We start from the raw sequence: 57671 nt of genomic DNA, 5'->3' as shown, positions 1-57671 counted from the left end.
CAGGCCGGCCAGGCCGACGAGGAAGACCACCCCCAGCTGCGCCACCGCCGCCAGCGATGCCTGGTCGCCGGCGTCGCCCATGATCCACCGCCCTGCCGGCGGCCAGACGCTGCCCAGGACGGCGGGCCCCAGGACTACTCCCGCGCACAGCTCTCCTGTCACTGCCGGAGTCCCAAGCCGGGAGGCCACCCGGCCGAGACCGCGCGCGGCTGCCAGCAGCAGGGCCGCGCGGATCAGAAAGGAACTGGTGCCGGCGGCCGGTGTCATCGCACCGGCCACCGACACCAGCGGATCACGCCAGCTCACGTGTCTTCCTGTGGCTGCTCCTCAGACTCAACCGGCAGCCAGCGCCTGCCGTCCTCCGAAGCTCGCAGACCGCCTGCGAGCAGCGCGCCCTCCGTGAGCTGCCCGCGGTGCTGCTGACCTCGCGCCACGAGGGTCTGGGATTCCGCCAATGCCGTGGCTGCCAGCGGCACCTCGAAGAGTCCCTGGGCGTCACCGAGCTCATTGGTGGTCGTTGTCACTCCCACCAGGGCCTCCCGCGCCTTCTCGGTCCGCGCGGCCGCGGTCAGCGGATCTTCAGGAAGGAGTTCCCCCGACGCGACTCCGCCGACGAGGTCCACGAACGCCTCGGCCGCGCCGCCCTGTTGACCGGTGATTCTCTGCGCCTGCCAGAAGTAGGACTTCTCGTCCAGGTTCGTTCCGTAGAAGGAGACGAGGAAGTCGTGCAGGGAGGTGAACTCACGCCGGTAGCGGCGCTCGAACTCCTGAAACGCCGGCTCCTCCGCCACGAGCCCGGCCAGCACCGAGTTCACCGACCGTGCGGCCAGCATCCCCGCGTAGGTGGCCAGATGCACGCCCGTGGAGAGCACCGGGTCGACGAAGCACGCCGCATCCCCGATCAATGCCATCCCTGGCGCGTGCATGGCGGTTTGCGTGTACGAAAAGTCCTTTCGCACCCGCAGACGGTCGTACGGCGGCTCCGTAGCACGTTCCGCCCCTTCCAGGTACTCGCTGATCAGGGGAGACTCCGCGATCAGTGCTCGGTACGCCTCCTCCGGATCGCCCTGGATCCTGCCGGCCAGCTCGCTTCTCACCACAGCTCCGACGCTGGTCAGCGTCGGCGAGAGCGGGATGTACCAGAACCAGCCGCTGTCGAAGGCGACGGACAGTACGTTCCCGGAGTTGGGTTCCGGAATCCGCTTGCCGCCCTTGAAGTAGCCGAACAGGGCGACGTGCTTGAAGAACGGCGAGTACTTCCGTTCGCCTCCGACCTCGTTGTGCAGGCGTCCTGTGTGGCCGGACGCGTCCAGCACGAACTGGGCGGAGGCTTCGCCGGACTTGCCCTGCGGGTCGGTGAAACCGACCCCGGTGACCCGCGAGCCGTCCCGCAGCACCCTGACCACGGGGTGCTCCTCGCGGACCTCCACTCCCGCCCGCTCAGCATTGCGCAGCATGATGTCGTCGAACCTGGACCGCTCGACCTGGTACGAGAAACCCGTCGGCTCGCTCATGCGGTCCGAGGTGGTGAAGGCGAAGGTCCACAGGTCCGGGTTCTTGCCCCAGCGGAAGGAGCCTCCGCGCTTGACGGTGAACCCCGCTTCCCTGAGGGCCCCGTCCACACCGAGCATCGGGCATATTCCGTGCACGGTCGCAGGCAGCAGAGACTCACCGATCTGATATCGCGGGAACCTCTCCTTCTCCAGAAGCAGTACCCGGTTACCGTCCAGGGCGATGAGTGTCGCCGCAGTGGAACCCGCGGGGCCCCCGCCAATCACAATCGCATCGTAAGAATCTCCGGGCACAGGCTCTCCAGCGTTTCGCGAGATGGGAAGTGAGCCTGTTCGTGGGCGTCCGAAGCGAAAACGCCGCGCTCTATGCAGAATCAGCGGCTTAGGCCGCCTCACGCACTAGACGCACTTGAGGGTGTCATTCATATTCCCATCACCACGGCCCCCTCAAATAGGGGGCGCGCAGGGAGTGCGGGGAGCATCGAGTGTCAACGGGTGCGCCCAGGGCGGCGCTCCTGAGCACACATCAGTTTCCGTGAACAACGGATTCTTTGGTCGACCGTCAGCGCCCTGAAAGGGTCTGGAATCGCGGTGACCGAAATTCCCACGTTCATGTGCTGCCGATGGGCCGGCCCGTTTTACGCACCGCCTCCCGAACGCTGCTCTCTTCGGCGACGACCGTATCGCCGGTCACCCTCGTTCTCGGTGTCACCATCGGTCGGCGCAGGGGGGCGATGTCATGGTGACACTCGGTTCGATCCGATCCGGCTAGGGATTCCTCCGGACCACTGAGCCCTTGGCCGTTCAGAGATTCTCTCCGCCCGGGGTGACCTGTTCGATCGGGGTGCTGTGGAGACGCGACGGTTTGTTCCAGGCTTGAGGCGGCACGTACTGCCCGGCGCTGAGGTCGGGCACCACGCGGTTGGGTGATGTCACTGCTGCGTCGACCATGCGGCAGAGGGCCTCGAGGACGGCCTGCACTTCTTCGGGTGTGGCGTGCCCCCTTCGGATGCGGAGGTCTTCTTGCAGGCGGGCTCTGACGAACGCGATGTCCATGAGGTGCTTCTTTCTTGAGCTTTCCTCGTTCACAGGGGCGTGATGCTGTGTTTCCGCGCCGGGTTGGCCGTCTGCTTCTTCGCGTACAGGGTGGTGAATGCCTCGATCACGATCTGACGGGTGGAGCGTGGATCGATGACATCGTCGACGTAGCCGAGTTCGGCGGTGAGCAACGGGTGCATCAGCTGCTCGCGGTATCGGTCGGAGGCCTCGGCGCGGGCGGTTCCGGGGTCGTCGGCGGAGCGGATCTGCTCACGGAAGACGACTTCGGCCGCTCCTTCCGCGCCCATGACGGCCACTTCGTTGGTGGGCCACGCGTAGGAGAGGTCACATCCGATGGAAGGTGAGTCCATGACGATGTAGGCGCCGCCGTAGGCCTTACGGATGATGATCTGGACGCGGGGGACAGTGGCGGCACAGTAGGCGTGCAGGAGTTTTGCACCGTGTCGGATGACGCCGCCGCGTTCCTGGTCGGGACCGGGCAGGAAGCCGGGGACATCGACCAGGGTGAGCAGGGGGATGTTGAAGGCGTCGCACATCGCCACGAAGCGCGCCGCCTTCTGTGAGGCGTTGATGTCCAGGACACCGGCGAGGTGCAGAGGCTGGTTGGCGATGATGCCGACCGTGGCGCCGGCGAAACGGGCCAGTCCGCACAGGACATTGGGAGCCCAGTGTTCATGAACCTGGAGAAAGTCGGCGTCGTCGACGATTTCCTCGATCACCTTGAGCATGTCGTAGCTGCTGTTGCGGTCCGTGGGCACGAGTTGGAGGAGGGAGTCGCCGGGCCGGTCGATCGGGTCCTCGCAGCGGTACTCCGGTGGCGGAGTCTGGTTGTTGTACGGAATGAAGGAGATCAGCCGGCGTACCTCGCCCAGGCAGGCTTCCTCATCGGCGTGAACGAACTGTGCCAGCCCGGAAACGCCGGCGTGCATGTCCGCGCCGCCGAGGTCCTCGCTGCTGACGTCCTCGCCCGTGACGGTCTTGACCACACCCGGGCCGGTGAGGAACATCTGCCCCACCTTGCGGACCATGAAGACGGCGTCGGTCAGCGCGGGTGAGTAGGCGGCGCCGCCTGCGCACGGGCCGAGGATGACGCTGATCTGAGGGATGACGCCGGAGGCGCGGACGTTGCGCCGAAAGATCCCACCGTAGCCGTTCAGGGCCGCGACACCTTCCTGGATGCGTGCCCCTGCTCCATCGTTGAGGCTGATCAGTGGGGCGCCGGCGGCTTCGGCGAGGTCCATTACGCGATGGATCTTCGATGCGTGGGTCGCGCCGAGGGAGCCGCCCATGATGCGGAAATCGCTGGCGTAGGCATAGACGGTGCGTCCGTAGACGGTTCCCCAGCCGGTGATGACACCGTCGGAGGGCGGTCTGTGGTCTTCCAGTCCGAAGCCGGTGGCGGTGTGGCGTCGAAGGGCCTGGATCTCCCGGAAGGAACCTGAGTCGAAGAGCAGGTCGAGACGCTGGTGAGCCGTCAGTTTCCCGCGCTCGTGCTGGCGTCGGGTGGCATCCCTGTGCACGTGGTGGGCGGCTGCCTTGGCTTCGGCCACCGCGGTGCAGCGTTCGGCCATGTCGGGAGAGAGGATCGAGGGGACCGGTGCGGGTTCGCCCGAGTTCGCCTTCGTCATGGTGAGGGGCCCTTCCGGTAGCCGTCTCTTGGGAGCGGTTGGTCGGTGCGCACCGGAACGTGGTGCGGACCAACGGAGGTGTCCGGCCAGGGACGAGGGGTTGCCGACTGCCGCGGCCTGGGGGACTTCGGAGACGAGGCACTGTCATTTCGGGGGTGGAGGAGATGGCGGCGGCGGCACTCCTCTCGACTGTCCGGCAGAAACCCGAACACGTCCACAGTGCGTGCATGAATGTGGGAGCGCGGAGGGCGCGCGATGCTGTGGCCTTCACGCCCGCGCACGAGTGCCTGTGGTCAGGGGCAGCAGCGCGGCTGTACGCGCGCGTGTGGCGTGGGCCGTCGTGTGTTTCGACGTGTGAACCCGGGGCACTCAGGGGCGTCAGTGATCAAATGAGTGGTACTGCCGCCGCGCGTGTCGCCCCGTGCGCCGGGTCGGCCGCTTCACCGTCCGGGACGAGGCAGGTGCGGCCGAACCAGCCCAGCGTGGCGCTGATGCCCGCCGCCACCACACCCAGGACGATGTTGCGTACGTCGTCAGTCATGGGCGCGCATGCCGGCGGTCGTCCGCGTACTCGTGCTCGGCGGACCGGGAGAGGACGGGGCGCGACGGGCGTCCACCCCGCTCGCCCGCGCTTCCCGTGTGCTCCTGACGCGGCCATGACGATCAACTAAGCTGCCCGAACGGCTCTCCCTGGAGGTGCGGATGCGTCGCCCTGTCGCACGGAATCTGACGGTCCTGGCGGTCTCGGCCGCCGTGGTGGTGTCGGTGGGGGCGGCCGCGCCGCCCACGCCGAAGAGCGGGCCGGCCGACCGGAAGACCCCGGTGGCGGTCGGATACGGCGGCGCGGTCGCCAGCGTCGACCGGGACGCCTCCGCCGCCGGTATCGAGGTACTCCGCAAGGGCGGCAACGCCGTCGACGCCGCCGTGGCCACCGCGGCCGCGCTCGGCGTCTCCGAGCCCTACTCCGCCGGGATCGGAGGCGGCGGCTACTTCGTCTACTACGACGCCAGGTCCCGCACCGTGCGCACCATCGACGGCCGTGAGACCGCGCCGCTCACCGCCGACGAGAAGCTCTTCACGGAGGACGGCAAGCCGCTCGCCTTCGCCGACGCCGTCACCAGCGGCCTGGCCGTGGGTACGCCGGGAACCCCGGCCACCTGGCAGGCCGCGCTCGACCGGTGGGGCAGCCGGAAGCTCTCCACCGTGCTCGAACCCGCCGAACGGCTCGCCCGGCACGGCTTCACCGTCGACGAGACCTTCCGCTCCCAGACCGCCTCCAACGAGCAGCGGTTCCGCTCCTTCCCCGACACCGCCGAGCTGTTCCTGCCGGGCGGCGAACTCCCGGTCGTGGGCTCCACGTTCAAGAACCCCGACCTGGCGCGTACGTACCGGGAGCTGGGCCGCAAGGGCGTCGGCGCGATCTACCACGGCGAACTCGGCGAGGACATCGTCGACACCGTCAACAACCCGCCCGTGGACCCGGCCTCCGGCTGGAACGCCCGCCCCGGCGACCTGTCCGCCAGGGACCTAGCGGCCTACGAGGCCAAGTTCCAGGCGCCGACCAGGACCTCGTACCGCGGCCTCGACGTGTACTCCATCGCACCGTCCTCCTCCGGCGGCACCACCGTCGGCGAGGCCCTCAACATCCTGGAGCGCACCGACCTCTCCGCCGCGGACCGGGCCGGCTACCTGCACCGCTACATCGAGGCCAGCCGCATCGCCTTCGCCGACCGCGGCCGCTGGGTCGGGGACCCGGCCTTCGAGGACGTACCGGCGAAGGAGCTGCTGTCACAGCGGTACGCCGACTCGCGCGCGTGCCTGATCAGGGACGACGCGGTGCTCACCAGCCCGCTCGCCCCCGGCGACCCGAGGCACCCGGGCCGCTGCGGGGACGGCGGCACGGCCGCGCCCACGACGTACGAGGGCGAGAACACCACGCACCTCACCGCGGCGGACAAGTGGGGCAACGTCGTCGCCTACACGCTCACCATCGAGCAGACCGGCGGCAGCGGCATCACCGTGCCCGGGCGGGGGTTCCTGCTCAACAACGAGCTGACGGACTTCTCCTTCGCCCCGGCCGACCCGGCCGTGCACGACCCGAACCTGCCCGGTCCCGGCAAGCGCCCGCGCTCCTCCATCGCGCCGACGATCGTCCTGGACCGCCATCACAAGCCCGTCGTGGCCCTCGGCTCGCCCGGCGGTGCCACCATCATCACCACCGTGCTCCAGACCCTCACCCAGTTCCTCGACCGCGGGCTCCCGCTCGTCGACGCGATCGCCGCGCCGCGCGCCAGTCAGCGCAACGCCGCCCAGACGGAGCTGGAACCCGGTCTCTACGACAGCGCCCTGCGGACGGAGCTTGAAGCCCTCGGGCACTCCTTCAAGCCGAACCCCGAGATCGGCGCCGCGACCGCCGTGCAGCGCCTGGCCGACGGCAAGTGGCTGGCCGCCGCCGAGAAGGTACGGCGCGGCGGCGGCTCGGCCATGGTGGCCGACCCGGTGCGCCGGAGGTAGTCACAGTTCGGGGACGGGCCGCTCCGGCGTCCGGAACGCCAGCCGCCCGTCCTCGACGTCGACCGTCACCCGGCCGCCCTCGGCGACACGGCCGTCCAGCAGCAGCCGGGAGAGCTGGTTGTCGACCTCGCGCTGGATGGTGCGGCGCAGCGGGCGGGCGCCGTACTCGGGCTGGTAGCCGCGCTCGGCGAGCCAGTCCACGGCCGCGTCGGTGAAGTCCACGGTGATGCCCTGCGCGTGCACCATGCGCCGCGTCTGCTCGAGCAGCAGGTTGGTGATCTGCCGCAGCTGCTCGCCGCTGAGCTGGCGGAAGACCACGATCTCGTCGACGCGGTTGAGGAACTCGGGCCGGAAGTGCTCGCGCAGCGGGCGCAGCACCTGCTCGCGCCGGGCCTCCTCGTCCGCCTCCGCACCGCCCGAGCCGAACCCGATGCCGGCGCCGCGCCGGGTGATCACGTCGGAGCCCAGGTTGCTGGTCATCACGACGACCGCGTTGGAGAAGTCCACCGTCCGCCCCTGCGAGTCGGTCAGCCGCCCGTCGTCCAGGACCTGCAGCAGGATGTTGAAGACGTCCGGGTGCGCCTTCTCCACCTCGTCCAGGAGCAGCAGCGAGTACGGGTGGCGGCGCACCACCTCGGTCAGCTGGCCGGCCTCCTCGTGCCCGACGTAGCCGGGCGGGGCGCCGACCAGGCGGCTGACGGTGTGGCGCTCCTGGTACTCGCTCATGTCGAGGCGGACCATCCGGTCCTCGCTGCCGAACAGCGCCTCGGCCAGCGCCCGGGCCAGCTCGGTCTTGCCGACGCCGGTCGGGCCGAGGAAGAGGAAGCTGCCGATGGGCCGGTCGGGGCTGGACAGCCCGGCACGCGAGCGCAGCACCGCGTCGGAGACGACCCGCACCGCCTCGTCCTGGCCGACCACCCGCTCGTGCAGGTGGGACTCCAGACCCAGCAGGCGGTCCTTCTCCTCCTGGGTGAGGCTGCTGACCGGGATGCCGGTCTGCCGGGAGACCACCTCGGCGATGGACTCGGTGCCCACGACCAGCTTCAGCCCCTCGTCGGCCTCGCCGTCACCGGTGGCCTCGGTGATCCGCTGCTTCAGCTCCACGATCCGGTCGCGCAGCTGCGTCGCCTGCTCGTACTGCTCGTCCGCGACGGCCTGGTCCTTGTCCCGGACCAGCTGGTCGACCTCCCGCTCCAGCGCCCGTACGTCGGTGCCCTTGGTGCGCGACTGGAGCCGCACCCGGGCGCCCGCCTGGTCGATCAGGTCGATCGCCTTGTCGGGCAGCCGCCGGTCGGTGAGGTAGCGGTCGGACATCTCGACGGCCGCCACCAGCGCCTCGTCGGTGTACCGGACCTGGTGGTGGGCCTCGTACCGGTCGCGCAGGCCGCGCAGGATCTCGATCGCGTCGGCGGGACTGGGCTCGGGCACCAGGATGGGCTGGAAGCGGCGGGCGAGGGCCGCGTCCTTCTCGATCCTGCGGTACTCCTCCAGCGTGGTGGCGCCCACGATGTGCAGCTCACCGCGGGCCAGGGCCGGCTTGAGGATGTTCCCGGCGTCCATCGAACCGCCCTCGCCGCCCCCGCCGGCGCCGACGACGGTGTGCAGCTCGTCGATGAAGATGATCAGTTGGTCGGAGTGGGCGCGGATCTCGCCCACGATGTTGTTCATCCGCTCCTCGAAGTCGCCCCGGTAGCGGGTGCCCGCGACCACGCCGGTCAGGTCGAGGGCGACCACCCGCCGTCCGAGCAGGACGTCGGGCACGTCGCCGTCGGTGATGCGCTGCGCCAGCCCTTCCACCACGGCGGTCTTGCCGACGCCGGCGTCACCGATCAGGACGGGGTTGTTCTTGCCGCGCCGGGAGAGCACTTCGACGGTCTGCTCGATCTCCTCCTCACGCCCGATCACCGGGTCGATCCGGCCCTGCTGGGCCAGGTCGGTGAGGTCGCGGCCGTACTTGTCGAGGGTCGGCGTGTTCGTGGCCCTGGCGCTCTCGGTGCGGCCCTTGGCGGCCTCCGGCGACTCCGTGGGCATGGCGGAGGGCGCGAAGCGGGCGGCGTTCAGGATGTGCCCGGCGGCCGAGTCCGGGTTGGCGGCCAGGGCGCTGAGCACGTGCTCGGGGCCGATGTAACCGGTGCCGGTGGAGCGGGCCAGCTCGTGCGCGTCCAGCAGGGCGCGCTTGACGGCCGGGGTGAGCGAGAGCGAGGTGGGGGGCGGGACCTCGCCCGGCGGGTGCTGCACCGGGCCGGTCCGCTCGTCGATCTGCGACGCCAGCGAGTCGGGGTCGGCCCCGGCCCGGCTGAGCAGTCCCCGGGTCGGCTCGGTGGAGAGCGCGGCCCGCAGCAGGTGCTCGGTGTCCAGGTCGCGGCTGCCGTGCTCGGCGGCGTACTGGGCGGCGCCGCGCACGAGCTCCCGGGCGGGCTGGCTGAGCAGTCGGCCGATGTCGATCTGCCGGGGCCTGGGCCCGCCGAAGAAGCGTGCCAGGAACTCCGCGAACGGGTCGCCCTCCGGGCCCATGTAGCCGCTGCCGCTGGTCATCGTGTACGGACCTCCGCTGCATCGCTGATCGACGTGCCGGGGCCGGGTAACCCGGACGGGGCGCGGTCATGCCCAACATGACACGTTCTGTTCCGGTGGGCATGCCGGGGAGCCGGGAGCGCGGAGGCTCTGCCGGGCGGGCACCGGACGGCCGCCCGGCGAGCACCGGTGGTCGGTGAGCCGTCGCTCAGGGGCAGGGGAGGGGTACCCCGCGGCTCAGAGGCCGTCCCGCGAGGTCAGGACCCGCGGGCCGCTCTCCGTGATCGCCACGGTGTGCTCCACGTGCGCCGCCCGGGAGCCGTCGTTGGTGCGCAGGGTCCACCCGTCGGGAGCCGCGTGGTAGTCGTCCCGGCCACCGGCGATCAGCATGGGCTCGATGGCGAGGACCATGCCGTGCCGCAGCGGGAGCCCGCGCCCCGGGCGGCCCTCGTTGGGCACCCCCGGGTCCTCGTGCATGTGCCGGCCGATGCCGTGGCCGCCGAAGTCGTCCATGATCCCGTACCCGGCCGACCGGCACACCGTGCCGATGGCGTGGGCGATGTCGCCGACGCGGTTGCCGACGACGGCCGCCTCGATGCCCGCCGCCAGGGCCCGCTCCGCGGTCTCGATCAGCACCAGGTCGGCCGGGCGCGGGGTGCCCACGACGAAGCTGAGCGCCGAATCGCCCGCCCAGCCTTCCAGGAGGGCGCCGCAGTCGATGGAGACCAGGTCCCCGTCGCGCAGCCGGTAGCCGTCCGGGACGCCGTGCACGATCGCGTCGTTCACCGAGGCGCAGATGACACCCGGAAAGGGCGTCGGCGCGAAGGAGGGCCGGTACCCGAGGAACGGCGAGCCCGCGCCCGCCTCCCGCAGCACCTCGTGCGCCACCGCGTCCAGCTCCAGCAGGGACACCCCCACGTCCGCCGCCCGCCGTACCGCGGTCAGGGCCCGTGCGACGACCTGGCCGGCCGCGTGCATGGCGTCGATCGATGAGTCCGTCTTCAGTTCCACCATGCCAATTACTATACCGGTATTTGAATTGGGTCCTTCCCTCGGGTGCGGTATTAGAATGACGCCATGGTGCGCACACCCCTGACCCCCGAAGAGCGTGAGCGCGGCGAGCAGCTCGGCCGCCTGCTCCGTGCGGCCCGCGGCGGGCGGAGCATGACGGCCGTCGCCGCCGAGGCCGGCATCTCCGCCGAGACGCTGCGCAAGATCGAGACCGGCCGGGCGCCCACTCCGGCGTTCTTCACCGTGGCCGCGCTGGCCGGCGCGCTGGGCCTGTCCATGGACGAGCTGGTGGGGAGGTGTGCGCCCCTGCCGGCCTGATCCGCCCGGCGCTCACCCACAGGGGTGCGAAACGTGATCGACACCGCGCCTTGACGACGATGGTCTTGGCAAGCCCGTACGGCCAGGCTTACGTTCGTCCCTCTACGGCCTGTTCTACGGGCGTAGAGGCTCTGACGTCGTGTCGAAGGAGCAGCTCATGGCCAACGTCGTACGTGCCGCTCTCGTCCAGGCCACCTGGACCGGCGACACCGAGTCCATGGTGGCGAAACACGAGGAGCACGCCCGTGAGGCCGCCCGGCGCGGTGCCCAGGTCATCGGGTTCCAGGAGGTCTTCAACGCCCCCTACTTCTGCCAGGTCCAGGACCCCGAGCACTACCGCTGGGCCGAACCGGTGCCCGACGGCCCCACCACCCGCCGTATGCAGGCGCTGGCCCGCGAGACGGGCATGGTGATCGTCGTCCCCGTCTTCGAGGTCGAGCAGTCCGGCTTCTACTACAACACCGCGGCCGTGATCGACGCCGACGGCACGGTCCTCGGCACGTACCGCAAGCACCACATCCCCCAGGTCAAGGGCTTCTGGGAGAAGTTCTACTTCCGCCCCGGCAACCTGGGCTGGCCGGTCTTCGACACCGCCGTCGGCAAGGTCGGCGTCTACATCTGCTACGACCGCCACTTCCCCGAGGGCTGGCGCCAGCTCGGCCTCGGCGGCGCCCAGCTCGTGTACAACCCCTCGGCCACCCACCGCGGCCTCTCCGCCCACCTGTGGCAGCTCGAACAGCCCGCCGCGGCCGTCGCCAACGAGTACTTCGTCGCCGCCATCAACCGCGTCGGCGTCGAGGAGTACGGGGACAACGACTTCTACGGGACCTCGTACTTCGTGGACCCGCGCGGACAGTTCGTCGGGGAGACGGCCAGCGACACCGAGGAGGAACTCGTCGTCCGTGACCTGGACTTCGGCCTCATCGAGGAGGTCCGGCAGCAATGGGCCTTCTACCGCGACCGCCGCCCCGACGCCTACGAGGGGCTGGTGCGGCCGTGAACCGTGACCTCTTCGCCCGCCACCGCGCCGTCCTGCCCGACTGGCTCGCCCTCTACTACGAGGACCCGCTGGAGATCACCCACGGCGAGGGCCGGCACGTCTGGGACGCCGCCGGCAACAAGTACCTGGACTTCTTCGGCGGCATCCTCACCACCATGACCGCGCACGCCCTGCCCGAGGTGACCAAGGCCGTCGCCGAGCAGGCCGGGCGGATCAACCACTCCTCGACGCTCTACCTGAACCGGCCCATGGTCGAGCTCGCCGAGCGCGTCGCCCATGTCTCCGGCATCCCCGACGCCCGCGTCTTCTTCACCACCTCCGGCACCGAGGCCAACGACACCGCGCTGCTGCTCGCCACGGCGTACCGCCGCAGCAACGCGATCCTGGCGATGCGCAACAGCTACCACGGCCGCTCCTTCAGCGCCGTCGGCATCACCGGCAACCGCGGCTGGTCCCCCACCTCGCTGTCCCCGCTGCAGACCCTCTACGTCCACGGCGGCGTCCGCACCCGCGGCCCCTACGCCCACCTGGACGACCGGGACTTCGTCGACGCCTGCGTCGCCGACCTGGAGGACCTCCTCGGCCACACCCGGACCCCCGCCGCGCTGATCGCCGAACCCGTCCAGGGCGTCGGCGGGTTCACCTCCCCGCCGGACGGCCTGTACGCCGCGTTCCGCGAGGTGCTGCACGAGCGGGGCATCCTGTGGATCGCCGACGAGGTGCAGACCGGCTGGGGCCGCACCGGCGAGCACTTCTGGGGCTGGCAGGCCCACGGCAGGAACGGGCCGCCCGACATCGTGACCTTCGCCAAGGGCATCGGCAACGGCATGTCGATCGGCGGCGTCATCGCCCGCGCCGAGATCATGAACTGCCTGGACGCCAACAGCATCTCCACCTTCGGCGGCACCCAGGTCACCATGGCCGCGGGCCTCGCCAACCTCAACCACCTCCTGGAACACGACCTCCAGGGCAACGCCCGGCGCGTCGGCGGACTGCTCATCGAACGGCTGCGCGCCGTCGCCGCCCAGGTGCCGCACGTGCGCGAGGTGCGCGGACGGGGGCTGATGATCGGCGTCGAGCTGACCCTGCCCGGCACCGACGAGGCAGCCCCCGAGGCGGCGACCGCCGTCCTGGAGGAGGCACGCGCCGGCGGGCTGCTCATCGGCAAGGGCGGCGGCCACAGCACCAGCGTCCTGCGCATCGCCCCACCGATGTCCCTCACCGTCGCCGAGGCCGAGGAGGGCGCCGCGATCCTCGAACGCGCCCTGCGGAGCATCTGAGCACCGCGCACCGCGTCCCGGACCAGGAGGCGCCGCCATGACCACCACCTCGCAGACCTCGGCCGCACAGCCCCGGGAGCCCGCACTGTCGGTCCGTCAGGTCCTCGGCCCGGAGCGGGTGCGGGCCGGACAGCCCGAGGCGGTGGCCGGGGCGCACCGCCTCGACCGGCCCGTGCGCCGGGTGCACGTCGCCGAGGCCGTCGACGTCGGCGTGACGCTCAGCGGGCAAGGCGCCGAGAACGTCCTCAACCCTTCGGCCACCTCGCGCGGCCGGAGACCGAACTCGTCGTCCGGGACCTCGGCACGGGCAAGCAGCGCGAGGTCCGCGACCGCCGGCAGTTCCGCGACCGCGCTCCGGGCGCCTACACCCCGCTGACCGCGCCCTGACCCACCGGGGAACCCCGACAGGAGGGAACAGCAGCATGAGCAGCCGTACCGTCATCCGCGGCGGCCTCGTCGTCACCGCGTCCGACGAGATGCACGCCGACGTCCTGGTGGAGAACGGCCGAGTCGCCGCCCTCGCCGCCACCGGCACCCCGGCGGCCGAGGCGTTCGGCGCCGAACGGGTGGTGGACGCGCGCGGCAAGTACGTCATCCCGGGCGGCGTCGACGGGCACACCCACATGGAGATGCCCTTCGGCGGCACCTACGCCGCCGACACCTTCGAGACCGGCACCCGCGCCGCCGCCTGGGGCGGCACGACCACCATCGTCGACTTCGCCATCCAGAGCGTCGGCCACTCCCTGCGCGAGGGGCTCGACGCCTGGCACGCCAAGGCCGAGGGCAACTGCGCGATCGACTACGGGTTCCACATGATCGTCTCCGACGTGAACCAGGAGACGCTCAAGGAGATGGACCTGCTGGTGGAGGAAGGGGTGACCTCCTTCAAGCAGTTCATGGCCTACCCCGGCGTCTTCTACTCCGACGACGGCCAGATCCTGCGCGCCATGCAGCGCGCCGCCGGCAACGGCGGCCTGATCATGATGCACGCCGAGAACGGCATCGCCATCGACGTCCTCGTCGAGCAGGCCCTCGCCCGCGGCGAGACCGACCCCCGCTTCCACGGCGAGGTCCGCAAGGCCCTCCTTGAAGCCGAGGCCACCCACCGCGCCATCCGGCTCGCCCAGGTCGCCGGCGCGCCGCTGTACGTCGTGCACGTCTCCGCGACGGAGGCGGTCGCCGAACTGACCCGGGCCCGCGACGAGGGGCTGCCCGTCTTCGGCGAGACCTGCCCCCAGTACCTGTTCCTGTCCACCGACAACCTCGCCGAGCCCGGCTTCGAGGGAGCCAAGTACGTGTGCAGCACCCCGCTCAGGCCCCGGGAACACCAGGCGGCCCTGTGGCGGGGACTGCGCACCAACGACCTCCAGGTGGTCTCCACCGACCACTGCCCCTTCTGCTTCAGCGGACAGAAGGAACTGGGCCGCGGCGACTTCTCGAAGATCCCCAACGGCATGCCGGGCGTCGAGAACCGCATGGACCTGCTCCACCAGGCCGTCGTCGACGGCCGCATCAGCCGCCGCCGCTGGATCGAGATCGCCTGCGCCACCCCGGCCCGCACGTTCGGCCTCTACCCGAAGAAGGGCACCATCGCCCCCGGCGCGGACGCGGACATCGTCGTCTACGACCCGCACGCCGAGCAGGTCGTCTCCGCCGAGACCCACCACATGAACGTCGACTACTCGGCGTACGAGGGCCGGCGGATCACCGGCCGGGTGGAGACCGTGCTCTCGCGCGGTGAACCGGTCATCACCGAGCGGGAGTACACCGGACGCAAGGGCCACGGCGTCTACACCCCGCGCGCCACCTGTCAGTACCTGAACTAGGAGCGGTGCCCATGGACTTCGGACTCGTCCTGCAGACCGACCCCCCGGCCTCCCGCGTCGTGGACCTGATGAAACGGGCCGAGCGCAACGGCTTCAGCCACGGCTGGACCTTCGACTCCGCCGTGCTGTGGCAGGAACCGTTCGTCATCTACAGCCAGGTCCTGGCCCACACCAGCACCCTGAAGATCGGCCCGATGGTCACCAACCCGGGCACCCGTACCTGGGAGGTGACCGCCTCCACCTTCGCCACCCTCAACGACATGTTCGGCAACCGCACCGTCTGCGGCATCGGCCGCGGCGACTCCGCGATGCGGGTCGCGGGACGCAAGCCCAACACCCTGGCGCGGATGAGCGAAGCCATCAAGGTCATCCGGGCGCTCGGCAGGGGAGAGGAGGCCGACCTCGGCGGCGGCACCGTCGTCCGGTTCCCGTGGATCAGGCCCGGCGCCGAAGTCCCCGTGTGGATGGCCGCGTACGGTCCCAAGGCCCTCAGAATGACCGGCGAGGAGGCCGACGGCTTCATCCTCCAGCTCGCCGACCTCTACCTCACCGAGTACATGGTCAAGGCCGTCCGGGACGCCGCCCGGGCCGCCGGACGCGACCCGTCCGAGGTGACCGTCTGCGTCGCCGCCCCGGCGTACGTCACCGCCGACGACTCGCCCGAGGCCCTCGCCCACGCCCGCGAGCAGTGCCGCTGGTTCGGCGGCATGGTCGGCAACCACGTCGCCGACCTGGTCGCCAAGTACGGCGCCCACACCGGCGCCGTACCCGACGAACTCACCGACTACATCAAGGCCCGCGAGGGTTACGACTACGCCCACCACGGACGCAGCGGCAACCCCGACACCCGGTTCGTGCCGGACGAGATCGTCGACCGGTTCTGCCTGATCGGCCCGGTCGAGAAGCACATCGAGAAGCTGACCGCCCTGCGCGCCCTCGGCGTCGACCAGTTCGCGCTGTACGACATGCACGACGCGCAGGAAGCCGTGATCGACGTCTACGGCACCGAGGTCATCCCGGCCCTCGACGCCTGACTCCCTCCCAGGCCCGCCCCACGCCCGGGGCGGGCCGCAGGGCGCACCCGCGCACCCCCCATCGGCACCACCCGCACGGCCTCTCCCGTCCTCCGCATGATTGGCCTGCCCATGACCGACACCGCGCCCACGGCCATACCGCCGTCCAGCCAAGTCACCCTCCCCGACGGGCGCGTGGAGCTCGCCCCGGGTTCCCCGCCGCCGAGCGGCCCCTACGCCAACGAGGACCTGCTCCCCGTCCCCGTGGCGGGACGCACCTGGACCACGTACAACTTCTCGGCGCTGTGGGTCGGCATGGCCCACAACACCGCCTCCTGGACCCTCGCCTCCGGTCTCGTCGCGGTCGGCATGGACTGGAAGCAGGCCGTGTTCACCATCGCCCTGGCCAACCTGATCGTGCTCGCGCCCATGCTGCTCACCGGTCACGCCGGGCCCAAGTACGGCATCCCCTTCCCGGTGTTCGCCCGCGCCTCCTTCGGCATCCGGGGCGCCAACCTGCCCGCCGTCGTACGGGCGCTGGTCGCCTGCGGCTGGTTCGGCATCCAGACCTGGATCGGCGGCGAGGCCATCTACTTCCTGGCCGGCAAGCTGATCGGCGACGGCTGGACCGGCGCCGCGACGGTCGGCGGCCACGCCTGGACCATGTGGCTCTCGTTCGCCGTCTTCTGGGTCCTCCAGGTCGCCATCATCCACCGCGGCATGCAGACCATCCGCCGCTTCGAGAACTGGGCGGCGCCCTTCGTCCTCGTCGGCGCCTTCGTGATGCTGTGGTGGATGGCCGACAAGGCGGGAGGCCTCGGCCCGCTCTTCGACCAGCCGTCGAAGCTGGGCTGGGGCGGCGAGTTCTGGAAGCTGTTCTGGCCGTCCCTGATGGGCATGATCGGCTTCTGGTCCACGCTGTCCCTCAACATCCCGGACTTCACCCGCTACGGAAAGAGCCAGAAGGCCCAGACCCGCGGCCAGGCCCTCGGTCTGCCGACCACGATGACGCTGTTCGCCTTCCTCTCCGTGATGGTCACCTCCGGCTCCCAGGCGGTGTACGGCGAACCGATCTGGGACCCGGTACAGCTCGCCGCGAAGACGGACAACGTCGTGGGCCTGCTCTTCGCCCTCGTCACCGTCCTGGTGGCGACCCTGTCCGTGAACATCGCGGCCAACCTGGTCTCACCCGCCTTCGACTTCTCCAACGTCGCCCCGCGCAAGGTGAGTTTCCGGACCGGCGCGCTCATCACGGCCGTGCTGGCCGTGCTGATCTTCCCGTGGAAGCTGTACTCCGACCCGCAGGGCTACATCTTCACCTGGCTCGGCCTGGTCGGCGGCCTGCTCGGCACGGTGGCCGGCATCCTCGTCGCCGACTACTGGATCCTGCGCCGCGCCCGGCTGCACCTCGTCGACCTGTACCGCAGGGGCGGACGCTACTGGTACCGGGGCGGATGGAACTGGCGGGCCGTGGCCGCCTTCGCCGTCGGCGGTGTCCTGGCCGTCGGCGGCGCCGACTTCCACCCGCTGGTCGACGGCCGGCCCGTACCGTTCCTCGAACCGCTGGCCGACTACGGCTGGGCGGTGGGCCTCGGCACGTCCCTGCTCCTCTACGTGGCCCTGACGCTGCTCCCCGCCACCCGGCCCGGCACCGCGCTGGACAGTCCGACCGCTCGGCCCTAGCTGTATCGACCACGAGCGTTGCCGGAGAGGTACGGCAACTGTCCCCCCACGCGGTGCTTGGGCTGTCCTCCAGGCGGGCCCGCGCTGGCCAGCGGGCGGGAGGAGCCGGGGAGTTGCCGCTCCAGCGTGGGCCGCCGCGACCCGCTGCCGCGGCGTCGGGGCTCCGGCCCGGATCACTGAGTGGAGACCTTGTGGACGATGGTGTCGTCGGGGTTCAGCCGTTGCGCGTCCGCAGACATCACTTCCAGCGGGCGGAGACGCCGTCCCTGCCGGCGGTCGACCAACTGTGAGTGGGGTTCGCCGGGAGCGAAGAAATTCTGTTCACCCCACTGCCGCAGCGCCACGATCACGGGGAAGAGCGCCTTGCCCTTCGGAGTCAGTACGTACTCGCGGTAGGCGCTGCCGTCCGAGGCGGGGACGGTTTCGAGGACACCGCCGGCGACCAGCGTGCGCAGTCGCGTGGCGAGGATGTTCTTCGCCACGCCCAGGCTGCGCTGGAACTCCCCGAAGCGCCGGCTTCCGTCGAAGGCGTCCCGCACGATCAGCAGGGACCACCAGTCGCCGATCGCGTCCACCGACCGGGCGACGGGACATTCGCTGTCGTCGAAGCGCGTCCTGGTCACCATGGCGTCCCTCTCTCACGATGGTTGCAACATGCTACCGAAATAGTTACCGTCACTGATGGTAGCAAGTTAAAACCAGATATGCGGAGGAGTGCTGATGCCCGGCACAGGTGAGGCTGTGACACGACGGTCCCAGGCCCGAAGCGGGGAAGGTGCCGCGTTCGTCCTGTCTCGTGGCGTCGTCATGTTGTTCGCCGCCGCCTGTGGGGCCGCAGTGGCCAACGTCTATTTCTCCCAGCCGCTCCTGGTGACCATGGGCCACGACCTCGCCATGAGCCCGGCGCTTGTCGGCAGCGTGGTCACCCTCACGCAGATCGGATACGGGCTGGGACTCTTCTTCCTCGTGCCGCTCGGCGACGTGGCCGACCGCAGACGGCTCATCGTGGCCCAGTTGCTGCTCCTCGTGGTGGCCCTGGCCGTGGTGGCTGCCGCCCGCACGGCAGCGATCCTGCTCGCGGGCATGGCCGCGGTGGGGCTTCTCGCGGTCGTCACACAGACTCTGGTGGCCTTCGCCGCATCGCTGGCCACTCCCGCCGAGCGCGGACGCGTCGTCGGTCTGGTCACCAGCGGCGTGGTCATCGGAATTCTGCTTGCCCGCACCGCATCCGGACTCCTGGCCGATCTCGCGGGCTGGCGCTCCGTCTACCTCGCCTCGGCGGCGCTCACCGCGCTGCTCGCCCTGGTCCTGTGCCGAGTGCTGCCGCGCCGCAGTGACACTGAGCAGACAGCCCTGCGCTACGGGCAGCTCCTGCACTCCACGATCACCCTGTTCGCACGGGAACGACTACTACGGCTCCGGGCCCTGTTGGGACTGCTGATCTTCGCCGCCTTCAGCACTCTGTGGAGCAGCATCGCACTGCCCCTCAGCGAGGCCCCGTACTTCCTGTCCCACAGCGCGATCGGGGCACTGGGGCTGATCGGTGTCGCCGGCGCCCTGGCCGCGACCATGGCGGGCCGCCTGAACGACCGCGGACTCTCCGGGCGGACCACCGGCATCGGCCTGGCACTTCTTGCCGCCTCGTGGCTGCCCTTGGCCTTCACCCGCAGTTCACTCTGGGCCCTGTTCGTCGGAGTGATCCTTCTCGACCTCGCCGTGCAGGCGGTTCATGTCACCAACCAGACCCTGATCCACGCGCTGCGGCCGGACGCGGGCAGCCGACTGATCGGCGGATACATGGTCTTCTACTCGATAGGAAGCGCCACCGGCGCCATCGCCGCGACCTTCCTCTACACGCTGGCCGGCTGGGGCGCCGTGTGCGCACTGGGTGCCGCGTTCAGCTGCCTCGGACTTGCGCTGTGGGCCTTTGCTCAGCGCAGCACCCCGGATGCCGCTGCCGAGGCTGCCTCTCGCAGTGACGACCTGCGCCCCACGTGAGCGATGCGGCAAGCGCTTGACGGACTGCCTCGAACCGGGCACTGGAGGCGCGCCCGGTGCCCTGCGGAGCCGGCTGTCCGGCCGCCGCGCAGGCCACGGCCTTCAACTTCGTCCGGTCCGCCCAGGCTTGCCGGCGGTGGTCGCGGCCCTCACCTCGTCGCGCTCTTGTGCGCCGGCTTCCGCTTCGAAGACGGCCGCGTCGTCGAACGCCCTCGGAGCCGCGGTCTCACCGATCGAGAAGGTGGCACCGGGGGCGGCGTAGTCCACGGGACCGTCGAACCGGGCCGAGGCGCGTGCCACCGCCTGCTGGGGCGTGAGGAAGCGGCCGACGTGGGTGACGATCAGCCGGTCAGCCCGGGCGGCGCGGGCCGTGTCACCGGCGTCCTCGGGTGTGTGGTGCACCTGTTCGCCCTCGGGCGGGACCTGCGTGCTCTCGGCCTCGCACAGGAGGACGTCGCACTCCTCGGCCAACTCTGTGAGGCTGGGGCACGGCGCCGTGTCCCCGGAATAGACCAACGACCGGTTCCCGGCCTCGACGCGCACGCGAAGGCCGAAATGGCATGGGCCACTGCCCGGCTGGTCAAAGTGAGCGTGCCGACGTGGACCTGGTGCCCGTCGTGCAGTTCGCGGACCCAGAATGCCGATTCGACCGGGCTGCGGGTCGAAGTATTGGTGAGGAAGTGGGCGAGCCGGTCGGCGATGCCCGGCGGCCCGTACAGTGGGATGGGCGCGGCGAGTTGGACGTCCGCGAAGAGCACACCGTAGTAAGCGGTGAGCAGGTCCGTGCTGTGATCGGCGTGCAGGTGCGAGATCCAGATCGCGTCCAGCTCGTCCAGCCGGACATGCCGCTGCAACTGGGCCAGCGTCCCGCTGCCGGCATCCATCCAGACCCGGGTGTCGCCGCGGGACACCAGGTAGCAAGCGGACGGCGGGCCAGCCTGCAGTGCGTGCCGCGTCGGTGTTGGCCGCGCTGTCGTCGACGAAGAGCACGCCGCCGAGGCCGACGGCCAGGTGTTGAGGGCTCATGTGGTGACCTCCCGCGCCGCGGCACGTATTTCCTCGAGCAGGACGCTCAGATCACCCTTCGTGGTGCCCGGGTGGAGGACACAGGCGCGCAGGGCCGCCGCATCCGCGATCCGCGTGCCGGTGACGAAGGCGCGCCCCCGGCGCAGCACGGCGGCCGGGATCCCCTCGTTCAGTGTCTCCACGCGGTCCGCGTCGAGGTACGGAGGGCAGTGACGGAACGCCGTGATGGAAGTGACCGCCGGAGCGAGCAGCTCGAAGTCGTCGGAGGCTTCGATCAACTCGGCGAGCGTGCGGGCGAGCCTGGTGGTGTGCTGTACCAGATGAACGATGCCCTCCCGGCCGAGGTGAGCGACCGTGGCCCATACCCGCAGCGCCCGGAAGGGGCGGGTCTGTTCGGGGCCGTACTCGGAGAACCAACCCAGCTCTCCGGCCTCCTCGTCGCGCAGGTAGGGGGGAACCAGGCTGAAGGCGTCGCGCGGGCCGGTCGGTTCACGGAAGAGGATGCAGCCGGCGTCGACGGGGACGCCGAGCCATTTGTGCGGGTCCAGAGCCAGAGAGTCCGCCCGTTCCAGTCCGGCATAGCCGGGGGCGGCGTCGTCGGCGAGGACGCCGAGCGCGCCGTAGGCGCCGTCGATGTGGAACCACAGTCCGTGCTCGCGGGCGATCGCGGCGATGCCGTCCAGAGGGTCTACGGCTCCGGTGTTGACCGTTCCCGCGCTGGCGGCGACGAAGAACGGCCGCACCCCGGCTCGCTGGTCAGCCGCGATCAGGCGACGCAGCTCGCCGGTGTCCATGCGGAAAGCGGAGTCGACCGGGACGATGCGGAGGTACCGCGTGCCCAGGCCGAGCAGTTCCGCCGCCTTGCGCAGGCAGCCGTGGGCCTCGGCGGACACGTAGAGGGCCATGGGGCGATGACCGTACAGTCCGGTCTCGCGCACATCGTGGCCCTGATCGCGGAACGCCTGATGGCGGGCCGTGGCCAGTGCCACGACGGTGGCCATGGAAGCTCCGCCGGTCAGCAGCCCGGCCCCCGGGGAATGGGGGAATCCAACCAGTTCCGCCAGCCACCGCACGGCGGTGCGCTCCAACAGGGCACCAGAGTGATCCCCTCCCGCGCAGCTGGGATTCATGGCCGCGGCCACGGGGGCCACCATGACGCCGGCGGGGGACGGCGGGGAGTTGACCCAGCCGAAGAACCGGGGATGTCCGTTGCCCATGGGGTAGGGCAGGATCCGGTCACGTACCTCGTCCAGGAGGACCGCCAGCGGGCGACCCTCTGCGGGCAGTGGCTGGCGGGTGAGCCATGCGCGGTCCTCTTCGGACACCGGCTGCCGCACCGGCCCCGCGGCCACACCCGTCAGGTGATCGGCTGCGACCTCTGCCGCCGCACGGGCCACTTCCCGGACCTCATGCATCATGTCCTCCCGGCGGACGGTGGGTTCGGACTGCCGAGGCCAGTGTCATAGCCAGGTAGTACACGCACGTTTCGGCCGAGCCGTTGGCGAAGGCGTGCAGGCGGTTGCCGGGGAAATAGGCCGCGTCCCCGGCCCGAAGCTGGTGGGTCACGCCGTCGATCGTCAGTCGTAGACACCCTTGTTCCACTGCTACGTACTCGTGCGATCCCGGCGCGTGCGGAGAGAACTCTCCTGCGTCCACTCCCGGTTCCAGGGTGGTGCGCATGAACTCGAATTCGATGTCCGGCAGGACCGGGGAAAGGATTCGTCGTTCCCACCCGGCGGGGTCCCGCACCACCTGCTGCTGGTCACCGGCCAGGACCACGACATCCGGGCGGACCGGTTCGTCCAGCAGTCGAGCGATCGATGTGCCCAGTGCGGTCGCCAGGCGGTCGAGAACCAGCACGCTCGGCGTTTTCGCGCCGCGTTCCACCTCCGACACCATGCTCCGGCTCACACCGCTCAACTCGGCGAGTTGTTCCAGGCTGATGCTCCGCGCCCGTCGCTCATCTCGGATCCTTGCCCCCAGTTCGGCGATGGACAGGCCGCTGGAAAAAGTGCTGCCGCCACTCATGTCTTCCACTATAGCGGAGGCCCTCCGCTATCGAGTGGGTCGTCAGCCGCGACTGCGAGGTCGGCGCGCTCGACTCGGAAAGGTGATGTCGGGACGGGGGCGTGACGTCGCCGTGGTGATACCCCATGACGGCGCTCGTCAGGTACAGGAAGGTGCTCGATGGCATGTACCGAGGAGACGAACGCCTCCACGGCGGCAGCACTCGGCGAGTCGTGTCCGCCGGTGTCGCACCAGTTTGTGGGTGCCGGCAACACCCGGACCGACGACCGGCTGATCCGGACGAAACCGCCTAGCCGTCCCGCAAGGCGGCCACGGCCTCCTTGGCCGCCTTGATGGCGCCCTTGTTGATCTCGGTGGTGGCGGGGGCCTTCTTCGACTCGAAGTCGCTGCCGTTGTACGTGATCATCACCAGGGCGTTGGAGGCGCGGACCAGGACCGTGCCCTCGCGGGTCTGCTGCTTGTCCTCCGTGGTGAGGTTCACGACCGAGTAGGCGCTGTCGCCCAGCCCCGGGACGTCACCGCCGCCGCTGCGGTCGGCGACGCGCTCCTTGTAGGACTTCTGCGCCGCCTCGTCCGTCCGGAGCACCTCGAAGGAGACGTCGAGCCAGCGGTAGTCGTAGCCCTTGAGCGCGTTCCAGGAACAGGTGCGGCGCACCTTCGTGTCGGTGGACGGGATCTCCTTGCCGGCCGCCTTCGCGCCCGGCACCAGCGAGGTGACCGTCTTGCCGGCCAGGCTCGTGCAGGGCGCCGGAGCGGTGGCGTACGCCTTCGCCGCCGCCGGGGTCGCCGGTGCGGACGCCGATCTGCCGGTGGTGTCGGGCGGCGCCGTCCCGTCCTTCGCGGCCGGTGACGTGTCCGGCCCGGACGACAGCGCCCAGCCCGCCGTGGCGAGCACGGCGACCGGTGCCAGACGGGCGGTCAGGGCGAGCGGCAGAGGAAGGGAACGCACGGCGCACTTCTCGTGGGGGACGGTGCGGAGGGTGCCCGCACGCGGACGGGACGCCAGTCTCACACGAGTCCCCGTGGGGCGGAAGGGCGAACTCGGTCCGTGGCCGCGCGGTGACGCAGGCGTACGGAACCGCCGGCCGGCCGGCGGGGAGGGGCCGCCCCGGGCGGCGCGACGCCGGGAGGGCCACGGCGTCGCCGACGCCCCGGGCGGCAGCCCCTCTACGGCGGAGGCGTCGACCGGACCGGCCGCGGTCGGACGGTCACCGGGTCTCCCGGACGCTGGGGCGGGTTCCGGGGGCGGTCAGGCCGGTCTCGACACGGTCTACCGCGGCGAACGCGCCGTACGCGACGAGGTGCACCAGGCCGTGATCGGTGTGCTCGGGGCGGCGCCACGCGGCGACGTCCGCATCCGTGATCCGGTACGGCGCGAGCGCCGCCATCAGCGCCAGCCGCGCGCCGGGCCGCTCCGCGCGGTCGGGGAACGGGTCCGCCGTCGGCGCCGGGTGCGAGCCGTCCCAGTCACGCAGCGTGGTGCGTACGAGGTCCTGGTCGGAGGCGTCGAGGACACCGGCGCCCGCCGTGGCGGTGGCGCTCAGCGCGGCGTAGGCCGGGCCGACCGGGGTGCCCGCCGCCCACGCCGGTCCCCGGCCGGGGTCGTCCAGCAGGGACAGGGAGGCACCGGGCACGGCGGGTCGGCGCACGGTGCGGGACAGCGACCGGCCCGCCAGGCTCCGTACCGGACGCAGCCGCTGCGCGTCGGCCGGGAGCAGCCTCTCGGTCACCAGGGACGACACGACGCGGTTGATGAAGTGGAAGGCCAGCACGGTGCCGAGGTAGCCGGCGGCCTCCTCGGGCGGGAACGGGAACGGCTCCCGCGCGGCGCCCGGGACACGGGTGCGCCGCGCCCAGTCGAGAACGCGCGCGTGCCGCTCGTCCGCCGGCTCCAGGCCCCGGGCGAGACGCTCGGCCAGAGCGTGGTCGCCGGTGGCGTGAAGCAGCATGACGTGCGCGTCCACGCAGAACCGGCACTTGTTGGCCTGCGACACCCCGAACGCGGCGACCTCCTTGCCGGTCCGGTCGCCCGGGCCGGCGATCAGGGACTCGCGCATCAGCGCCCAGGCCGGGGCGACGAGGGCCGGCGCGGAGGACAGGACGACGAACGGTGCGGGTTCGGGGATGCCGAAGTCCCGCGCGGCCTGCGCGTAGACCTCGGCGACGCGGCCGGTGGCCGCCCTCGGCGGCAGCGGTTCGGTGTGACGGAAGGGTGTGGGCATGGAAGGCATCGTGCGCCGTCGGGGCCCGCGGGGTCGTCGTACGGCCGGATGCGATCGGCGCTGCGCCCCGGGGGCCGGGTCGCGGGGCCGGCTACTTCCCGGGGAGTAGTCCCCATGCCGTCCACAGGGCCGACGCGGCGGCCGCCGCACCCGTCTAGGCTGCGGACATGAGCGGGCGTCAGATCGATCGCGAACGGATCGCCGACGGGGTCCTCGCGGCCGTGGTCGGCGCCCTCGGCACGGCGGTGGCCGCCTTCGACGACGGCACCACGGCGCTCGACCACGCGCTCGTCCTCCTCGCCTCGGCGGCACTCGCCTTCCACCGAGCCGCCCCGCGCGCGGTGCTGGCCGCCGCCACCGTCCTCGGCACGGCGTACGTCGTGCACGCGGATCCGGGACCGCTCTGCGCGCTGCCCGTGCTGGGCGCCGTGCACACGGCGGCCCGGGTCGGCCACCGGGGTCTCGCGGCGGCCGGCAGCGCCGTGTTCCTGGCCGGGTACGTGGCCACCGGGCCCGGCACACAGAACGCGGCCGAGCGGGCCGGACTGCTCGCCGGCTGGTTCCTGTGCGCCGTGGTGACCGGCCTCGCCGACCGGAACTGGCAGGCCTACCTGCGCCAGACCGAGCAGCGTGCCCTGGAGGCGGAGCGCACCAGGGAGGAGGCGGCACTGCGCCGCGCCGGGGAGGAACGGCTGCGGATCGCCCGCGAGTTGCACGACTCGCTGACACACAGCATCTCCATCGTCAAGCTCCAGGCCGGCGTCGCCGTCCACCTGGCCCGCAAACGGGGCGACGAGGTGCCGCCCGCGCTCCTCGCCATCCAGGAGGCCAGTGGAGAGGCGATGCGCGAGCTGCGCTCCGCCCTTCAGGTGCTGCGGGCCGACGAGCCCACCGGTACCCCGGCGCAGCTCGTCGAACGGGCCCGCGCGGCGGGACTGGCCGTCGACCTCCTGGTCACCGGGGACGAGCGCCCGCTGCCCCGGGCCGTCGACCGGGCCGCGTACCGCATCGTCCAGGAAGCCCTCACCAACGCGGCGCGGCACGCCGGGCCGGCCGGGGTACGGGTCCGCATCGACTACGGCACACGGAACACGAGTGGTCAGCCGGGGGAGTTGACGATGTACGTGGACGACGACGGTGGCGCCGACCCGGCCCGCCCGCCGGTGCCGGGCACGGGCCTGACCGGCATGCGTGAACGCGTCGCCGCCCTCGGCGGCACCCTGCGCGCCGCCCCGCGCGCGGAGGGCGGCTTCTCGGTCCACGTACGGCTTCCGCTGGAGGAAGCGGTATGACCGGCGTCGTCCGGGTCGCGCTCATCCACCGGGCCCAACTCGTGGTGTTCGCCTACGAGTCGGGTCTGGTCTCGGTGCGCGGCGCATGAGCCGTCGGCGGCTCGCCGCCGTCAGGGCACCCGGGCGGTCCACTCGGGGGAGGAGAACTTCGTGCGGGCCAGCTCCCGGGCCAGGGCCAGCTCCTCGTCCGTCGCCCTGCCCCGGGTCAGTCCGTACCGGGTGGCGAAGGAGGCCACCATCCGCTCGATCACCGTCTCGCGCGCCAGCCCGGTCTGACGGCGCAGCGGGTCCACCCGCTTCTTCGCGGACCCGGTGCCCTTGTCGGACATCTTCTCCCGCCCGATGCGCAGCACTTCCAGCATCTTGTCGGCGTCGATGTCGTACGACATCGTCACGTGGTGCAGCACGGCGCCCGGCCCTCCGCCCGGGCCCACCATGCGCTTCTGGGCCGCGCCCGCGATCTTCCCCTGGTCGGTGGCGATGTCGTTCAGCGGCTGGTACCAGGCGCGGATGCCCATCTCGCCGAGCGCGCCGAGCACCCAGTCGTCGAGGTAGGCGTAGCTGTCCTGGAAGGAGAGGCCCTGCACCAGCGCCTCCGGCACGGACAGGGAGTACGTGATCGTGTTGCCGGGCTCCACGAACATGGCGCCGCCGCCGGAGACGCGGCGCACCACCTCGATGCCGTGCCGGGCGGCGCCCTCGGGGTCCACCTCGTTGCGCAGCGACTGGAAGCTGCCGATGATCACCGCCGGTGCGCCCCACTCCCACACCCGCAGCGTCGGCGGACGCCGGCCCGCGGCGACCTCGGCGGTGAGCACCTCGTCGAGGGCCATGTGCAGGGCGGGGGCCTCGGGGCCCTCGTGGATCAGCTGCCAGTCGTAGTCCGTCCAGTCCGTGGCGTGCGCGAGCGCGCGGCGTACGGCGATGCCGACGCCCTCCGAGGTCAGCCCGTACATGACGGTGCCCTCCGGCACGGCCGCGTCGATGCGCGCGGCGAGTCCGCTCGCGTCGGTGTCCGCCGGGGCTCCCTCCAGCGCACGGTTCACGGCGTCCAGCGCCTCGTCCGGTTCCAGGAAGAAGTCGCCCGCCACCCGCACGTGCCGCAGGGCGCCGCCGTCCACCTCGACGTCCACGACGACCAGCTTGCCGCCGGGGATCTTGTACTCACCGTGCACCGTTCCGCCTCCGTTCCGCATCCGGCGACAACAGTGCGCCCGGCCGGTGTGTTCCCGCACCGCACCGCGCCGTACCGGGCGGTCAGGTGAGCCGGCCGGCCACCCGGCCGCCGACGGGCACGGCCAGCGGACGGGCACGGCCGGCCGAGGGCACGGTCAGCGGACCGGCTGGGCGCCGACGACGGACAGCAGGCGCAGCTTGTCGTCGCTCTCGGAGCCGGGCGCGGCCGTGTAGACGAGCAGATGGTGCGACTGCTCGGGATCGAGCAGGGTCTGGCAGTGCAGCTCCAGGAGCCCGACGTCGGGATGGCGGAAGCGTTTGACCTGGCGGGGGCGGACACCCACCTCGTGGGTGTCCCACAACGTGCGGAACTCCTCGCTGCGCTCCAGCAGGAGCCGGGCGTAGTGGGCGGCCCGCGAGTCCGGGCCCCGCACCGTGACGACCTGGCGCAGTCCCGACGTGAACGTCCGGGAGAGCAGGGCGTGGTCCTCCGGCGCGTACAGGGCGCGGGCGGCCGGCAGGGTGAACCAGCGGAAGCCGATGCTCCGTTCCGGTCCGGTGAACCGTGTGGCGTCGCCGGTCAGGGCCACGCCGAGCGGCGTCTGCCGCAGCGTCTCCCCGAGTTCGGTGACGATCTCGGCGGGGGTGTCGGCCAGGCGGTCGAGGATGCGCAGCAGCCCGGGGCCCACGTGCTCACCCGCCGCACCGCGCACGGGCGGGTGGTGCCCGGCCAGGCGGAACAGGTGGTCGCGCTCGTCCAGGGACAGGTGCAGGCCCTGGGCGATGGAGGCGGTCATCTGTTCCGAGGGCTGCGGGCCGCGCTCCCGCTCCAGGCGCGCGTAGTAGTCGGTCGACATGTGGCACAGCGCCGCGACCTCCTCGCGGCGCAGGCCACGGGTCCTGCGGCGCTGTCCCCGCGGAAGTCCGACGTCCTCGGGCTGCAGCAGCTCCCGCCGACGCCGCAGGAAGGCCGCGAGCCCGCTCCGGTCGATCTCCATGGGTGCTCTCCTTCGGGCCGCTTCCCTTTCTACCGCCTCGCGCCGCCCTTCCGGGCCGCCGCGGGCCGCCCAGCCACGGACCGCCGATCCCCCTCTCCGGTGACCGGGACGGCCGCAGCCTGCCCGGACACCGGGGACGACCTGCGAAAAGGGCAGGGCAGCGCCGTACCCCGGCCGCCGGATCAGGGGATCGGCAGGCCCTGTATCGCGCCGGCCGGTCCGGCCACCGTGGAAGGGACGACACCACCAGCGAGCAACGACACCCGAGGAGCGGCCCGTGCCACGCACCGACTTCGACATCACCGTCCCCGACCTGTCCGGCCGGCGCGCGGTCGTCACCGGCGCCAGCGACGGCATCGGACTCGGCATCGCGACCCGCCTGGCGGCCGCCGGTGCCGAGGTGCTCCTGCCGGTGCGCAACCCGCGCAAGGGCGAGGCGGCGCTCGAGGCGATCGGGACCCGGGTGCCCGGCGCCGACGTGTCCCTGCGGACGCTGGACCTGTCCTCGCTCACCTCCGTGGCCGCCCTCGGCCGGGACCTGCTGGCGGAGGGCCGCCCGATCCACCTGCTCGTGAACAACGCCGGCGTCATGACACCGCCCGGGCGGCAGACGACCGACGACGGCTTCGAGCTGCAGTTCGGCACCAACCACCTCGGACACTTCGCCCTCGTCGCCCACCTGCTCCCGCTGCTGCGGGCCGGACGGGCCCGGGCGACCTCGCAGATCAGCATCGCGGCCGACCGGAACGCCATCAACTGGGACGACCTGAACTGGGAACGCTCCTACAACGGCGGGCGTGCCTACAGCCAGTCGAAGATCGCGTGCGGACTTTTCGGGCTCGAACTCGACCGCCGCAGCGAGGCCGGCGGCTGGGGCATCACCAGCAACCTGTCCCACCCGGGCGTCGCCCCCACGAACCTGCTCGCCGCCCGCCCCGAGGTGGGCCGCGCCAAGGACACCGTGGGCGTACGCGTCATCCGGGCCCTGTCCGCCCGCGGCATCCTCCTCGGCACGGTCCGCACCGCGCGGCTCCCCGCGCTGTACGCGGCCACGTCACCGGACGCCGAACGCGGAGCGTTGTACGGCCCCCGAGGCCCGGGCCACCTGGGCGGCCCTCCCGCGCGGCAGAAGCTCTACAGCCGCCTGCGGAGCACGGACGAGGCACGGCGGCTCTGGGAACGCTCCGCGGAGCTGACCGGGGCACGCTGGCCTCTGAGTCCCGGCACCTGATGCGCGGGCGCCCCGCTCCACGGGGCCCTCGGCGGACGGTTCGAGCCGGCCGGCGCGGGCGGTCCAGCGCAGACGGCGCGTTGCGCGGGGCGCGGGCGTCCGGTGGCTGTGATCCGTATGTCACTCGCGCGCCCTGCCGAGACGTGACGCCCCGGGAAATGATGTGCGGACCGCATGTGAGCCAGGCGAATCCGCGTATCCGCTCTCGGGGCAGACGGGTGGGCGGGGGAAAGGACTCAACCTTGTTGCTGCTCATTTCTCCGGACGGTGTCGACGAGGCCCTCGACTGCGCGAAGGCGGCCGAGCACCTGGACATCGTCGACGTCAAGAAGCCCGACGAGGGCTCGCTCGGCGCCAACTACCCGTGGGTCATCAGGGAGATCCGCGCGGCGGTCCCGGCGGACAAGCCGGTCTCCGCCACCGTGGGGGACGTGCCGTACAAGCCCGGCACGGTGGCCCAGGCGGCGCTCGGCGCCGCCGTGTCCGGGGCCACCTACATCAAGGTCGGACTCTACGGATGCGCCACGCCCGAGCAGGCCGTGGAGGTCATGCGCGGGGTCGTCCGGGCGGTGAAGGACCACCGGGCGGACGCCTTCGTCGTCGCCTCGGGATACGCCGACGCCCACCGCATCGGCTGTGTCAACCCGCTCGCGCTGCCGGACATCGCGCGCCGTTCGGGTTCCGACGCCGCCATGCTCGACACCGCCGTCAAGGACGGGACGCGGCTGTTCGACCACGTGCCGCCCGACATGTGCGCCGAGTTCGTACGACGGGCCCACGACGCCGGTCTCCTCGCCGCGCTCGCGGGCAGCGTCAAGACCGGCGACCTGGGCGAACTGGCGCGCATCGAGACGGACATCGTCGGGGTGCGCGGAGCGGTCTGCGAGCGGGGGGACCGCACTACGGGCCGGATCCGGCCGCACCTGGTGGCAGCCTTCCGGGCGGAGATGGACCGGCACGTCCGCGAGCACGCGGCCGTCGCCGTACAGAGCTGACCATGACCCTGGCAACCGGACTCACCCCGTACGCTCCCGCTGACCGGAACGGGTACTTCGCCGTCGTCGACCCGTCGACCGGCGAAGCCTTCGACGAGGCTCCCGACCGGCGGCCGCAGGAACTGGACGCGGTCGTCGACCGGGCCCACACGGCCTGGCAGGACTGGCGGGCCGACCCGGTCGCCCGCAGGACGGCGCTGCTCGCGGCGGCGGACGCCGTCGACGCGGCCGCCGCCGCTCTCGCCCCGCTCCTCACCCGCGAACAAGGCAAACCGCTGACCGAGTCGCACGCGGAGGTGGCCCGGACGGCCGCCCGGCTGCGCTACTACGCCGGGCTGGACACCGGGACGCAGCCGATCGCGGACGGCCGCCCCGTGCACAGCCGGCTGCGGTGGCGGCCGATCGGGCCCGTCGCCGCGATCGTCCCGTGGAACTTCCCCCTGCAGCTGGCGTCGGCGAAGTTCGCGCCGGCCCTCGCCGCGGGCAACACGGTGGTGCTCAAACCCTCACCGTTCACCCCCCTCGCCACCCTGATGCTGGGGTCCGTGCTCGCCGGTGCCCTGCCCGAGGGCGTACTGACGATCGTCACCGGAAGGGAGCCGCTCGGCGCCCGTCTCGCATCGCACCCGGGGATCCGCCATGTGACCTTCACCGGATCGGCGGCCACGGGACGGGCCGTCGCCGCGGGCGCGGCGGCCACCCTCGCCCGCGTCACCCTGGAACTGGGAGGCAACGACGCCGCCGTCCTGCTCGACGACGTAGACGTGGAGAAGATCGCGGACCGGCTGTTCTGGGCGGCGTTCCGCAACTGCGGCCAGGTCTGCATGGCGGTCAAACGGGTCTACGCGCCCGCCCGGCTCTGCACCCGCGTGGTGGAGGCCCTCGCCCACCGGGCGGACACCACCGCCGTCGGACCCGGACTCGACCCGGCCTCGCGCATCGGGCCGGTCAACAACGCCCCGCAACTCGCCCGCGTCGAGCACCTCACGGCCCGCGCCCTGGCGGACGGCGGCCGAGCCGCTGCCGGTGGACACCGCCTGGACCGGCCGGGGTACTTCTTCGCCCCGACGATCCTGGCCGACGTACCGGCCGACAGCCCGGTGGTGACCGAGGAGCAGTTCGGCCCGGTCCTGCCCGTCCTGCCGTACGACAGCCTCGACGAGGCCGTCCGGGCGGCCAACGGCACCGGCTTCGGACTGGGCGGCTCGGTGTGGGGCACCGACGCCGACCTGGCCGCGACCGTCGCCGACCGCCTGGAGTGCGGAACGGCCTGGATCAATCACCACGCCGAACTCTCCCTGGCTCAGCCCTTCGCGGGTGCCAAGGACAGCGGTGTCGGCGTCGCGGGCGGACCGTGGGGGCTGCACGGAAACCTCAGACCCTTCGTCGTGCACCGCCCGGAGGAGGCGTGACGTGAGGTTCGGCGCTGCGGTGCTGCGTGCGTACGACGATCCGTTCACCGTCGAGGAGGTGGTGCTGGCGGAGGGCCCGGCCACGGGGGAGGTCCTGGTCCGGATCGCGGGCTGCGGGATGTGCCGGACCGATCTCGCGGTGCGGCGCTCGGCCGGCCGCTCGCCGCTGCCGGCGGTCCTCGGCCACGAGGGGTCCGGAGTCGTGGTGGAGACGGGCGGCACGGGCACCGGTCTGAGCCCCGGCGACCATGTGGTGCTGAGCTTCGACTCCTGCGGGCACTGCCGCAACTGCTTGGGCGCCGCCCCCGCCTACTGCGACTCCTTCGCCTCGCTGAACCTGTACGGCGGGCGCGAGGAAGACGCCGCACGCTTCACCGACGCGACCGGGACGCCCCTGGCTCCCCGCTGGTTCGGCCAGTCGTCGTTCGCCGAGTACGCCCTGGTCCCGGCCCGCAACGCCGTCCGGGTCGATCCCTCACTGCCCCTCGAGCTGCTCGGACCGCTCGGTTGCGGCTTCCTCACCGGTGCCGGTGCCGTCTTCAACTCCTTCGGCCTCGGACCCGGTGACACCCTCGCCGTCTTCGGTGCGGGCGCGGTGGGCCTGGCCGCGGTGATGGCGGCCCACGCAGCCGGCGCGGTGACCGTGGCCGTGGACCGGCACCCCGGGCGGCTGGCCCTCGCCGAGCGGTTCCACGCCCTGCCGGTCCCCGCCACACCGACCGGACCGTCCGACCGTGTCCTGCGGCTGACCGGCGGGGGAGCGGCGTACGCGCTGGACACCACGGGGTCCGCCCGGCTGATCAACGAGGCGCTCCGGTCGCTGCGTCCGACCGGCCGGCTCGGCCTCGTGGCACGGCTCCACGACACCCTGCCGCTCGACGTGGGGACCCTGGACCGGGGGCGCAGCATCGCCCACATCTGCGAGGGCGACGCCGTCCCCGGAGTGCTCATCCCCCGCCTCACCGAGCTCTGGCAGTCCGAGCGGTTCCCCTTCGACCAGCTGATCCGCACCTATCCGCTCGCCGACATCAACCAGGCCGAACACGACTGCGAGACGGGCCGCGTGGTCAAACCCGTCCTGGTCCCGGACGGCCGGCGGCACTGAACAGGCCCCGCACCGCCGCCGCACCAGGCCGGCGCCTGCGACGGACGCCCGACCCACACGACTTCATGACGGAGAAGGCATGGCCGACACGGCATCGCTCAGCACCAGTACGGACGGCGTGGAGGGAGGAGTGGGGCTGACCGCCCTCCTGGTCGCCGCGGCGCGGGCGATCGAGACCCACCGCCCCGACAGCCTCGCCCAGGACGTCTACGCGGAGCACTTCGTCCTGGGCGCGGGCGCCTCCGCGCACTGGCCGGTCCGCCTGGAGCAGGTTCCGGACGGGGACCGGAGCCCGCTCTGGGGACGCTTCGCGCGCTACTTCGGTCTGCGTACCCGGGTTCTCGACGACTTCCTGCTCCGGTCGGTCCGGTCCGCCGGCATCCGTCAGGTGGTGCTGCTGGGTGCCGGACTGGACACACGGGCCTTCCGGCTCGACTGGCCCGCCGGCTGCGTGATCTTCGAGATCGACAGGGACGGAGTCCTCGCGTTCAAGCACAAGGTCCTCGACGCCTTGTCGGCCGACCCCGGGGCGGCGCGCGTGCCGATCGGGGTCGACCTGCGCGCCGACTGGGCCGGCGCGCTGACGGCTGCCGGCTTCGACCCCACGACCCCCACCGTGTGGCTGGTCGAGGGACTGCTGTTCTACCTGCCGCACGCCGCCGAGACCGCGCTCATCGACACGGTCGACCGGCTGAGTGCGCCCGGCAGTGCCCTGGCCTACGAAGTCAAGCTGGAGAAGGACCTGATGGCGTACCGGGACAGTCCGCTGTACACGTCCACGCGCCGACAGCTCGGCATCGACCTGCTCGACCTGTTCAGCCGGGAGCCGCGGCCCGACTCCGCTGCCCGTCTGACGGGCAGGGGCTGGGCCGCGTCGGTCCGCACCCCCTTCGACTTCACCCGCCTGCACGGACGCGGACCGCTGCCCGAGGAGAACGACGCCCTGGGAGGCAACCGCTGGGTGTTCGCGGACCGGACGCGACCGGCGTGAAGGGCCCGGCCCGTTTCATGCATGGATCCCCTGTTTCCCCCCGTTCGTGTGTGAAGGGCCCTTGTTCCCCGCTGGAGCGGTCGGGAGAACCGGATAGTGGGGTCGGCCGCCGGGGGCAGCTCCCCGGCGCATTCCGACGGCAAGGACCCGAAGAAAGGCAGGGTGCACCATGGTGCCCACCACCGAGGCTACCGACCGCGTCGAGCTGGTCTTCTCCCTCTTCGACGCCGATGGCAACGGCTACCTGGAGCGCGCCGACTTCGACTTGATGGGCGACCGCGTGGTGGCTGCCGTACCGGCCGCGCGGCAGGCCGTCAAGGACAGGCTCACCGGTGCCTTCCGCCGCTACGGCGAAACGCTCCTGACCGAGCTGGACGCCAACGGCGACGGCCGTGTCAGCCCCGAGGAGTTCACCTCGGTCGTCCTCAACCCGCAGCGGTTCGACGCCGTCGTGGACGAGTTCGCCGAAGCCCTCGCGGCGACGGGCGATCCGGACGGCGACGGCTTCGTCGCCCGCCCCGAGTTCCTCGCGCTGATGATCGCGATCGGTTTCGCACGGCCCAACATCGAGGCCCTCTTCGACGCCTTCGGCCCGGACGGGGAGGACCGCGTGCGGGTGTCCACCTGGGCCGACGCCATCAGGGACTACTACCGCCCCGAGAAGTCCGGCATCGCCGGCGACCACCTGGTCCCACGGAACTGACGAGCCGGACAGGACGCTCCGGTCGTCTGCCGGAGAACGCGTCCGACCTGATGGGGAGGGTGGCGTCGGCCGGTGGCGCGGATCTACGCTGCCTGCGGCAGCGGCCGACGCCGGCAGCCTGACCCGGGGGTGGCGGTGAAGGCGGGGCTGCGTGGAGGGGCTGGTCCCGTACCCGTCCTCCCCGGCCCCCTCCCGCGGGCCCGTTCCGCTGTCGTACGGGCCGTCGACGTACCCGAGCAGCGAGGTCAGGCATGCAGTTCACGACTCGCCCCACCCTGAGCGGCACCTTCGGCATGGTGTCCTCCACCCACTGGCTGGCCTCGCAGTCGGCCATGGCGGTGCTGGAGGACGGCGGCAACGCCTACGACGCCGCGGTCGCCGGTGCCTTCGTGCTGCACGTCGTCGAGCCGCACCTCAACGGGCCCGCCGGAGAGGTGCCGATCCTGCTCGCCCCGGCGGGCGGCGAGGTGCGGGTGCTGTGCGGCCAGGGTGTGGCGCCGGCCGGGGCGACCGTCGCGCACTACAAGGGACTCGGTCTCGATCTCGTCCCCGGCACCGGACCGCTCGCCGCGGCCGTGCCCGGCGCCTTCGACGCCTGGCTGCTCCTGCTGCGCGACCACGGCACCAGGTCACTGGCCGACGTGCTGAAGTACGCCATCGGCTACGCGGAGCACGGGCACGCGCCCGTGGAGCGCGTCGCCGAGACCGTCGAGACCGTCCGGGAGCTGTTCGAGACGGAGTGGACGTCCTCCGCCGAGGTCTACCTGCCGGACGGCCGCCCGCCCCGCCCCGGCGAGCTGCTGCGCAACCCGGCCCTCGCCGCCACCTGGAAGCGGCTGCTCGCCGAGGCCCGAGGCCCGCGGGGGCGGGAGGGGGGCCGCGAGGCGGAGATCGACGCGGCGCGGGAGATCTGGCGCTCCGGGTTCATAGCCGAGGCCCTCGTCCGGCAGGCCGCTCGGCCCACGCTGGACACCAGCGAAGAGCACCACACCGGCACCCTGACCGCCGCCGACCTGGCCGGCTGGTCGGCTCACCACGAGGCCCCCGCCACGTACGACTGGAACGGCTGGACCCTGTGCAAGGCCGGCCCGTGGAGCCAGGGGCCCGTCCTGCTCCAGCAGTTGGCGCTGCTCCCGCCCGAGCTGCCCGCCCACGGCTCCGCCGACTACGTCCACCTGCTGATCGAGGGCTGCAAGCTCGCCATGGCCGACCGGGAGGCCTGGTACGGGGACGCGGAAGGCGCGGAACGGGTGCCGCTCGGCGAGCTGCTGTCGCCCGGGTACAACGCGGCGCGACGGCAACTCGTCGGCGACAAGGCGTCCTTCGAACTGCGGCCCGGCTCACCCGGCGGGCACACCCCGCGGCTCAGCGCTCACGCGCTCGTCTCGGCCGTGGACGGGACGGGCCTCGACGCCCTGGGGGTCGGCGAGCCGACGGTCGCCAAGAGCCCGACGTCCCCGGTCCCGGGGGAGCCGGACGTCGCCGCCGACGGGGGCACCCGCGGCGACACCTGCCACCTCGACGTCGTGGACCGCTGGGGCAACATGGTCTCGGCCACGCCCAGCGGCGGCTGGCTCCAGTCCAACCCCGTCGTGCCCGAGCTGGGCTTCCCGCTCGGCACCCGGCTCCAGATGACGTGGCTGGAGGAGGGTCTGCCCAACTCGCTCGCGCCGGGCCGCCGCCCGCGGACCACGCTCACGCCCTCCCTCGCCCTGCGCGACGGGGTGCCGGTCATGGCCTTCGGCACCCCCGGCGGCGACCAGCAGGACCAGTGGCAGACGCACTTCTTCCTCGCCGTCGCGCTGCGCGAGCGGGTGCGCGGCGGTCTCGACCTCCAGGGCGCGATCGACGCCCCGAACTGGCACAACGACAGCTTCCCCGGCTCCTTCTTCCCGCGCGGCATGCGGGCGGGAGCCGTCACCGTGGAGTCGCGCATGCCGGCGGAGGTCGTCGAGGAACTGCGGCGACGCGGCCACGACGTGACGGTGGGCGAGGCGTGGTCCGAGGGCAGGCTGTGCGCGGTGGCCCGCGACCCGGAGACGGGCGTGCTGTCGGCGGCGGCGAACCCGCGCGGCATGCAGGGCTACGCGGTCGGCCGCTGACCGGTGCGACGGGCCGGCCGGCGCGGTCCGCCGCCGGCCCCACGCGACCGCGGGCACCGGGTGTTCGCCCCGATTCCACCGGGAGTACACCGGCAGGGTGGGGATTGTCAGTGGCGCGTGCTCTCATGGAGCCATGATCGAGAACAACGAAACCATCGACGAGTTTCTCGCCCGGCACACCGACGCGGTGGAGGCCGCCGTCCGCAAGGCCGCCGCCCAGGAGATCATGCCCCGCTGGCGCCGCCTCGCGGAGCACGAGGTCGACCAGAAGGCCGGCCCGCACGACCTGGTGACCGACGCCGACCGCAAGGCCGAGCTGTACCTCACGGAGGTCCTGGCCGGCCTGCTGCCGGGCTCCGTTGTCGTCGGCGAGGAGGCGGTCCACGCGAACCCCGTCTCGTACGAGGCGATACGCGCCGACGCGCCGGTGTGGATCATCGACCCGGTCGACGGCACCCGGCAGTTCGTGCGCGGTGAGGAGGGCTTCTGCACGCTGGTCGCGCTCGCCCGGCACGGCATCGTGCACGCCTCCTGGACCTACGCCCCGGTCGACGACCGGCTCGCCACGGCCGTGCGGGGGCGGGGCGCCTACCTGGACGGTGAGCGGCTGTACGCGGGACCGCCCGAGCCCGGCCGCGACCTGCGCGTCGCCACCTCCCACCCGGACTACACGACGGACGAGCAGAAGCGCGACCTGCTCGCCCTGCGCACCCCGGGGGTGGCCCCCCGCCCCTGCGGCTCGGCCGGCCTGGAGTACCTGGCCGTCGCCCGCGGCGAGTCCGACGCCACCGCTTTCTCCTGGGAGGCGGCGTGGGACCACGCGGCCGGACTCCTCCTGGTCGAGGAGGCGGGCGGTGCCCACCTGACCCGCTCGGGCGAGCCCTTCCGCATCACCGGGGGCAACGCCCTGCCGTTCACCGCCGCCCGCGACGCGGCCACGGCCCGCAGGGTGGTGGGGCTGCTGTCGGGCGGGGCGTGATCCCACCGGCCGTCGCGGGCCGTGCCCCGCGACGGCGCGCTGTCGGACCCCGGGCATATCCTGATCCCCAGTGGCCATCGGCTGACGAAGGGGTCCGAAGGTGCCGTCGATGCTCGATGCGGTCGTGGTGGGTGCGGGGCCGAACGGACTGACCGCTGCGGTGGAGCTGGCCCGCCGGGGCTTCTCGGTCGCCGTGTTCGAGGCGCAGGGCACCGTGGGCGGCGGGGCGCGCACCGAGGAGCTGACCCTGCCGGGCTTCCGGCACGACCCCTGCTCGGCCGCGCACCCGCTCGGCATCAGTTCCCCGGCCTTCCGCTGTCTCCCGCTGGAGCGGTACGGCCTGGAGTGGCTGCACCCGGCACTGCCCATGGCACACCCCTTCCCGGACGGCTCGGCCGCCGTGCTGTCCCGGTCGGTCGGTGAGACGGCCGCCTCCTTCGGAGCACGCGACGCGGGCACCTACCGCAGGCTGGTCGAGCGCTTCCTGCCCAGGTGGGACACCCTGGTCCGCGACTTCATGTCGCTGCCGCTGACCGCGCTGCCCCGCGACCCGGTCACGCTCGCGCGGTTCGGACTGGTCGGCCTGCCCCCGTCGACGTGGCTGATGCGCCGCTTCCGCGACGAGAAGGCCAGGACCCTCTTCGCCGGGCTCGTCGCGCACGTCATGGCCCCGCTCGGCGGCTTCGCCACCGGCGCCATAGGCTTGGTCTTCGCCCTGGCCGCGCACGCCCGCGGCTGGCCCGTGGCCCGCGGCGGCTCCCAGGCGATCTCCGACGCGCTCGCCGCCCACCTCGCGGACCTCGGCGGCACCGTCCACACCGACTACGAGGTCAAGCGCCTCGACGACCTGCCACCCGCGCGGGCGTACGTCTTCGACACCTCGCCCACGGCCCTGGCCCGCATCGCCGGCCTCGGCAACCACTACGCGAACTACCGGTACGGACCCGGCGTCTTCAAGATCGACTACGCGCTGGACGGCCCCGTCCCGTGGACGGCCGAGGAACCCCGCGGCGCGGGCACCGTGCAGATCGGCGCCGACAGCACGGAGATCGGCGCCGCCCTGGACGCGGCCTCCGGCACCGGCCGTGCGCCCGAGCGGCCGTTCCTCATCACGGTGCAGCCCAGCGTCGTCGACCCCACCCGCGCCCCGGCCGGCCGGCACGTCTTCTGGGCCTACGGCCACGTCCCGCACGGCTGGACCGGCGACCTCACCGACGTGATCGAGCGCCAACTGGAGCGCTTCGCCCCCGGCTTCCGGGACCGGGTCCTCGCCCGCGCGACCGCGGGCCCGCCCGAGCTCGCCGCCCGCAACGCCAACTACGTCGGCGGAGACATCGCGTCCGGCGCCGTCTCCGGCCTCCAGCTCCTCCTGCGTCCCAAGCTCTCCCTGTTCCCGTACGGGACCCCGCACCCGGCGGTCTTCATCTGCTCCTCGGCCACCCCGCCGGGCCCCGGCGTCCACGGCATGTCCGGCCACAACGCGGCGAAGGCCGTCTGGCGCAGACTCCGTCAGACCTGACCCCCACGGAACCGAGCCGAGCGAGGAAAGCCATGCCCACCCTCACCCTCGTCCGCGGCGACATCACCCGCGAGCACGCCGACGCGATCGTCAACGCCGCCAACTCCTCGCTCCTCGGCGGCGGCGGAGTCGACGGTGCCATCCACCGGCGCGGCGGGCCCGAGATCCTCGCGGAGTGCCGCAGGCTCCGCGCGGGGCACCTCGGCAAGGGCCTCCCCACCGGCCGCGCGGTCGCCACCACCGCCGGTGACCTGGACGCCCGCTGGGTGATCCACACGGTCGGGCCGGTGCACAGCACCACCGAGGACCGTTCGGACCTCCTTGCCTCCTGCTACCGCGAGTCCCTCCGCGTCGCCGACGAGCTGGGCGCCCGCACGGTCGCCTTCCCCGCCATCTCCACGGGCGTCTACCGCTGGCCGCTCGACGACGCGGCCCGCATCGCGGTCGAGACGGTGCGGACCACCGGCACCTCGGTCACCGAGGTCCGCTTCGTCCTCTTCGACGACCGGGCGTACGAGGCGTTCGCCGCGTACGCCGGCTGACCGCCGGGCCGGGGGAGCGGGCCGGGCCCCGACGAGGAGCCGACGCGTACCGTCCGGGTCAGCGCGTGCTCCACTTCTGGTTGTCCTGGCCGTTGCACTCCCACAGCTGGAGCCTCGCGCCGTTGGCGTTGTTCGCGTCGACGACGTCCACGCACTTGTTGGCCTGCACGTTGACCAGGTCCCGGGGCCCGGCCAGGATGAACTGCTGGGCCGGGTTGCCGCTGCACACCGCCACCTGGACGACCGTTCCGTTGGCAGTGCCGCCCCAGGTCGCGTCCATGCACAGGCCCAGCGACCGGATCGTGCCGTCGGGCCGGAAGTCCCACTTCTGCCAGTTCTTGCCGGTGCAGTCCGCGATCTGCAGCGGTGCGCCGTCCCGCCACTTGTGGCCCGCCACCTCGATGCAGCGGTCGGAGGCGTGGCCGTAGATCGTCGTGCCGGGGGCGACGGGCTCCGGAGCCTTGGGGGCCGGCTTCTCCTCGGCGCCCCCGCCCGAGGTCCCCTTCTCGGACTTCCTGGGCGCCGGCGCCGCGTCGCCGCCTCCACCGCCACCGCCCCCGGCGTTTTCCGGTTCCCGCACGTCCGGCTGCTGCGCCTTGGGCTGTTCCACGGGCGCGGACTCGGCGGTGCTGGGCAGGGTCTGCGGGGTGGCGCTGGGGCTGGGCGCGAGCGCCGCGCCGGCCTGCTGGGTCTGTTCGGTGGCGCTGGTGCGGACCTGGGGCTTGTAGGCGATCCAGATCATCACGAACGCGACGGTCAGGGCCACCGCGATGCCCAGGAACGTGGCCAGCCAGCGGGGCAGGAAGCCGCGCTGCACGTACGTGCCTTCGACGTCGGTCGGATCGACGCCGGAGCGGCGCACCGCCAGCGTGTAGGGCCGTTCCTCCTTGGACCCGAACCAGATGACCTGCTTCGGCTTCAGCGTCGTCTCCACGAACGCCGCGCGGCCCGGCTCGATCTGCACGTTCGAGGGCCGGATCTCGTACGACAGGTGGTCGCCGGTGTCGCTGCCCGCGACGGACGCCGTGACCTTGGTGTTGCCGAGGTTGTCCACCGCCAGCCGCGGCCGGCCCCGGAACCGCCCCTTCACCACCGGCGGCACCAGCTCCGCCCGCACCTCGGTGAACGCGGTGATCGTGAGGTTCCCCTCGGGCACCGTCACCGCGTCGGGGTGTTCCGTCGGGGTGATCCGCACCGCGTACGGGTTGGGGCCCGCCGTCGCGTCCGGCGTGCGCGGCGGGGCGAAGGTCAGCTCCACGGTGCCGGTCGTCCCGGGATACAGCCGCAGGGTCTGCGGCTCCACCGTCGTCCAGGGCGCGATGTCCCCGACGGGTTCCAGCCGGTACTCGTCCACCACGTCACCGGTGTTGCGCACCCGCAGCCGTACACGGGTACTGCTGCCGGGGTCCACGGTCGCGGACGCGGGCTCCAGGGAAGTCCACAGGTTCACGCGAGGACGTTACGTGGTGGCCGGGCCCCGGTCAGGAGCCCTCGGGGCAGTCCTGGGTGCCCCAAGGGGCCCGGTTCCGTGACCGGTCGTCCCGAGGGCGGCCCTGCCCACCAGGAACGAACAAACTCCGACGGGATAATTGATTCGGTTCTGTTCGAGTCCTAGGGTGACCCTGATCCAGTAGTCACCGCGTCACCCGCAGTTGAGTCCGCCCCACCGTCAACTGCACTCGAAGCACCGTGTGTTGAGCCGCCCCCGAAGCCCACGGAAGGCCACGGTCATGCCGCACTCTCCCGCGTCACCCGCCCAGTCCCCGGCTCGCCCGCCCCGCCCGGTCGTCAGCCGACGCCGCCTCCTGGAGGGCGGGGCCGCCGTCCTCGGCGCGTTCGCGCTCTCCGCGTCGCCCGTCACCGCGCACGCGGCCGGACGGCGAGCGGCGGCCGGCGAGTCCCCGGAGTGGAACGACTTCGGGGTCTTCCGGATCGGCACCGAACCACCGCACGCCACCCTCACGCCCTACGAGAACGTCGAGCAGGCCCGCGCCGGTGACCGCGCCCGCTCGCCCTACCGGCTGAGCCTGGACGGCAGCTGGAAGTTCGCCTACGCCGACCGCCCCGAGGACCGGGACGCCGACTTCCACCGCACCGACGTGGACGACGGGGACTGGGAGACGATCCCGGTCCCGTCCGTGTGGCAGCTGCACGGCCACGACTTCCCCATCTACCTGAACATCACCTACCCGTACTGGGGCCCCAACGGGCTCGGCGAGGAACCGCAGCCGCCCGCCGCGCCGACCCGCTACAACCCGGTCGGCCAGTACCGGCGCACCTTCACCCTGCCCCGGCACTGGAAGGGCCGCCGCACCTTCCTCCACTTCGAGGGCGTCAAGTCCGCGCACTACGTGTGGATCAACGGCGAACTGGTCGGCTACGACGAGGACTCCTACACGCCCTCCGAGTACGACGTCACCGACCACCTCAAGCCCGGCACCAACCAGATCGCCGTCGAGGTCTACCGCTACTCCGACGGCGACTGGATGGAGGACCAGGACATGATCCGGCTGAGCGGTATCTTCCGCTCGGTCCACCTCTACTCCACCCCCGCCGTGCACCTGCGCGACTTCAAGCTGGACACCCCGCTCGACGCCGACTACACCGACGCCGAGCTGGCCGTCACGGCGAGTGTGCGGGCCTACGGCGAGGGCGGCACCGGCCGCTACACCGTGGAGACCCAGCTCTACGACGCGCGCGGCCACGCCGTCTGGCCCCGGCCGCTGCAGCAGCCCGTCGACGTCGGCGAGGCCCGCGCGGGCGAGGACGTCACCGTACGGGCCGCGAAGGCCGTGCCGAAGCCCGCGCTCTGGTCCGCCGAACACCCGAACCTGTACACGGCCGTACTGCGCCTGCGGGACCCCGCCGGAAAGGTGACGGAGACCCTGTCCCACCGGGTCGGCTTCCGCGAGTTCGCGCTCAAGGACGGCCTGATGCGGATCAACGGCGAGCCGGTGTCCTTCCGCGGCACCAACCGCCACGAGATGCACCCCTCCCGCGGCACCGCCCTCACCCGGGAGGACATGGTCGAGGACATCAGGATCATCAAGCGGATGAACATCAACAGCGTCCGCACCTCGCACTACCCCAACAACCCGTACTGGCTGGAACTGGCCGACGAATACGGCCTCTACCTCGTCGACGAGACCAACCTGGAGACCCACGGCATCCGCGACGAGTACCCCGGCGACCACCCCGACTGGACCGCCGCCTGCGTGGCCCGCGCCCAGAACATGGTGCACCGCGACAAGAACCACCCCTCCGTCGTCATCTGGTCGCTGGGCAACGAGGCGGGCGGCGGCTCCACCTTCACCGCCATGCACGACTGGATCCGCTCCTACGACACCACCCGCGTCATCCAGTACGAGGGCGACGACCGCCCCGGCATCAGCGACATCCGCTCGGAGATGTACGACAGCCCGCAGCGTGTCGAGCAGCGCGCGAACGACACCTCCGACACCCGGCCGTACGTCATGATCGAGTACGCCCACTCGATGGGGAACTCGACGGGCAACTTCAAGAAGTACTGGGACGTCGTGCGCGCCCACGACGTGCTCCAGGGCGGATGGATCTGGGACTTCGTCGACCAGTCCCTGTACACACCCGTCCCCGCCCGCACCCTGCTCACCGAGGCCGGACCCGCGAAGCTGCGCGGCGAGATCCTCGCCACCCGCGGCACCCTCGACCGCGACCAGGGCCTGTCCGGCATCACCGTCTTCGAACGCGACGACAGCCTCGACCTCACCGGTTCGCTCACCCTGGAGGCCTGGATCACCCCGCACGTGACGGGCTACCACCAGCCGATCCTCGCCAAGGGCGACACCCAGTACGCGCTGAAGCAGAACGGCCGGACCCTGGAGTTCTTCATCCACTCCGCGGGACAGTGGATCACCGCGAACTGGACGGTGCCGGACGACTGGACCGGCCGCGAGCACCACCTCGCCGGCGTCTTCGACGCGGACGCCGGGACCCTGACCCTCCACGTCGACGGCGTCGAACGGGCCACCCGCACCACCGACCGGCGCCCCAGCAGCAACACAGCGCCCCTGTCGCTCGCCACCGACGCCGACCAGCAGGTACGTGAGTTCAGCGGCACCATCAGGCGCGCCCGCGTCTACGCCCGCGCCCTCGGCGCCGCCGAACTGGCCTCCGAGGACCGCGGCCCCGGCGACGACGGCGTGCGGTTCTGGTTCGACGCCGCGACCGTGAAGGCCGAGAAGAAGCGGCCCCGGGACAAGACGTTCCTCGCCTACGGCGGTGACTGGGGCGACAACCCCAACGACGGCGCCTTCGTCGCGGACGGCATCGTCACCGCCGACCGCGGCCACACCGGCAAGGCCGCCGAGGTCAAACGCGTCTACCAGGCGGTCAACGCCGCTCGCACCACCGGCGGCGGCCCGGGCGCCGTCACCCTCACCAACGAGTACCTCTTCACCCACCTGCGCGAGTTCGACGGCCACTGGGAACTCGTCGCAGACGGCCGGGTCGTACGGCAGGGGAAGCTGACCCGGGACCAGCTGGACGTGGCACCGCGGTCGAGCAAGGACATCACCCTCCCCGTAGGCCTGCCGGACCACCCGGAACCGGGCACCGAGTACTTCCTGCACCTCTCCTTCACCACCAAGGAGACCACCCCGTGGGCGAAGGCCGGCTTCGAGGTGGCCCGGCAGCAGCTCCCCGTCGAGGCCGGCGCGCCCGCCGTGACCCCGGCGCGCCCGACGGGCCTCGCGGCCCTGCGCCACGAGGAGCGCGACCGCGACGTCCGGGTCACCGGCAAGGGCTTCTCGGTCACCGTCGACAAGCGCACCGGCACCATCACCTCCTACGAGGCGAAGGGCACCCGCCTGATCACCTCGGGGCCCGTGCCCAACTTCTGGCGCGCGCCGACCGACAACGACAAGGGCAACGGCCAGCACACCCGCAACCAGACGTGGCGCGACGCGGGCGCCCGCCGGAAGGTCACCGGCGTCGCCGTGCGCGCCCTCGGCGACCGGGCCGTCGAGATCAAGGTCACCGGCACGCTGCCCACGTCGGTGGAGTCCGCGTACGGCACCACCTACACGGTGTTCGGCAACGGCGAGATCAAGGTCGACAACACCCTGCACCCGGGCGCCGCGACCCTGCCGTACATCCCCGAGGTCGGCACGATGCTCTTCCTGCCGGGCCACCTGGACCGCGTGCACTGGTACGGCCGCGGCCCCGAGGAGAACCACTGGGACCGCAACGACGGCACGGACGTCGGCCTGTACTCCGGGACCGTCGCCGAGCAGTGGACGCCGTACATCCGGCCGCAGGAGAACGGCAACAAGACCGACGTCCGCTGGATCGCCCTCACCGACCGCCACGGCGTGGGCCTGCTGGCGTCCGGCGAACCCCTCCTGGAGGCCAACGCCTCGTACTTCACGCCCGAGGACCTGTCGGCCGGCGTGCGGCACGACTACCAGCTCACCCCGAGGGACGAGGTCGTCCTGCGCCTGAACCACCGTCAGATGGGCGTCGGCGGCGACAACAGCTGGGGCGCGCACACCCACGACGAGTTCAAGCTCTTCGCCGACCGGGACTACGCGTACACCTACCGGCTGCGCCCGCTCACCGACGTCCGTGACGCGACGCGCCTCTCGCGGCGGCCGACGGCGACCGAGTAGCGGCGGATCGGGACGGGAGCCCGGGGTAACCGGGCTCCCATGGGTGACATTCTGGTCGGGGCATGCTCGTGGACGGACCGGCAGCTCGTGGCGAGCGGCTGGTACCCGCGCGGGCGCCGGGACGCCGAGGGGCGGCTGCGGCACTACGCGTCGCGGCTGCCCGTCGTCGAAGTGGACGCCGGGTACTACGCGTTGCCCAGCCGCCGCAACAGCGAGCTGTGGGTGGAGCGCACGCCGGACGGCTTCCGCTTCGACGTCAAGGCCTTCTCGCTGCTGACCGGCCACCCCACGCGTGCCGAGTCCCTCCCCGCGGACCTGCGCGGGAACGGGCGCGGGTGGCTCGGGCGCGGGCAGGCGAGCGACGCGCTGCTGGACGAGGTGTGGGGAAGGTTCGCCGAAGCGGTCGAACCGCTGCGCGGGGCCGGGCGGCTGGGCGCCGTGCTGTTCCAGTTCCCGCCGTGGTTCGCACCCGGCTCCTGGGCGGAGGCGGCCCTCGACGCCTGCGTGCGGCGGGCGGAGGGCTGGCCGCTCGCGGTGGAGTTCCGGCACCCGGGCTGGTGGGAGGCGGAGCAGGCGGAGACCACCCACGCCCTGCTCACCGCTCTGGGAACCTCGGCCGTCGGCACCGACATGGCGCAGGGCCTGCCGGCTTCCCTGCCGCCCGTCGTGCCGGTCACCCGGCCCGCCCTCGCCGTCGTCCGGTTCCACGGACGCAACCCGGCGTGGGGGAGGGGCACCAAGGAGGAGCGCTTCCGCCACGACTACGACGTGAGCGAACTCGCCGCCCGGGCGCCCCGGCTGCGGCGCGCGGCCGGCCTGGCGGACGAGCTGCACGTGCTGTTCAACAACTGCTGCGCGGACGCCGCCGTGCGGGCGGCCGAGACCATGCGGGGACTGCTCACCGCGCCGTGTCGCTGATGCCCAGCCGCAGGTGCTCCACGTGGAACACGGCCTGGTCGAGCAGCTCGGCGACGTGGTGGTCGTGCAGGGCGTACACCACCGAACGGCCCTTGCGCTCGCCCACCACCAGACCGAGGTTGCGCAGCAGCCGCAGCTGGTGCGAGCAGGCCGACTGCTCCATGCCCACCTCCGCCGCCAACTCGGTCGCGGGGAGCGGGCCTTCGCGCAGCCTGGCCAGGATCAGCAGCCTCGACGGCGTGGACAGGGCCTGGAGGGTCGTGGCGACCTTCGCGACGTTGTCCGCGTCCAGGCGCACCCGCCCGGCGGCGTCCTGCGCGGTGGTGGCGGCTCCGTGACCCATGCGGTCATCTTACGCACCGGCCACCGGCACACGAACGGATGAACGAAGGGGTCGAAGGGCGGTTGCGTGGGACGGAGGGCGAAGGGACTGGACCGAATGAACAAATGAATCAGTCTTCATGTGTTCCTGTATGGTGTCCCGCGTGTCCACCACCCTCGCCCCCGCTCCGCGGACCGCGCCCCCCGCACCGCGGTCGCCCCGCCGCCCCACCCGCGTCCTCGCCCTGCCGGAGGCCCGGTGGGCGCTCGCGTCCCTGGCCGCGTTCCTCCTCGCCCTGCCGCTCGACCTCGGCGGCGCACCCGCCTGGGCGTACGGCCCGCTCTACGCGGTCGCCTACGCCGCCGGCGGCTGGGAGCCCGCGCGCGAGGGCCTGCGCGCGCTGCGCGGGAAGACCCTGGACGTCGACCTGCTGATGATCGTCGCGGCGCTCGGCGCGGCCGCCGTCGGGCAGGCACTCGACGGCGCCCTGCTGATCGTCATCTTCGCGACCTCCGGCGCCCTGGAGGCCCTGGCCACCGCCCGCACCGCCGACTCCGTGCGCGGCCTGCTCGACCTCGCCCCCACCACCGCGACCCGCCTGCGGGACGGCGGCGAGGAAACCGTCCCCACCGCCGACCTCGCCGTCGGCGACCTGGTCCTGGTCCGGCCGGGTGAGCGGATCGGCGCCGACGGCACCGTCGTCGAGGGCACCGGCGAGGTCGACCAGGCCACCGTCACCGGAGAGTCCCTGCCCGCCCTCAAGCGCCCCGGTGACGACGTCTTCGCCGGGACCCTGAACGGGACCGGCGCCCTGCGCCTGCGCGTCGGGCGCGATCCGTCCGACTCCGTCATCGCCCGGATCGTCACCCTGGTCGAGGAGGCGTCCCGCACCAAGGCGCCGACCCAGCTGTTCATCGAGAAGATCGAGCAGCGCTACTCCATCGGCGTGGTCGCCGCCACCCTGGCGGTGTTCGGCCTCCCCCTCGCCTTCGGGACGGGCCTCACGGACGCCCTCCTGCGCGCCATGACCTTCATGATCGTCGCCTCGCCCTGCGCCGTCGTCCTCGCGACGATGCCGCCCCTGCTGTCCGCCATCGCCAACGCCGGGCGGCACGGCGTCCTGGTCAAGTCGGCGGTCGCCATGGAACGCCTCGGCGAGACCGACACCGCCGCCCTCGACAAGACCGGCACCCTCACCGAGGGCACCCCCGAGGTGACCGCCGTACGCCCCTCGCCCGGGTGCGGCGTCGACGAGGACGCCCTTCTCGCCCTCGCCGCCGCAACCGAGCACCCCAGTGAGCACCCGCTGGCCCGCGCGATCGTGAGCGCCGCCCGTGCCCGGGGGCTGCGCATCGCGCCCGTGGACGACTTCACGGCGGCTCCCGGCCGCGGGGTGACGGCGGTGATCGACGGCCGCACGGTGCACGTCGGCCGAGCCGACACCCCGCAGGGCGCCGAGACCACCGTCCGCGTCACCCGCGACGGCGGCCTCCTGGGCACCCTCGCCCTCACCGACCGCCTCCGCGCCGACGCCGCGCCGGCCACCGCCGCGCTCACCGCCCTCACCGGCACCGCCCCCGCCCTGCTCACCGGCGACCACGCGGCCGCCGCGGCCCGCGTCGCCGCCGCGACCGGCATCACCGACGTCCGCGCCGGCCTGCTGCCCGAGGACAAGGTGGAGGCCGTACGGGAGCGGGAACGGGCGGGGCGCAAGGTGCTCTTCGTCGGCGACGGCGTCAACGACGCCCCGGCGCTGGCCGCCGCGCACGCCGGCGTCGCCATGGGCCGGGCCGGCTCCGACCTGGCCCTGGAGACCGCCGACGCGGTCGTCGTCCGCGACGAGCTGACGGCCGTACCCGCCGTCGTACGGCTCTCCCGGCGCGCGCGCCGGCTGGTCGTCCAGAACCTCGCCGTCGCCGGAGTCTTCATCACCGTGCTCGTCCTGTGGGACCTCCTCGGCCACCTCCCGCTGCCGCTCGGCGTGGCGGGCCACGAGGGCTCGACCGTACTGGTCGGCCTCAACGGCCTGCGGCTGCTGCACGAGTCGGCCTGGCGGCAGGAGTGATCCGCAAGAGCGCAGCACGCGTGACGTCCATGTCGGATTCCCGCCAGCTCCCGGCCGTCCCGGGGGCCATCCTGGAGACATGCAGACGGGAATGCACACCGACACCGAGCGCTGCGTGCGCGCCGTGCGGTCGAAGGACGCCCGCTTCGACGGCTGGTTCTTCACGGCCGTCCTGACCACCCGCATCTACTGCCGGCCAAGCTGCCCGGTGGTGCCGCCCAAACCCGGCAACATGACGTTCTACCCGAGCGCGGCGGCCTGCCAGCAGGCCGGGTTCCGGGCCTGCAAGCGCTGCCGCCCGGACACCAGCCCGGGCTCCCCCGAGTGGAACCGGCGGGCCGACCTCACCGCCCGCGCCATGCGGCTGATCGCCGACGGCGTCGTGGACCGGGAGGGCATCCCCGGCCTCGCCGCCCGCCTCGGCTACAGCACCCGCCAGGTCGAGCGCCAGCTCCTCGCCGAACTGGGCGCGGGCCCTCTCGCCCTCGCCCGTGCGCAGCGCGCCCAGACCGCCCGGCTGCTGATCGAGACCACCCCGCTGCCCATGGCCGACATCGCCTTCGCGGCCGGGTTCGCCTCCGTCCGCACCTTCAACGACACGGTCCGCGAGGTCTACGCGCTCTCCCCGAGCGAACTGCGCAGCCGCGCCCCCCGAAACCGCCCCGCCCGCACCACCGCCGGAGCCGCCCCCGGCACCGCGCCGAGCGCGAGCCCCGGCGCCCTCACCCTCCGCCTCCCGTTCCGCGCCCCGCTCAACCCCGACAACCTCTTCGGCCACCTCGCCGCCACCGCCGTACCCGGCGTCGAGGAGTGGCGGGACGGCGCGTACCGGCGCACCCTGCGCCTCCCGTACGGTCACGGCATCGTGGCCCTCACCCCGAACCCCGACCACGTCGCCTGCCGCCTCACCCTCAGCGACCTGCGCGACCTGACCGTCGCCATCAGCCGCTGCCGGCGCCTGCTCGACCTGGACGCCGATCCGACGGCGATCGACGACCAGCTCCGCGCCGACCCGCTGTTCGCGCCGCTCGTCGACAAGGCGCCCGGCCGACGCGTCCCGCGCACGGTCGACGAGGAGGAGTTCGCGGTACGGGCCGTGCTCGGCCAGCAGGTGTCCACCGCCGCCGCCCGCACCCACGCCGCGCGCCTGGTCGCCGCGCACGGCGACCCGGTGGACGACCCCGAGGGCGGCCTGACGCACCTCTTCCCCTCGACCGGCGCGCTGGCGGCGGTGGACCCGGAGACGCTGGCGATGCCCAGGACCCGCCGCACCACCTTCACCACCCTGGTCGCCCGCCTGGCCGACGGCTCGGTCGGCCTGGGCGTCGAGAGCGACTGGGCCGAGACCCGCGCCCGGCTCCTCGGCCTGCCCGGCTTCGGTCCCTGGACCGCCGACGTCATCGCCATGCGCGCACTCGGCGACCCCGACGCCTTCCTCCCCACCGACCTCGGCATCCGCCGCGCCGCCGCGGAACTGGGCCTGCCCTCCACGCCGGCCGCGCTCACCGCCCGGGCGGCGGCCTGGCGGCCCTGGCGGGCGTACGCCGTCCAGTACCTGTGGGCGACCGACGACCACCCGATCAACTTCCTGCCCGTATGAGCCCGCCCGAGGAGCCGGAGCCACACCCGTGAAACAGCACACCGTGATCGACAGCCCCTACGGCGCACTGACCCTGGTCGCCGAGGACGGCGCCCTGTGCGGCCTCTACATGACCGACCAGCGCCACCGCCCCGCCGAGGAGACCTTCGGCGTACGCGACGAACACCCCTTCGCCGAGGCCGAGGAGCAACTGGAGGCCTACTTCACCGGCGAACTGAAGGACTTCACCCTCGGCCTGCGACTGAACGGCACCCCGTTCCAGCGCACGGTCTGGGAGCAGCTCCGGAAGATCCCGTACGGCGAGACCCGCAGCTACGGGGAGCTCGCCGCCGCCCTCGGCAACCCGGCCGCCTCCCGCGCGGTGGGCCTCGCCAACGGCCGCAACCCGGTCGGCATCATCGTCCCCTGCCACCGCGTCGTCGGCGCGAGCGGCGACCTCACCGGGTACGGCGGCGGCCTGGAACGCAAGCGGCGCCTGCTGGACTTCGAACGGGGGGCGGCGGCACCGGACCGGTTGTTCTAGGAAGCCGGGGCGGGGCCGGGCGGCTCCGGGAAAACCGCGTTGCCCGCGCGCCGCACGGCCCGTTACGCTCACCCCACTTCGAAGACCACGCTCTCCCGAACGATGCCGCAGATGGGGAGCAGGCCCGCGCACAGCAGCCCGGGGCCACGGAGGGGCGGCGCCCCTTTCCGTCATGCCCTCCGGAGGACTGCTCCCATGGATCCCCTGCACATCGGCCTCGGCCTTCCCGTCGACAACCCCGCCCTGCTGCCGAGCTGGGCGCGCCGCGCCGACGCGCTCCCCTTCAGCACGCTCGGTCTGCTCGACCGGCTCGTCTTCGACAACCCCGAACCCCTGATCACCCTCGCCGCGCTCGCGGGCGCCACCTCCCGCATCCGCCTGCAGACCGAGGTGCTGATCGCGCCCGTCCACAACACCGCGCTGCTCGCCAAGCAGACGGCGACCCTCGACCGGCTGTCGGGCGGCCGCTTCACGCTCGGCATCGGAGTCGGCGGGCGGGCCGACGACTGCCTGGCCGCCGGCATCGACCTGCACCGCCGGGGCCGCCGCCTCGACGAGCAGATGACCCTGCTGCGCCGGACCTGGGCGGGTGAACCGTACGCCCAGGGCGCCGGCCCCATCGGCCCCCGGCCCGCGACGCCCGGCGGACCGCCGGTGCTCTTCGGCGGCTTCGCCCCGGCCGCCCTCGAACGGGTCGGCCGCTTCGGCGACGGCTTCCTCGGCGCCGCGGTGCCCGCCGCGCACATGGCCGGCCTGTTCCGCCAGGTCGAGGAGGTCTGGCGCACGTACGACCGCGCCGGCCGGCCGCGGCTGGTCGCCCAGGCGAGCGTCGCCCTCGGCCCCGACGACACGGTGGAGCGCGCCCGGCACAACCTCGGCGACTACTACGCCTTCACCGGACGCGCCGAGTACATGACCAAGGGCCTGCTCACCACCGCCCGGGACATCCGCGCGGCCGTCGACGCCTTCCGGGACATCGGCGCGGACGAGGTCGTGCTGTACTGCTGGGCCTCGGACATCGGCCAGGTCGACCGCCTCGCGGACGCCCTGTTCTGACCGGCCCCGCGGACGCCGCGGTTCAGCCCAGCCCGCGCAGCAGCTCGGGCAGGGCCGTGCCGATCGGCTCCCGCACGACCTCGGCGGCCAGGTCGTCGTACGGCGTCGGCTCGGCGTTGACGACGACCAGGCGGGCGCCGTGGTCGACGGCCACACCGGCCAGCCCGGCGGCGGGCTCCACCTGGAGGCTGGTCCCCACGGCGACGAACACCTGGCAGGCCTTGCTGACGGCGACCGCCTCGCCCAGGACCACCGGGTCGAGGTGCTCGCCGAACATCACGGTCGCCGGCTTGAGGATGCCGCCGCACTCCAGGCACGGCGGGTCGTCCTCACCGGCGTCGATCCGGGCGAGGGCGTCCTCCATCGGCCCCCGTGCCCCGCACCCGGTGCACACGTGGGCGCGCGCGCTGCCGTGCAGTTCGAGGACCTTGCGGGCCGAGATCCCGGCGCGCTGGTGCAGCCCGTCCACGTTCTGCGTGATCACCCGGACCGGCACCCCGCGCCGCTCCAGCTCGGCCACCGCCCGGTGCGCCGCGTTCGGCTCGGCGTGCAGGGCGGCGGTGTCGCGCCGCATTCGCCAGGAGCGCCGTCTGATCTCCGGATCGCCCATGTAGTACTCGTACGTCACGAGCTTCTCGGCTTCCGGGTCGCGCCGCCACAGCCCGTTCGGGCCGCGGTAGTCGGGGATGCCGGAGTCGGTCGAGACTCCTGCACCGCTGAGGATGGCGACGAGGGGTTTGCCGGTCATGGGGCCGAGGGTAGGGCGCCGGCCCGGCGGGCGGCGAACGGGTTACCGGTCGACCCGGACGCCGTTCTCCAGCTCCGCCGTGCCGGAGCCCGCCGCCAGCACGTCCAGCGCCGCCAGCACCCGGCCGTGGAGTGCGCCGTGCAGGTGGTCGCCGAGTTCCCCGCGCGGCACCAGCCGCCAGGACAGCAGCTCCTCCTCCTGCAACCGGATCGCCTTGAGGTCGTCCTCGGACAGGACGCCGCCGTCGTACAGGTACGCCACGATCGGGGGCCTGCCCGGCCCGGTCGCCCAGTCCACCGCGAGCAGCCGGCCGACCCGCACGTCCAGCCCCACCTCTTCGAGCGTCTCCCGCCACGCGCCCCGCCGCGGGCTCTCCCCGCCGTCGGACTCGACCGTCCCGCCGGGCAACGTCCACCCCTCGCGGTAGTTGGGCTCGACGAGGAGCACACGTCCGTCGCCGTCCCTGAGGACCGTGGCGGCACCGGCCAGCACACGGGGCAGACCGGCGATGTAGGCGGCGTAATCAGGAGAGGTCATCCCGGCAGCGTAACCAGCCCGGGGACCCGGAAATAAGAGGCCACGTGCGCGTCCGGGCCGGTTCCACGGTGTGGGCAGGGCATGACGGCGCGGGTGTCCTCCGGTTAGGGTCGCAGCGGCGCGACTGCCTTGACGTGCGCAAGGCTCAAAGAGCAAGGGGAGATCAAGGTGGCTGACGCTGCTGTGGACGGGGCCCGCCGGGTGCTCGTCGCCGCGGACAAGTTCAAGGGGTCGCTGACGGCCGTCGAGGTCGCCGAGCGCGTCACGGCCGGACTGCGCCGTGTCGTGCCGGACGTCCTGGTCGAGGCGCTGCCCGTCGCCGACGGCGGCGACGGCACGGTGGCCGCCGCGGTCGCGGCCGGGTTCGAACGCCGTGAGGTACGGGTCGCCGGGCCCCTCGGTGACGAGGTGACGGCGGCGTACGCGCTGCGCGGGGACACGGCCGTCGTGGAGATGGCCGAGGCCAGCGGCCTCCAGCGGCTCCCGGAAGGCGTCCTCGCGCCGCTCACGTCGTCCACGTACGGCTCGGGCGAGCTGCTGCGGGCCGCGCTGGACGCGGGGGCGCGGACCATCGTGTTCGGCGTCGGCGGCAGCGCCACCACGGACGGTGGCGCCGGGATGCTGGCCGCGTTGGGCGCTCGGTTCCTGGACGCGGACGCGCGGCCCGTCGGTCCGGGCGGGGGCGGGCTCGCCGCCCTGGCCTCGGCCGACCTGTCCGGACTGGATCCGCGGCTGTCCGACGTGGAGCTGGTGCTGGCGAGCGACGTCGACAATCCGCTGACCGGCCCCAAGGGTGCCCCGGCGGTCTACGGCCCGCAGAAGGGCGCCTCGCCGGACGACGTGACGGCCCTGGACGCGGCCCTCGGGCACTTCGCGAAGGTGCTGGAGCAGACGGACGGCGTGGGGGCGCGGGCCGCCGAGTACGCCGCGTCCCCGGGCGCGGGCGCGGCGGGCGGCATCGGGTTCGGCGCCATGCTGCTCGGGGCGCGGTTCCGGCCCGGCATCGAGGTGATGCTGGACGTGCTGGGCTTCGCGCCGGCGCTGGAGCGGGCGTACCTGGTGATCACCGGGGAGGGCTCGCTGGACGAGCAGACGCTGCACGGTAAGGCCCCGGCGGGGGTCGCCGCGGCGGCGCGGGCCGCGGGCAAGGAGGTCGTCGCGGTGTGCGGACGGCTGGCGCTGCCCGCGGAGGTGCTGGGGCGGGCCGGGATCAGGCGGGCGTATCCGCTGACGGATGTGGAACCGGACGTCGCCAAGTGCATCGCGGACGCGGGGCCGATCCTGGAGCGGGTGGCGGAGTCGATCGCGCGGGACTTCGTCGCGTAGGGGAGTCTCGCCCCCGCCGCCCCTTCCCGTTCCCGACCCTGAGGGCTTCGCCCCCAGCCCCCTTTAGGCCCTGGACGGGCCTCGTCCTCAAACGCCGGACGGGCTGGAAACGTCACCTCTCTCCCCACCGAGTCGGGTGGTGAGTGGCCACAGGCCCGGGGGTCTGGGGGCGGAGCCCCCGGGGACGCCCGCACCGACACCGGGCGCCCCAGACAAGCGAAGGGCCCCGAACCCAACCGGGTTCGGGGCCCTCAAGACGCCGTCACGGCAATTGCGCCGCCCGCGCCTCCCGCCGATTGTCACGGAAATTGTTCACCCTGCGAGCGGTGGCGAACAGCGGGATCACCGCCCCCATCACCAACTGCAACGCACACCCCGTCTGCAGCAGCAGCTGCCCGCTGGGCGCGTCGAAGGCCCAGCCGGCCAGCAGGCCCATCGACAGCACGATCCACGACAGCATCGCCACCGCGAGGCGCCCTCGGGGCTTCGGGTACTCGACGCGGCTCACCATCAGCCAGGCGGTGCCGAGGATCGCCAGGAGCGTCGCCACGAAGGGCAGCTCCAGCAGCACGATGGAGACCACCGTGAGCGCACCGAACGGCGAGGGCATGCCCTGGAAGGTGCCGTCCTTGACGGTCACGCACGAGAACCGCGCGAGCCGCAGCACCACCGCCAGCAGCACCACGATCGCCCCGACCGCCGCCACGCGCTGGTACGCGTCGTCCGCGACCATGCCGTAGACGAGGACGAAGTACGCCGGCGCGAGCCCGAAGCTGATCAGGTCGGAGAGGTTGTCCAGCTCCGCGCCCATCGGCGAGCTGCGCAGCTTGCGGGCGACCAGACCGTCGAACAGGTCGAAGATCGCCGCGCACAGCATCAGGATCACCGCGGTGGCCGCGCTGTGCCGGGCCATGCCCGACTCGTCGCTGCCCATGAGGTGCGGGATGAGGATGCCGGTGGTGGTGAAGTACACCGCCATGAAGCCGCACGTGGCGTTGCCGAGCGTCAGGGTGTCCGCTATCGACAGGCGGAGCGAGAGCGGCATCTCCTCCTCGTCGTCCATCTCCTCGGCCTCCGGTACCCATCCGGCCTGGGTCTGTGGATCAATCACGGTCAATGCGAGTCACCCCAGCCACCGTCTTCTGCCCCACCTCGACGTCGACCTCCACGCCCTCGGGCAGGTACAGGTCGACGCGGGAGCCGAAGCGGATCAGGCCGACCCTCTCGCCCTGCTCGACCTTCGTGCCCTGCGGCACGTACGGGACGATGCGGCGGGCGACCGCGCCGGCGATCTGGATCATCTCGATGTCGCCGAGTTCGGTGTCGAAGTGCCACACGACGCGCTCGTTGTTCTCGCTCTCCTTGTTGAAAGCGGGAACGAAGCCGCCGGGCACGTGCTCGACCGACGTGACCGTGCCGGCCAGCGGGGCGCGGTTGACGTGGACGTTGAGCGGGCTCATGAAGATGGCGACGCGGGTGCGACCGTCCTTCCACGGCATGATGCTCTGCACCACACCGTCGGCGGGCGAGATGACCCGGCCCCGGGTGATCTCGCGCTCGGGGTCGCGGAAGAACCACAGCATCCCCGCCGCGAGCGCGGTGGCGGGGACGGCGACGGCCTTGGCGGCGCCGGAACGGCGGGACCGGAGGAGGCTGACGGCTGCGGTGGCGACGGTCGGCAGAAGCCACGGCGATGCTCCGCGCGCGAGGCGTACGCCGGCGAGGCTGTCGCGAGGTGCAGAGGTTTGGCTGTGGGGCATGGATGACCTTCGTAGCGGATGATGCCGCGCTCTGACGGGGGACGGCGGCTTTCCGGCGATCGTAGCGGCTTCGCGCCGCAACTGGGTAAGCCAGGAAGCCGAGTCGGCGGCCGAACAGTGCCTACGGGGTGTGACCTTCTTCTCCAAGAAAACACCCCGTATCCGGACATCTAACCCTGGAATCGATACTCTTCGAGCAGTCGGCGGCCGATGATCATTTTCTGGATCTCGGCGGTGCCTTCACCGATGAGCAGCATCGGGGCCTCGCGGTAGAGGCGCTCGATCTCGTACTCCTTGGAGAAGCCGTACCCGCCGTGGATCCGGAAGGCGTCCTCCACGACCTCCTTGCAGTACTCGGAGGCGAGGTACTTGGCCATCCCCGCTTCCAGGTCGTTTCGTTCGCCGGAATCCTTTTTGCGCGCAGCGTTCACCATCATCGCATGCGCCGCCTCCACCTTGGTAGCCATCTCCGCGAGCTTGAACTGGATGGCCTGGTGCTGGGCGATCTGCTTGCCGAAAGTGTGCCGTTGCTGGGCGTACCGGACACCGAGTTCGAAGGCACGCTGAGCGACGCCGCAGCCACGGGCCGCCACATTGACGCGACCGACCTCGACGCCGTCCATCATTTGGTAAAAACCTCGGCCGGTGACGCCGCCGAGCACCCGATCGGCCGGAACACGCAGGCCGTCCATGACGAGCTCGGTGGTGTCGACCCCCTTGTAGCCCATCTTGTCGATCTTGCCGGGGATGGTCAGGCCCGGGCGGACCTCGCCGAAGCCGGGCTCCTTCTCCACCAGGAAGGTCGTCATCGACTTGTGGGGGGCGGTTCCCTCGGGGTGACCCTCGTCACTCTTCACCAGGACGGCCACGAGCGACGACGTGCCGCCGTTGGTGAGCCACATCTTCTGGCCGTTGAGGACGTACTCCTCGCCGTCCTTCACCGCCTTCGAGGAGATCGCCGAGACGTCGGAGCCCAGCGCCGGCTCGGACATCGAGAAGGCGCCGCGGATGTCGCCCGCGGCCATGCGGGGCAGGAAGTGGTCCTTCTGCTCCTGCGTACCGTGCTGCTTCAGCATGTACGCCACGATGAAGTGGGTGTTGATGATGCCGGACACCGACATCCAGCCGCGGGCGATCTCCTCCACGCACAGGGCGTAGGTCAGGAGCGACTCGCCCAGGCCCCCGTACTCCTCGGGGATCATCAGGCCGAACAGGCCGAGCTCCTTCAGCCCGTCGACGATGTCCTGCGGGTACTCGTCCCGGTGCTCCAGCTCGGTGGCGACCGGGATGATCTCCTTGTCCACGAAGTCCCGGACGGTGGAGAGGATCTCCCGCTGGACGTCCGTGAGGCCGTGGGTCTGGGCGAGGCGGCTCATCTTCTACTTCTCCTGTTCCTTCAGCTCGGGCCGGCCCGGCTGCTCGCCGCCGCGCTCCTTGGTGTACGTCTCGGTCGGCACCATCACCTTGCGGCGGAAGACGCACACGAGGGTGCCGT

48 protein-coding genes and 3 pseudogenes (2 of these 51 running past the window's edge) are annotated in these 57671 nt (G+C 72.3%); 28 read left to right on the top strand and 23 right to left on the bottom strand.

Annotated features, from left to right (window positions below):
* From EV562_RS26330 to EV562_RS35185, 5 genes are all read right to left on the bottom strand, one after another.
* Positions 1 to 306, bottom strand: partial view of a cation:proton antiporter gene (locus tag EV562_RS26330; RefSeq protein WP_133889340.1) — the 5' portion only. 999 nt of this gene lie to the left of the window's left edge; 306 of the gene's 1305 nt are visible here — the first part of the coding sequence; it begins with the start codon at positions 304 to 306; its stop codon lies beyond the left edge, outside the window.
* The gene (locus EV562_RS26325; RefSeq protein WP_133889339.1) at positions 303 to 1805 is read right to left on the bottom strand and encodes a tryptophan 7-halogenase; all 1503 of its coding nucleotides are present in this window, start codon (positions 1803 to 1805) and stop codon (positions 303 to 305) included. Before EV562_RS26325 ends, EV562_RS26330 begins: the two co-directional genes overlap by 4 nt.
* Positions 1806 to 2315: 510 nt before the next feature.
* On the bottom strand, positions 2316 to 2567 hold the full coding sequence (locus EV562_RS26320; RefSeq protein ID WP_133889338.1) for a hypothetical protein: 252 nt from the start codon (positions 2565 to 2567) through the stop codon (positions 2316 to 2318).
* A 29-nt stretch (positions 2568 to 2596) separates the two neighbouring features.
* Complete coding sequence (locus tag EV562_RS26315) at positions 2597 to 4198, bottom strand: acyl-CoA carboxylase subunit beta (RefSeq protein WP_243860175.1); 1602 nt, start codon at positions 4196 to 4198, stop codon at positions 2597 to 2599.
* 385 nt (positions 4199 to 4583) lie between these two features.
* The gene (locus tag EV562_RS35185; protein WP_166661989.1) at positions 4584 to 4739 is read right to left on the bottom strand and encodes a hypothetical protein; all 156 of its coding nucleotides are present in this window, start codon (positions 4737 to 4739) and stop codon (positions 4584 to 4586) included.
* 161 nt (positions 4740 to 4900) lie between these two features.
* Here EV562_RS35185 and ggt point away from each other — a divergent pair, with 161 nt between their 5' ends.
* A complete protein-coding gene (gene ggt, locus EV562_RS26310; RefSeq protein WP_133889337.1) occupies positions 4901 to 6712 on the top strand; it encodes a gamma-glutamyltransferase in 1812 nt (603 codons plus the stop codon).
* Here ggt and EV562_RS26305 read toward each other — a convergent pair whose 3' ends face one another.
* Positions 6713 to 9247, bottom strand: coding sequence for an ATP-dependent Clp protease ATP-binding subunit (locus tag EV562_RS26305; RefSeq protein WP_133889336.1), 2535 nt, complete (start codon positions 9245 to 9247; stop codon positions 6713 to 6715).
* Positions 9248 to 9463: 216 nt separating this feature from the next.
* A complete protein-coding gene (map, locus tag EV562_RS26300; RefSeq protein ID WP_133889335.1) occupies positions 9464 to 10240 on the bottom strand; it encodes a type I methionyl aminopeptidase in 777 nt (258 codons plus the stop codon).
* Positions 10241 to 10303: 63 nt separating this feature from the next.
* Here map and EV562_RS26295 point away from each other — a divergent pair, with 63 nt between their 5' ends.
* From EV562_RS26295 to EV562_RS26260, 8 genes and pseudogenes are all read left to right on the top strand, one after another.
* On the top strand, positions 10304 to 10555 hold the full coding sequence (locus EV562_RS26295; protein WP_133889334.1) for a helix-turn-helix transcriptional regulator: 252 nt from the start codon (positions 10304 to 10306) through the stop codon (positions 10553 to 10555).
* A 157-nt stretch (positions 10556 to 10712) separates the two neighbouring features.
* Positions 10713 to 11555 carry a nitrilase-related carbon-nitrogen hydrolase gene (locus EV562_RS26290; RefSeq protein ID WP_133889333.1) on the top strand — a complete coding sequence of 281 codons (843 nt, stop codon included), beginning with the start codon at positions 10713 to 10715 and terminating at the stop codon, positions 11553 to 11555.
* Positions 11552 to 12835 (top strand): aspartate aminotransferase family protein, encoded by a 1284-nt coding sequence (locus tag EV562_RS26285; RefSeq protein WP_133889332.1) that lies wholly within the window; start codon positions 11552 to 11554, stop codon positions 12833 to 12835. The genes EV562_RS26290 and EV562_RS26285 overlap by 4 nt, the downstream gene beginning before the upstream one ends.
* Before the next feature lie 37 nt (positions 12836 to 12872).
* Positions 12873 to 13082 (top strand): annotated as a pseudogene (locus tag EV562_RS26280) (PucR family transcriptional regulator); the annotation flags it as partial.
* 26 nt (positions 13083 to 13108) lie between these two features.
* Positions 13109 to 13222 (top strand): annotated as a pseudogene (locus tag EV562_RS26275) (acyltransferase); the annotation flags it as partial.
* Positions 13223 to 13257: 35 nt separating this feature from the next.
* Positions 13258 to 14661: a dihydropyrimidinase gene (gene hydA, locus EV562_RS26270; protein WP_133889331.1), complete on the top strand. Its 1404-nt coding sequence runs from the start codon at positions 13258 to 13260 to the stop codon at positions 14659 to 14661.
* An 11-nt stretch (positions 14662 to 14672) separates the two neighbouring features.
* Positions 14673 to 15695, top strand: a complete 1023-nt coding sequence (locus EV562_RS26265) for a TIGR03842 family LLM class F420-dependent oxidoreductase (protein ID WP_133889330.1) — start codon at positions 14673 to 14675, stop codon at positions 15693 to 15695.
* 111 nt (positions 15696 to 15806) lie between these two features.
* Positions 15807 to 17357, top strand: coding sequence for an NCS1 family nucleobase:cation symporter-1 (locus tag EV562_RS26260; RefSeq protein WP_133889329.1), 1551 nt, complete (start codon positions 15807 to 15809; stop codon positions 17355 to 17357).
* A gap of 173 nt (positions 17358 to 17530) precedes the next feature.
* Here the strand turns inward: EV562_RS26260 and EV562_RS26255 are convergent, their stop codons facing one another.
* On the bottom strand, positions 17531 to 17983 hold the full coding sequence (locus tag EV562_RS26255; protein WP_133889328.1) for a helix-turn-helix domain-containing protein: 453 nt from the start codon (positions 17981 to 17983) through the stop codon (positions 17531 to 17533).
* Between the two features lie 94 nt (positions 17984 to 18077).
* Here EV562_RS26255 and EV562_RS26250 point away from each other — a divergent pair, with 94 nt between their 5' ends.
* Positions 18078 to 19355 carry an MFS transporter gene (locus EV562_RS26250; protein ID WP_133889327.1) on the top strand — a complete coding sequence of 426 codons (1278 nt, stop codon included), beginning with the start codon at positions 18078 to 18080 and terminating at the stop codon, positions 19353 to 19355.
* Between the two features lie 231 nt (positions 19356 to 19586).
* On the opposite strand, the pseudogene EV562_RS26245 reads toward EV562_RS26250, so the two are convergent.
* The 5 genes and pseudogenes from EV562_RS26245 to EV562_RS26225 form a co-directional block, all read right to left on the bottom strand.
* Positions 19587 to 20239 (bottom strand): annotated as a pseudogene (locus EV562_RS26245) (MBL fold metallo-hydrolase); the annotation flags it as partial.
* A 138-nt stretch (positions 20240 to 20377) separates the two neighbouring features.
* Positions 20378 to 21799: a pyridoxal-dependent decarboxylase gene (locus EV562_RS26240; RefSeq protein ID WP_208298425.1), complete on the bottom strand. Its 1422-nt coding sequence runs from the start codon at positions 21797 to 21799 to the stop codon at positions 20378 to 20380.
* Positions 21789 to 22409, bottom strand: coding sequence for an XRE family transcriptional regulator (locus EV562_RS26235; RefSeq protein WP_133889326.1), 621 nt, complete (start codon positions 22407 to 22409; stop codon positions 21789 to 21791). Before EV562_RS26235 ends, EV562_RS26240 begins: the two co-directional genes overlap by 11 nt.
* A gap of 289 nt (positions 22410 to 22698) precedes the next feature.
* The gene (locus EV562_RS26230; RefSeq protein WP_133889325.1) at positions 22699 to 23358 is read right to left on the bottom strand and encodes a hypothetical protein; all 660 of its coding nucleotides are present in this window, start codon (positions 23356 to 23358) and stop codon (positions 22699 to 22701) included.
* Between the two features lie 259 nt (positions 23359 to 23617).
* A complete protein-coding gene (locus EV562_RS26225; RefSeq protein ID WP_133889324.1) occupies positions 23618 to 24631 on the bottom strand; it encodes a carboxymuconolactone decarboxylase family protein in 1014 nt (337 codons plus the stop codon).
* 167 nt (positions 24632 to 24798) lie between these two features.
* On the opposite strand from EV562_RS26225, the gene EV562_RS26220 reads away from it, so the two are divergent.
* Positions 24799 to 25923 carry a sensor histidine kinase gene (locus EV562_RS26220; protein ID WP_133889323.1) on the top strand — a complete coding sequence of 375 codons (1125 nt, stop codon included), beginning with the start codon at positions 24799 to 24801 and terminating at the stop codon, positions 25921 to 25923.
* 110 nt (positions 25924 to 26033) lie between these two features.
* On the opposite strand, the gene EV562_RS26215 is transcribed toward EV562_RS26220, so the two are convergent.
* Both EV562_RS26215 and EV562_RS26210 read right to left on the bottom strand, forming a co-directional pair.
* On the bottom strand, positions 26034 to 27098 hold the full coding sequence (locus tag EV562_RS26215; protein ID WP_133889322.1) for a biotin/lipoate A/B protein ligase family protein: 1065 nt from the start codon (positions 27096 to 27098) through the stop codon (positions 26034 to 26036).
* 156 nt (positions 27099 to 27254) lie between these two features.
* On the bottom strand, positions 27255 to 28097 hold the full coding sequence (locus EV562_RS26210; RefSeq protein ID WP_133889321.1) for a helix-turn-helix transcriptional regulator: 843 nt from the start codon (positions 28095 to 28097) through the stop codon (positions 27255 to 27257).
* A gap of 277 nt (positions 28098 to 28374) precedes the next feature.
* Between EV562_RS26210 and EV562_RS26205 the strand changes: the two genes are divergently transcribed.
* The 10 genes from EV562_RS26205 (at position 28375) to EV562_RS26160 (ending at position 39676) form a co-directional block, all read left to right on the top strand.
* Positions 28375 to 29328: an SDR family oxidoreductase gene (locus tag EV562_RS26205; RefSeq protein WP_133889320.1), complete on the top strand. Its 954-nt coding sequence runs from the start codon at positions 28375 to 28377 to the stop codon at positions 29326 to 29328.
* 242 nt (positions 29329 to 29570) lie between these two features.
* The gene (locus tag EV562_RS26200; protein WP_133889319.1) at positions 29571 to 30323 is read left to right on the top strand and encodes a (5-formylfuran-3-yl)methyl phosphate synthase; all 753 of its coding nucleotides are present in this window, start codon (positions 29571 to 29573) and stop codon (positions 30321 to 30323) included.
* Positions 30324 to 30325: 2 nt separating this feature from the next.
* Positions 30326 to 31735, top strand: a complete 1410-nt coding sequence (locus tag EV562_RS26195) for an aldehyde dehydrogenase family protein (RefSeq protein ID WP_133889318.1) — start codon at positions 30326 to 30328, stop codon at positions 31733 to 31735.
* A 1-nt stretch (position 31736) separates the two neighbouring features.
* Positions 31737 to 32840 (top strand): NAD(P)-dependent alcohol dehydrogenase, encoded by a 1104-nt coding sequence (locus EV562_RS26190; RefSeq protein WP_133889317.1) that lies wholly within the window; start codon positions 31737 to 31739, stop codon positions 32838 to 32840.
* Positions 32841 to 32919: 79 nt separating this feature from the next.
* Positions 32920 to 33831, top strand: a complete 912-nt coding sequence (locus EV562_RS26185; protein ID WP_133889316.1) for a class I SAM-dependent methyltransferase — start codon at positions 32920 to 32922, stop codon at positions 33829 to 33831.
* A gap of 169 nt (positions 33832 to 34000) precedes the next feature.
* Complete coding sequence (locus tag EV562_RS26180) at positions 34001 to 34534, top strand: EF-hand domain-containing protein (RefSeq protein WP_133889315.1); 534 nt, start codon at positions 34001 to 34003, stop codon at positions 34532 to 34534.
* A gap of 251 nt (positions 34535 to 34785) precedes the next feature.
* Entirely contained in the window at positions 34786 to 36636 is a 1851-nt protein-coding gene (locus tag EV562_RS26175; RefSeq protein ID WP_133889314.1) for a gamma-glutamyltransferase, read from the top strand.
* A 133-nt stretch (positions 36637 to 36769) separates the two neighbouring features.
* Complete coding sequence (locus EV562_RS26170; RefSeq protein WP_133889313.1) at positions 36770 to 37615, top strand: inositol monophosphatase family protein; 846 nt, start codon at positions 36770 to 36772, stop codon at positions 37613 to 37615.
* A gap of 109 nt (positions 37616 to 37724) precedes the next feature.
* Positions 37725 to 39134 (top strand): NAD(P)/FAD-dependent oxidoreductase, encoded by a 1410-nt coding sequence (locus tag EV562_RS26165; RefSeq protein WP_133889312.1) that lies wholly within the window; start codon positions 37725 to 37727, stop codon positions 39132 to 39134.
* A gap of 32 nt (positions 39135 to 39166) precedes the next feature.
* Positions 39167 to 39676: an O-acetyl-ADP-ribose deacetylase gene (locus tag EV562_RS26160; protein ID WP_133889311.1), complete on the top strand. Its 510-nt coding sequence runs from the start codon at positions 39167 to 39169 to the stop codon at positions 39674 to 39676.
* 58 nt (positions 39677 to 39734) lie between these two features.
* On the opposite strand, the gene EV562_RS26155 is transcribed toward EV562_RS26160, so the two are convergent.
* A complete protein-coding gene (locus EV562_RS26155; RefSeq protein WP_133889310.1) occupies positions 39735 to 41126 on the bottom strand; it encodes an RICIN domain-containing protein in 1392 nt (463 codons plus the stop codon).
* A 280-nt stretch (positions 41127 to 41406) separates the two neighbouring features.
* Here EV562_RS26155 and EV562_RS26150 point away from each other — a divergent pair, with 280 nt between their 5' ends.
* Positions 41407 to 45321, top strand: a complete 3915-nt coding sequence (locus EV562_RS26150; protein WP_133889309.1) for a glycoside hydrolase family 2 TIM barrel-domain containing protein — start codon at positions 41407 to 41409, stop codon at positions 45319 to 45321.
* A gap of 39 nt (positions 45322 to 45360) precedes the next feature.
* Positions 45361 to 46239 (top strand): DUF72 domain-containing protein, encoded by an 879-nt coding sequence (locus EV562_RS26145; RefSeq protein WP_133889308.1) that lies wholly within the window; start codon positions 45361 to 45363, stop codon positions 46237 to 46239.
* Here EV562_RS26145 and EV562_RS26140 read toward each other — a convergent pair.
* Positions 46220 to 46582 carry a metalloregulator ArsR/SmtB family transcription factor gene (locus EV562_RS26140; RefSeq protein ID WP_133889307.1) on the bottom strand — a complete coding sequence of 121 codons (363 nt, stop codon included), beginning with the start codon at positions 46580 to 46582 and terminating at the stop codon, positions 46220 to 46222. The genes EV562_RS26145 and EV562_RS26140 overlap by 20 nt on opposite strands.
* 130 nt (positions 46583 to 46712) lie before the next feature.
* Between EV562_RS26140 and EV562_RS26135 the strand changes: the two genes are divergently transcribed.
* The 4 genes from EV562_RS26135 to EV562_RS26120 all read left to right on the top strand — a co-directional run bounded on the left by EV562_RS26135 (position 46713) and on the right by EV562_RS26120 (position 51805).
* Entirely contained in the window at positions 46713 to 48626 is a 1914-nt protein-coding gene (locus EV562_RS26135) for a heavy metal translocating P-type ATPase (RefSeq protein ID WP_208298424.1), read from the top strand.
* A 79-nt stretch (positions 48627 to 48705) separates the two neighbouring features.
* Positions 48706 to 50226, top strand: coding sequence for an AlkA N-terminal domain-containing protein (locus tag EV562_RS26130; RefSeq protein WP_279588513.1), 1521 nt, complete (start codon positions 48706 to 48708; stop codon positions 50224 to 50226).
* A gap of 28 nt (positions 50227 to 50254) precedes the next feature.
* Positions 50255 to 50749, top strand: coding sequence for a methylated-DNA--[protein]-cysteine S-methyltransferase (locus EV562_RS26125; RefSeq protein WP_133889305.1), 495 nt, complete (start codon positions 50255 to 50257; stop codon positions 50747 to 50749).
* A 204-nt stretch (positions 50750 to 50953) separates the two neighbouring features.
* The gene (locus EV562_RS26120; RefSeq protein WP_166662002.1) at positions 50954 to 51805 is read left to right on the top strand and encodes an LLM class flavin-dependent oxidoreductase; all 852 of its coding nucleotides are present in this window, start codon (positions 50954 to 50956) and stop codon (positions 51803 to 51805) included.
* A gap of 22 nt (positions 51806 to 51827) precedes the next feature.
* Here EV562_RS26120 and EV562_RS26115 read toward each other — a convergent pair whose 3' ends face one another.
* Positions 51828 to 52553 carry a Sir2 family NAD-dependent protein deacetylase gene (locus tag EV562_RS26115; protein ID WP_133889303.1) on the bottom strand — a complete coding sequence of 242 codons (726 nt, stop codon included), beginning with the start codon at positions 52551 to 52553 and terminating at the stop codon, positions 51828 to 51830.
* A gap of 42 nt (positions 52554 to 52595) precedes the next feature.
* Positions 52596 to 53090, bottom strand: coding sequence for an NUDIX hydrolase (locus EV562_RS26110; RefSeq protein ID WP_133889302.1), 495 nt, complete (start codon positions 53088 to 53090; stop codon positions 52596 to 52598).
* A 183-nt stretch (positions 53091 to 53273) separates the two neighbouring features.
* Here EV562_RS26110 and EV562_RS26105 point away from each other — a divergent pair, with 183 nt between their 5' ends.
* Positions 53274 to 54416: a glycerate kinase gene (locus EV562_RS26105; protein WP_133889371.1), complete on the top strand. Its 1143-nt coding sequence runs from the start codon at positions 53274 to 53276 to the stop codon at positions 54414 to 54416.
* Positions 54417 to 54678: 262 nt separating this feature from the next.
* On the opposite strand, the gene pssA is transcribed toward EV562_RS26105, so the two are convergent.
* The 4 genes from pssA to EV562_RS26085 all read right to left on the bottom strand — a co-directional run.
* Positions 54679 to 55461 (bottom strand): CDP-diacylglycerol--serine O-phosphatidyltransferase, encoded by a 783-nt coding sequence (gene pssA / locus EV562_RS26100; RefSeq protein ID WP_003972511.1) that lies wholly within the window; start codon positions 55459 to 55461, stop codon positions 54679 to 54681.
* A gap of 58 nt (positions 55462 to 55519) precedes the next feature.
* A complete protein-coding gene (locus EV562_RS26095; protein ID WP_133889301.1) occupies positions 55520 to 56176 on the bottom strand; it encodes a phosphatidylserine decarboxylase in 657 nt (218 codons plus the stop codon).
* Between the two features lie 170 nt (positions 56177 to 56346).
* Positions 56347 to 57552 (bottom strand): acyl-CoA dehydrogenase family protein, encoded by a 1206-nt coding sequence (locus tag EV562_RS26090; protein ID WP_133889300.1) that lies wholly within the window; start codon positions 57550 to 57552, stop codon positions 56347 to 56349.
* Positions 57553 to 57555: 3 nt separating this feature from the next.
* A protein-coding gene (locus EV562_RS26085) for a MaoC family dehydratase (RefSeq protein WP_133889299.1) crosses the window boundary here: on the bottom strand, positions 57556 to 57671 show its end. It continues 397 nt past the right edge of the window; only the last 116 of its 513 coding nucleotides appear in the window; the start codon falls outside the window, past its right edge — the gene reads right to left on this strand; the stop codon is at positions 57556 to 57558.

The sequence above is a fragment of the Streptomyces sp. BK208 genome (genome assembly GCF_004364245.1).
GTDB lineage: Bacteria > Actinomycetota > Actinomycetes > Streptomycetales > Streptomycetaceae > Streptomyces.
Note: the sequence above shows the minus strand (reverse complement) of the source record. Positions and strands in the feature narration are given on the sequence as shown.

Coding starts and splice junctions, on each gene's coding strand:
- EV562_RS26240 (WP_208298425.1), bottom strand. CDS start 21,799: ATGATGCATGAGGTCCGGGAAGTGGCCCGTGCGGCGGCAGAGGTCGCA.
- EV562_RS26305 (WP_133889336.1), bottom strand. CDS start 9,247: ATGACCAGCGGCAGCGGCTACATGGGCCCGGAGGGCGACCCGTTCGCG.
- EV562_RS26115 (WP_133889303.1), bottom strand. CDS start 52,553: ATGACCGGCAAACCCCTCGTCGCCATCCTCAGCGGTGCAGGAGTCTCG.
- EV562_RS26295 (WP_133889334.1), top strand. CDS start 10,304: ATGGTGCGCACACCCCTGACCCCCGAAGAGCGTGAGCGCGGCGAGCAG.
- map (WP_133889335.1), bottom strand. CDS start 10,240: ATGGTGGAACTGAAGACGGACTCATCGATCGACGCCATGCACGCGGCC.
- EV562_RS26145 (WP_133889308.1), top strand. CDS start 45,361: ATGGGTGACATTCTGGTCGGGGCATGCTCGTGGACGGACCGGCAGCTC.
- EV562_RS26210 (WP_133889321.1), bottom strand. CDS start 28,097: ATGGAGATCGACCGGAGCGGGCTCGCGGCCTTCCTGCGGCGTCGGCGG.
- EV562_RS26250 (WP_133889327.1), top strand. CDS start 18,078: ATGCCCGGCACAGGTGAGGCTGTGACACGACGGTCCCAGGCCCGAAGC.
- EV562_RS26175 (WP_133889314.1), top strand. CDS start 34,786: ATGCAGTTCACGACTCGCCCCACCCTGAGCGGCACCTTCGGCATGGTG.
- EV562_RS26185 (WP_133889316.1), top strand. CDS start 32,920: ATGGCCGACACGGCATCGCTCAGCACCAGTACGGACGGCGTGGAGGGA.
- EV562_RS26255 (WP_133889328.1), bottom strand. CDS start 17,983: ATGGTGACCAGGACGCGCTTCGACGACAGCGAATGTCCCGTCGCCCGG.
- EV562_RS26195 (WP_133889318.1), top strand. CDS start 30,326: ATGACCCTGGCAACCGGACTCACCCCGTACGCTCCCGCTGACCGGAAC.
- EV562_RS26180 (WP_133889315.1), top strand. CDS start 34,001: ATGGTGCCCACCACCGAGGCTACCGACCGCGTCGAGCTGGTCTTCTCC.
- hydA (WP_133889331.1), top strand. CDS start 13,258: ATGAGCAGCCGTACCGTCATCCGCGGCGGCCTCGTCGTCACCGCGTCC.
- EV562_RS26135 (WP_208298424.1), top strand. CDS start 46,713: ATGGTGTCCCGCGTGTCCACCACCCTCGCCCCCGCTCCGCGGACCGCG.
- EV562_RS26130 (WP_279588513.1), top strand. CDS start 48,706: ATGCAGACGGGAATGCACACCGACACCGAGCGCTGCGTGCGCGCCGTG.
- EV562_RS26315 (WP_243860175.1), bottom strand. CDS start 4,198: ATGACGAAGGCGAACTCGGGCGAACCCGCACCGGTCCCCTCGATCCTC.
- ggt (WP_133889337.1), top strand. CDS start 4,901: ATGCGTCGCCCTGTCGCACGGAATCTGACGGTCCTGGCGGTCTCGGCC.
- EV562_RS26160 (WP_133889311.1), top strand. CDS start 39,167: ATGCCCACCCTCACCCTCGTCCGCGGCGACATCACCCGCGAGCACGCC.
- EV562_RS26260 (WP_133889329.1), top strand. CDS start 15,807: ATGACCGACACCGCGCCCACGGCCATACCGCCGTCCAGCCAAGTCACC.
- EV562_RS26140 (WP_133889307.1), bottom strand. CDS start 46,582: ATGGGTCACGGAGCCGCCACCACCGCGCAGGACGCCGCCGGGCGGGTG.
- EV562_RS26110 (WP_133889302.1), bottom strand. CDS start 53,090: ATGACCTCTCCTGATTACGCCGCCTACATCGCCGGTCTGCCCCGTGTG.
- EV562_RS35185 (WP_166661989.1), bottom strand. CDS start 4,739: ATGACTGACGACGTACGCAACATCGTCCTGGGTGTGGTGGCGGCGGGC.
- EV562_RS26090 (WP_133889300.1), bottom strand. CDS start 57,552: ATGAGCCGCCTCGCCCAGACCCACGGCCTCACGGACGTCCAGCGGGAG.
- EV562_RS26265 (WP_133889330.1), top strand. CDS start 14,673: ATGGACTTCGGACTCGTCCTGCAGACCGACCCCCCGGCCTCCCGCGTC.
- EV562_RS26165 (WP_133889312.1), top strand. CDS start 37,725: ATGCTCGATGCGGTCGTGGTGGGTGCGGGGCCGAACGGACTGACCGCT.
- EV562_RS26095 (WP_133889301.1), bottom strand. CDS start 56,176: ATGCCCCACAGCCAAACCTCTGCACCTCGCGACAGCCTCGCCGGCGTA.
- EV562_RS26150 (WP_133889309.1), top strand. CDS start 41,407: ATGCCGCACTCTCCCGCGTCACCCGCCCAGTCCCCGGCTCGCCCGCCC.
- EV562_RS26320 (WP_133889338.1), bottom strand. CDS start 2,567: ATGGACATCGCGTTCGTCAGAGCCCGCCTGCAAGAAGACCTCCGCATC.
- EV562_RS26170 (WP_133889313.1), top strand. CDS start 36,770: ATGATCGAGAACAACGAAACCATCGACGAGTTTCTCGCCCGGCACACC.
- EV562_RS26290 (WP_133889333.1), top strand. CDS start 10,713: ATGGCCAACGTCGTACGTGCCGCTCTCGTCCAGGCCACCTGGACCGGC.
- EV562_RS26225 (WP_133889324.1), bottom strand. CDS start 24,631: ATGCCCACACCCTTCCGTCACACCGAACCGCTGCCGCCGAGGGCGGCC.
- EV562_RS26235 (WP_133889326.1), bottom strand. CDS start 22,409: ATGAGTGGCGGCAGCACTTTTTCCAGCGGCCTGTCCATCGCCGAACTG.
- EV562_RS26220 (WP_133889323.1), top strand. CDS start 24,799: ATGAGCGGGCGTCAGATCGATCGCGAACGGATCGCCGACGGGGTCCTC.
- pssA (WP_003972511.1), bottom strand. CDS start 55,461: ATGCCGCTCTCGCTCCGCCTGTCGATAGCGGACACCCTGACGCTCGGC.